We start from the raw sequence: 56,855 nt of genomic DNA, 5'->3' as shown, positions 1-56,855 counted from the left end.
ATCTTCATATCTGGCCAGCAGCAGGCCAGGATTTTTCGCCGCAATGGCCGGATCGTTCCAGTTGACGATTCTTCCCTGGTAGATCTCCGTGAGCAGCGCACCGGTCATGCGTAACTGCCCCGGGCGGACGCCATCCAGGTTGAACACGGGCACGACACCGCCGATCACGATGGGAAATTGCTATGGCAGACACATGACAGTCACAATCGCGAATCGCCCTCGCCCACGTGGGCGCCTGGCCCCTGTCTCGCCATCACGTCCTGCGGATTGCGCAACGGACACGCCTTCAGCGACAGGCAGCCGCAGCCGATGCAGCCGTCGAGTTGATCGCGGAGCAACGTCAACGCACGAATGCGGGCGTCGAGGTCTTCCCGCCAGGACGCTGACAGCCGGCGCCAGTCGGCCACGGTCGGTGCCTTGCCTGCCGGCAAACGCGCGAATGCGTCGGCAATGACCGCGAGCGGCACGCCCATGCGCTGGGCAATGCGTAAAACAGCCAGCCGACGGAGGATGCCGCGCGGATAGCGGCGCTGGTTGCCAGCGCTGCGCGTGCTCGAAATCAATCCCTTCGATTCGTAGAAATGGAGCGCGGACGCGGCCACGCCGCTGCGCTCGACCACTTCGCCAATGGTCAGCGGATCGCGGGCGCGCATCGGGTGCACCGGGGGCTCCAACGGAACGTTCTTCGGGGGGCGGCTCATGACAGGACCATAGAGGACAAGGAAAGCCCTTGCAGCGCGCATGGTATCGCATCGAAGCTTGACCTCAAGTGCACTTGAAGTGTGACACTGGCATCCCTTCTCCTTCCAGGACCCTGCCATGCTGCTCGAATCGCCGCGCGCCCCGTACCTCCAGTTCATGAACCCGCCCGACCTCTACGACCCGCGCCTGAACGGCTATTCACATGTCGCGGTGGTGAACCGGCCCGCGAAGATCATCTTCGCGGCGGGCCAGGGTGGCGAGGACATGTGCGGCGGCCTGCTGACCGACTTCACGGCGCAGGTCACCCGTGCACTGTCCAACCTGCGCGTGGCGCTGCAGGCCGGCGGTGCGGATATCCCAGATGTGGCCAAGATCACGGTGCTGATCGTCGATCATTCGATGGAACGACTGGCCATCTTCAGCCGCGCCTGGCAGGCCCTGCTGGGCGACTGGCCGGCCCCCGCCTGCACGCTGATTCCCGTGCCAAGGCTGGCGATTGACGGCATGCTGTTCGAGATCGAGGCGGTGGCGGTGCTGCCGGAATAACAGGTCTGGACCAATCCAAACCGGGCGACTCCATTTACTATGCTAGTCACCATCGACCGGCACGGGAGCGAGCTTGGCCAATCCGGATCTTCTCGATCGCGACCCAATGGCCGCGCGCGTCGTCGCTGCGCAAGCCAGCCCTTGTGACGAACTCGTCATCCGTACGCAGCCCAACGCGGTCGATCGTCCGTGCCGGCGCAAACGTATGGCGCTCGCCGCGACGATCCTCGGCTCAAGCATGGCGTTCATCGACGGCTCCGTCGTCAATGTTGCGCTGCCCGCCATGCAGAGCGAGCTCGGCGCGAGCGTTGCGGCAATGCAGTGGATCGTTAACGCCTACCTGCTCTTTCTCGGGTCCCTCGTGCTGGTGGGCGGATCGATGGGCGACAAGCTCGGCCGCCGCACGGTGTTCATCGCCGGCGTCGGGGTCTTCACGGTGGCGTCGGCCGCTTGCGGGCTCGCGCCAAACGCGAGTTCGCTGATCGTCGCGCGCGCTGTCCAGGGCATTGGCGCGGCGCTCTTTGTCCCCAGTAGTCTCGCGATCATCGGCGCCGTGTTCGAAGGCGAAGCACGCGGACGGGCGATTGGCACCTGGGCGGCCGTCGGCGCGATCACGTCGGCGGTGGGGCCGGTGGCAGGCGGCGCGCTTGTCGACGCGTTGTCGTGGCGCGCGATATTTTTCCTCAACGTACCGCTTGCAGCGCTGACAATTGCGCTGGCGATGTCGTCAGTGCCGAATAGCCACAAGCTCGATGCGCCTCAGCAACTGGACTGGCCCGGCGCGCTGAGCGCGGCGGCCGGGCTCGCCACCCTCACCTATGGCCTGACCCAGGTGTCGGCGCGCGGCTTCGCGCATCCGCTCGTACTGGGCACGATCGGCGCCGGCGTGCTCGTGCTGGGCGCATTCGTGAGGATCGAAGCGAACAACCGTCATCCCATGATGCCACTCGACGTGTTTCGCTCCCGCGATTTCACCGGCGCCAACCTCGTCACCCTACTGCTCTACTTCGGTCTGGGCGGCGCACTGTTCTTCCTGCCGTTCACGCTGATACGCGCACATGCCTACACCGCAACCGAAGCAGGCGCCGCGCTGCTACCGGTGCCGGTCATCATCGGCTTCCTATCGCGCTTCACCGGCAGCCTGACAAGCCGCTTCGGTTCGCGGGCACTGTTGAGCGCTGGCCCGGCCGTCGCCGGCATCGGATTCGCGATGCTGGCGCTGCCGTTCGTGCATGGCGGCTATTGGACCGGATTCTTCCCGGCACTCGCCGTGCTCGGGCTCGGTATGACGATCACCGTCGCGCCACTCACGGCGACGGTAATGGGCTCCGTGCCGGGCGACCAGGTAGGCATCGCCTCCGGCATCAACAACGCGGTTGCCCGGGTGGCGAGCCTGCTGGCCGTTGCGGTGCTCGGCATCGTGTTCGTGTGGTCGCACGAAGCGGCGCTGTCGGCGCGGCTGGATGCACTGCATATTCCTCAGGATGCACGCCAGACCGGGCAATTGCTGGAGCCGGACGGAGCGGCAGCAGGCGACACCCGTACACCGCCTCAGGGCCCCTTGGCGCGGGCGGAGGCCGAAGCCATCGCTGACGCCCTGCGCGCGGTGGCGCTTGTGGCCGCCGCCTGCGCGTTTGCCGGAGCGGGTGTAGCGATGGCGACCATCCAGCGCCGCAAGTGACGTGCTTCGCGTCGGCCGCAGAAGGCGAGCGTAAATCCACCTTTACAAAATCCCACGGCGAAATGCCATGCAGCACGATTATCGAAGCGCATGGCGGCCGGTTGTGGGCGAGTGCCAATCTGCCACGGGGAGCCGTTGTGCAGTTCATCGTGCCTGAGAAGCCCACTGATCATGGATGCCGAAGCGCAGTTGCCTTCGGCATCCATGATGAAGGGCTCTGTGTGGGACCTACGCGAAGTCAAGCACCTCTGCTACTGCGCGGCGCGGCTTTTGCGCCCAGTTCTCGGGCAGGGCTGACCCGACGGACAGCAGCATGACGGGCACTTCGTCTTCGGCCAGCCCGAACTCACTTGCTACCGCCTCGGCGTCGAAACCGATCATCGGCGACGAACCCAGGCCCAGCGCATGCGCAGCATAGATCAACGCCGTCGCGCCGATGGCACCGGTGCGTACCGCCTCGTCGCGCTGGAGCTGCGGATGCTCGAAGTACAGGCCGCGCGCAGCATCTTCGAACCCCGTGGCGACCTTCGCCGGCATGATGCCCGCCTCCACGGCTGGCGCCAGGCGCTTCGGCAACACCCGATGGTCGGCCAACTGTCCGCAGATGATGAAGGTAACGGAGGCATCGGTGATCTTGGGCTGGTCCCAGGCAACGACCCGCAGGCGCGCCTTGGCTTCAGGCGTGCGCACTGCGATGAAGCGCCAGTTCTGCAAGTTGAAGGATGTCGGCGCAGTGGTGGCGACTCTTACCAACTCGCGGATCTGATCGTCGCCCACGGTAAAGGCAGGGTCGTACAGACTGATGGTACGACGGCTCACAAGGGATTCGATGATAGCGTTGGCCATGGTGATTCCTATGGTCGAAGGACTGGGTTGAGAGGCACGGGTGGTGATCTGTTGCGATCGTAGTAACACGGCGCAGAACAAATCTTATGGAATCCGCCGGCCTGCCGGTAGATCCGGGAAGGCGCTCACAGCGTTGTCCTGCCGGCACCAATCCTCCCGTAGCTTCGGGTAACGATGCAATGTGATATTGCCGTTTGCAGCTGCCGTTCCCCCAGGCAAAGTGAAAATGCCGCAACACCGCTCCGACGAGGAGACAGTGCTGCGGCATTCTTTCTTGCGCAGCCGAACCCGGGAAGATCAGTCTGCCTGGTACTTCGGCGAGCGCGGGCCGTACAGGATGCCACCCGGCATGCCGGCGGACAAAAGACGCACACTGGCCGTGCCGGCCACCGGATAGCTGGCGTCGGTCAGATGATTGACCGCCTGGTTGATGGCGGCGGTGATCAGCATGCCGATTAGGCCGCCGCCGCTGTTGCCACTGTCGTTAGCTGCCACTGCCGTGCCGCTCCACAACACGTCGCCGGTCTTCAGGTCTACCAGCTTCGCATTCGCGGCCACGCGGGTCACGCTGCTCAGTACCTGGTAACGCGAGCCGTAGTCCGTCACGGTCACGTACAGCGCGGCATCCGCACCGAAGATTTCGCGCAGCTTGGGCACGGGTGCCGTGTGGATGTCTCCAGGCACGGTCAGGCCATTCTGCCGGAACGTTTCGTCGACCAGCGCCACCGGCAGCACGTAGTAACCCGACTCAGCCAGCGGATACGTGGCTTGCGACAGCATGGCGTACGTGGCCTTGATGTCAGGCGACTCGTTCAGCGGCGGCAGCACCACGATCGAACGCGGGCGAGCGGCCTTGAACGCAGCGTAATCCACCTGTTTTCTGGGCACGGCACAGCCTGCGAACAACATCACGATGCCGAGCGTGGCGACGTAGGTCAGCATTCGACGCATCATTTGACGCTCCCTTCCGTGGCATCTGCCTTGGCGGGCGGCGTGGCGCCCACCGTCACATCCTTGCGCTCGTCAGTCTTCACATTGCGCATCAGAAAATCCATGTAAGGCGTGGACTCCGGGAACAGCGTCTTCTCTGTCTGGAATTCCTTGACCATCTGATCGCCCTTCCCGACATTCAGATACAGCATGCCAAGCTGGGCGTGATAGCCAGGTGGCACGCTTCCGCCTTTCGCCTTGATCTTTTCCAGGCCACTTTCCAGCGCGGTGATCTGCGCTTCCTTCGATTCGCCCTTGAAGTACGCGTAGACCTGGGATTGATACCCCTCCCATTGGTACATCGATTGTGGACCTGCACAACCGGCCAGCAGGCCGGCAGCCGACAAAAACGCCGCGTTGCGCAGCGTAACCCATGACTTCATTGTTGTTCTCGCTCTTGTTGGTATAGGCCTATGCGTTTACTGCGCCGGCTTCCATGCGCCGCTTTCGATCGCGCTGACCAGGTTGTTCACGGCTTCACGCATGGCCAGGTCCATCACCTTGCCATTGAGCGTGGAGTCATAGCTGGCCGTACCGCCAAACCCGATCACCTCGCGATTGGACAGCTTGAATTCGCCGGCGCCCTGCGTGGCGTAAACCACTTCAGAGGTGCTGATGTTGACGACGTTCAGGTTCACCTTGGCATAAGCGACCTGCTCGCGGCCGCGGCCGAGAATACCGAAAAGCTGCACGTCGCCCACTTCCTTGCGGCCAAATTCGGTGATATCGCCGGTCACCACGAAGTCGGCGCCCTTGAGCTTCTGCGCCTGATTCTTGATAGCGGCTTCGCGCTTGATCTCGTCGAGGTTCTCACGCTCAAGCACACTGAAACGGTTGGTCTGCTGCAGGTGCGTCACCAGGCTGGTCTTGGCCTGGCCGCTCAGACGGTCGATGCCGTCGGAGAACACGCCGCGCATGTAGTTGGAACGGTTATCGAACTTGCCTACGGCAATGGGGGTGCGCACGCCGTTATAGGGGCGGCTCGCGCTTTCCACCTTTTGCACCGGCAGCGCGGTCGACGATTCAGTTGCGCATCCCGCCAGACCGATGGCGGCGGCAGCGGCGGCACCGAGCAGGCAGTAGTTCTTGAGACTCTTCAATTCATTTCTCCAGACAAGGAACAAAACGACACATCTATCACGCCGTGACCGAGTGTGGATTGATCCCATTCAACCCTCTACGGTATCGGCAGCCGCAAGTCTGAATTAAGGCAAAATCCGCGGGATCCCCTCTTCGGTAGGGAGACCAACGCACAGTTCCCAAGTCGTTCCGCGAACTTGCCTGCGAGTCATGAGTGAAGCGATAAAGATTCCACAGGGAATCACAAGGGAGAACCTTTGGCGCAAGCAACGCCCGGCTACGCCCCACCCAAAACAGGCTCGTAGGAAGCAGTCCGCGTCATCGCCAGTTGCCACGATGGGGGGGCCCCAATGCATTGGTTCAGGTGCGAGGTGAAGGCCCGAAGCTTGGCCGAGGCGCGGGGCTGGGCGCGTAGCAGGTAGATGCCGCCTTGCGCCTGAGGGCGGAGGCCATCCAGCAGCAATTCTTCCAGCCGCCCCGCGCCGATGTCCTCGCCGACCGACCAGTCCGGCATCAGGGCGATGCCCAGCCCCTGCAATACCGACAGCCGCCGCGCATCGCAATCGTCGCACTCGACTGCGAACAGCGCCTGCGCGGCGTGGGTGGGTTCCAGGAGTTCGCGCCAGCCGCGCATGCTTGTGCTGTGGCCCCGGTCGATCAGGCGGTGGTGCTGCAGCTCGTCGGCGTGCACCGGCCTGCCATGCGCGCGCAGGTAGTCCGGCGTGGCGCAGATCACGTATCGTTGGCTGGCCACGCGCTGGGCGATCAGGTTGCTGTCAGCCTGTTGCCCGACGCGCACCACAACGTCGAATCGTTCGAGCACCGGATCGACCACGCGCTCGGTCAGCTCCAGCTCCACGGTCAGGTCCGGATACTGTGCGTAGAGGGAGCCGAGGTGCGGCACGACGTGCCGCCGCGCAAACGCCGGAAGGCACGCCACGCGCAGCCGGCCGCTAACGCCCTGCTCCAGCGCCGTCACCGCATCGCGCGTTTCGTTGAGTTCCTGGAGGATGCGCGCGGCCCGCTGGTAGAGGAGATCGCCCGCCTCCGTGCGGACCAGCGCCCGCGTGGAGCGCGTGAACAGCGCCACGCCCATTTCCCGCTCCAGCACATCGATCTGGCGCGATACCGACGACGCCACCTGCCCGCGCCGCCGCGCGACGGCCGAGAAGCTCCCTTCGCGCGCCACATCGACGAAGACGGCCAGGTTCTCAGCAAAGCGAATGAATTCCATTTGTGCGCTCCCCGCAAAGGCATTACGCGTCCGGCTTGACTTTCCACCGCAAACCGACAGGAATAGTATCAACATCCCAGACCAGAGAGGCAAGTCTTTGCGAAACGCGCAAAGCATGCAGCCTCCGTCATCCGGATTGTCGAAACCCTACTGGAAGGCACCGCAATGGAGACAACTTACCTCTCAGCCGCCCTGCGCTCGATGCGCGGGCGCCCCCGCCGCATGCTGGCCGCCGCGCTCCTCATGTGCGCAACCGGGCACGTCATGGCCGACGACTGGCCGGCCAAGACGGTCACGATCATCGTGCCCTATGCGGCGGGCGGCACCGTCGACAAGGTCGCACGGCAGGTGCAGGATGGCTTGCACACCCGCCTGGCGCAAACGGTCGTGGTGGATAACCGCGCGGGCGCCGGCGGCACCATCGGCACCGGCCAGATTGCCCGGAGCCCTGCGGATGGCTACACGCTCGGCATGGTGTTCGATTCTTTCGCCACCGAATCCCACATCTATCCGAAACTGCCCTATGTCGCGAAGCGTGACCTGACGGGCGTGTCGTATATGGTCCGCTCCCCGATGGTGCTCGTGGTGCCGGCCAGTTCGCCCTACCAGACCCTTCAGGATTACGTCAACGCCACGCGTACGCCGAAGAAGGTCTCGTACGCGTCGGTGGGCGCCGGGAGTTCGAACCAACTTGTGGCGGAAGCGTTCTTCGAAGCCGCCGGCACCAGCGGCATTCACACCCCCTACAAGGGTGGCGGGCCCGCGATCAACGACCTGCTGGGCGCCCACGTGGACTCGATGATCGCCAGCCTGCCGCTGATCCTGCCTTACGTGCAGGCCGGCAAGCTGCGCGCGCTGGCGGTAACCTCTCCGCAGCGCGACGCCCGTCTGCCCGAGGTGCCCGCCGTAGCGGAACGCTACAAGGGCTTCGAAGCCTACTCGTGGGTGGCGATGATCGCGCCGGCCAAGACTCCGCCCGCCGTGCTGGAGAAACTGTCCGCGGCGGTGACCGCCACGCTGCGCGACCCGGCCATCGCCAAGCAGTTGAGCGCCGGCGGCTTCGAGATCGTGGCCGGCAATGCCGCCCAGACCAACAAGCTGATCCAGGACGAGTCCGCGCGCTGGGGTCGCCTGATCAAGGCCCGCAACATCACACTCGAATAGATGCCGCCGTCATGAATCCTTTCGTCTATCAGTCCCGCCCGCAGCGCGTGGTCTTCGGCGCGGGCTCGCTGGCCCGACTGCCTGAGGAAGCCGATGCGCTCGGCGTCAAGCGCGTGCTCGTGCTCTGCACGCCCGGGCAACGGGCACTCGCGGAGCGGGCCAGCGCGTTGCTGGGTGACCGCAGCGCGGGCATCTTCGATGGCGCCGTCATGCACGTGCCCGTCGAACAGGCCCGCAAGGCGCGCACGGTGGCGGCGGAGCGTGGCGCCGACTGCGCGCTGGCCATCGGCGGAGGATCGACGATCGGTCTCGGGAAGGCGATTGCGCTGGAGTCCGCGCTGCCGGTCATCGCTGTGCCCACCACCTACGCCGGCTCGGAAGCGACGCCGATCTACGGCCTGACCGACGCCGGCCTGAAGCGCACCGGACGCGATGCCCGTGTCCTGCCGCGCACGGTCATCTACGATCCGGAGTTGTCACTGCGCCTGCCGCGCATGGTCAGCGTGACCAGCGGCATCAATGCCATCGCCCATGCAGCCGAAGGCCTCTATGCTGGCGATCGCAATCCGGTCAGCGACTGGATGTCGCGCGAAGGTATCGCGGCGCTGGGTCGTGCGCTGCCCGTCATTGCGCGGGAAGGTGGTGAGGACGGTGCGGAAAGGCTCGCCGCACGTGGCGATGCGCTCTATGGGGCGTGGCTGTGCGGGGCCGTGCTTGGCAGCGTCACGGCAGGGTTGCACCACAAGCTGTGTCATACGCTGGGCGGCACCTTCAACCTGCCGCATGCAGAAGTCCATACGATTGTGCTGCCGCATGCGCTGGCCTACAACGCCCCTGCCGCGCCGGCCGCCATGGAGGCCATCGCTCGTGCGCTGGGCGCCACCGATGGCAACGCGCCGGCGGCGGTCTTCGACCTCGCCGCCTCGCTCGGCGCCCCTACCGCGCTGCGCGATATCGGGTTGAAGGAAGAGGATCTGGAGCGGGCATGCGAACTGGCCCTGCAGAATCAGTACCCGAATCCGCGACCATTGGAAGCGTCTGGCATCCGTACCCTCCTGCGCGACGCCTTCCTGGGCAGTCGTCCGACGCTTCCCCAGGGAAGCTGAACGATTAACCCTGTGCTGGCGGCGCAGCTGTCGAGCCGCGTACCACCAGTTCCGGCCGCAATTCGATGACGACGGTGGCAGTCTGTGGCTTGTCGATCCGGCGCAGCAGCAGTTCGGCCGCCTGTTCGCCCATGTCATGGACCGGGATGCGGATGGTTGTCAGCGGCGGCGTCAGTGCATCGACAAAAGGCATGTCGTTGTGGCCGACCACCGAGACGTTCTCCGGACAGCGCAAGCCGCGCTCGCGCAGAAAGTCGTAGCAACCCATGGCCACGAGGTCATTGCCGGCGGCAATGGCGGTCAGGTCGGGCAGCGATTCGAACAACTGGTCACAGGCCCTGCGGCCGGCCTCCCGGGTATAGCTCTCCGCCTCGACGACGGCATACGCGCCGCGCCGCAACCGATGGCGTTTGACCGCCTGCATGAAGCCTTCCCGGCGCAACTGTCCCGTGGAGGTACTCGCGGGACCGGCAATGTGACCGATGCTGCGGTGACCGAGCGATACCAGATGATCGACCGTCAGCGCCATCGCCAGCTGGCTGTCGCTGACCACGCAGGACGCCCGGCCGGTATGCTCGCCGCGATTCACCATGACCACCGGAATGCCGAGCTGGAAGCAGTAGTCGAGCAAGGGATCGTCGCGTTCCGCCGTGGCCAGCACCAGCCCTTCCACCTGCCTGGCCAGCAACTGATCGATCACGAAACGCTGCCTGAGGCGCTCCACGCCGGCATTGACGACGATCGGCACATAGCCGTGCCGGCCAAGAACGGCCTCGATCCCCGCCAGGATGGGCGGGAACACCGGATTCGCGATGTCCGGCAGCACCACGCCGATCAGCCCCGAGCGTTGCGTGCGCAACCCCGCCGCGATGCGGTTCGGGCGGAACCCGCGCAATTCGGCCAGCTTCAGGATCCGTGTGGCCACTTCTTCGGCCACCAGATGGCGCGTGGCGGGATTCATCACGCGAGACACCGTCGAATAGTGGACATCGACCTCGGCGGCGAGGTCCTTGATGGTCACGCGTTTGCGCTCGGACATGGGCAGGCAGACGCCACGTTGGCTGTTGGAATGCGCCATTCTAGCGCCTGCCGCCCCGGCGCCGCTTATTCCCCTGCCCGCACGCCGGACTGTTTCACCACAGGCGCCAGCTTGCCAATTTCGGCCTGGATATAGCTGGAAAACTCCTGCGGCGTGCTGGCGCGCGCCTCGGCCCCCTGGGCCGCCAGCCGCTCGCGCACATCGGGAGACGCCAGCGCCTTGCCGATCTCGGCATTCACCGCCTGAATCACCTCCTTCGGCGTGCCGGCCGGCGCCAGGACGCCGAACCACGAATCGAACGCATAGCCGGGCAGCCCCGCCTCCGCCACGGTCGGCACATCGGGCAACGCGCCTGCGCGTGCTGGCGTGGTCACCGCCAGCGCACGCAACTTGCCTTGCTTGACAAACGGCAGGGCCGATACAGTCGGCGCGAACATCATGTCGCCGCGCCCCGCCATCACGTCGGTCAGGGCTTCGCCGGTACCCTTGAACGGAATGTGCACGATGTCGATGCCCGCCCGCATTTTGAACATCTCACCACTCAGGTGCGTAGAACTGCCCGAACCGGCGGAATCGAAGTTCAGGGTGCCCGGCTTGGCCTTCGCGGCAGCCACGATATCGCGCATCGACTTGTACGGACTGGCGGCGTTGACCACCAGCACGTTGGGCACCGAGGCGACCAGTGACACCGGCGCGAAGTCCTTGAGCGTGTCGTAGCCCAACTTCGGATAGAGCGTGGCGTTGATGGCATGGCCCACGGAGACCAGGATCAGCGTGTAGCCATCGGGCGGCGACTTGGCAACCGTGGTGGCGCCCAGCGTGCCGCCGGCGCCGGGCCGATTGTCCACCATCACCTGCCATTGGCCGCCCTCCCCAATCTTTGCGCCGATAATGCGCGCCAGGATATCGGTGGCACTGCCCGCCGAGAACGGCACGATCAGCCGGATCGGCTTGACGGGATACTGGGGTTGCGCGATGACGGTGTACGGCAGCCCAAGCGCCGCGATCACTCCAAGGGCCGCAATGGGGCGGAAAAACTGTCGTCTCATGGTTGTCTCCTCACGATGCAATGGCGTGCGCGGATGTCAGAAAAAGTGCCGCATGCCGAGCGCAAAGGTCTGCGGATCGGCACCGGCGCTGACACCGAGCTCGTTGATGGCGAAGTCGTAGATCGCGTTTTTCTTGTTATTGATGCGGCTGTAGTACGCGTAGAGTGCGGTGCGCTTCGATAGCGGATAGTCGTAGCCCACCGTGAACTGCATGGCATTGGTTTCCGAACCGCTGCGGAAGAATCCGATCGTGTCCGTGGACGATCCCGTGCCGTTGGCGGCATAGGCCACCCCCACCCGCACGCTGCCGGTCCCAAGCTTCTGCACCAGCGATGCGTAGTACCCGTTGCGCTGCAGGTCGCCCGTATCGGTGCGGTAGTGCAGGTGCTCATAGAGCGCGGCCAGGCGCGTGCCCGGGAACAGCTGGTAGGCCAGCGCGACCTTCAGCGCATCGTCATTGCGCCCGGCCGCCTGGTAGTGCGAGTGAACTTCGTAGGCGACGGTCGCCCCCAGCGGGCCGCGCTCGTAGACCAGTGCGGCGGAGTACAGCGCCGGATTGCGCGGCACCGTCGTCTTCTCTTCCGGCAATCCCCAGCCGAGCCAGAGGCTGGCACCCCCCAGCTGCGGCGAGCGGTACTGGATGATGTTCTTCTGGCGCCGGTCGAACGAACTCGTGTCCTGGACGTTGTCGGAGCTGGAGGTCGAGCCATTGCCGATCAGCGCCACATAGCCGGCCGTGGTCGGGTAGTACGGATCGTAGCCAGCGGTCGACTCTGTATAGGGCGTCTGCCAGTGGCCCATGAACAGCAGCCCGTAGTCGCCCTGCAGGCCCACGCGCGTATTGCGGCCTGCGATCTGGCCCTGCCCGGTGTCCAGCGAGACGTTGCTCTCGATCTGCCACACGGCCTGGAGCGAGCCGCCCAGGTGCTCCACGCCCCGAAAGCCGAATACCGACCGGTTGTTGGTCTGCCGCACCGTACTGCCCAGCTTTGTCCCGTCCGTCGCCGTGCTGGCCCGCGAGTACTCGATGGCCGTGTTGAGCCGCCCGTATATCGTCACGCTGTCTTCCGCCATCGCTTCCCGGGCGATGACGGTGGACATCAGGGCCAGCGGAATCACATGACGTCGCCTGAAAACTCTCTGCATCTGGGTCTCCTCGTGTTGTTATGAAGTGGATGATTGCAAACGTTTGCAGAAGCGCAACAAAAAATCAGGGCCTGGCGGTGGCCGTGGCCGGATACGGCATGGCCAGCAACAGCATCGCGGGCCGGTTAGACGGATTGCTCACCTCGCGGGCCTCCCCAGGCGCCAGCCGGACCGAATCGAACTGCCCCAGCGTCACAGTCTCCTCCGGCGTGCGGATGCAGACCTCGCCTTCCAGCACGACGTAGTGCTTCTCCATCGGCGAGGCGTCGAGCGACGTATGGCCGCCCGGCAGGATGATCGACACGCCCATCCACAGCGCATCGGAAGGCCCCGCCTCGTGGCCTTGCAGCCGCAGACAGTGCATACCTTGATGATTGGCCGGATGGTAGGCCGGCGCCTGGGCGAAGCGGGTCGTATTCATGGCGTCAGCACCACGCGTTCGGTGGCGCCTTGCAGCACGGCGCGATAGGCGTCCCGTGCGTTGGACAGCGCGTACGTGTAGTCGGGCAGCACCGGGAACGGCTTCAGCGCGCCGGAGGCGAACATCGGCGCCAGCGCATCGAGGATCTTCGCGCAGGCTTCGCAATCCAGGGCCAGCGTATCCACGCCCACAAAGGTGTGCTGGCCACGATAGAACGCGAAGATGTCGAACGGCACCGGCTTTTCAATCGTCGAGATGAAGACCTGCGTGGCGCCAATCGCCATGGCCAGGTTCGCCTGCTCGAAATAGGGGCTGCCCACCGTGTTGTAGACGATGTCCGCGCCATGCCCGTCGGTTTCCTCACGCACGACGGCTGAGATGGTTTCCCGGCTGGCATCGATCATGCGCACCGTTCCGCTCGTGTGGCCACGGTACGGCTCGGCGCCGCGCTCGACAGCGAACACGCGTGCGCCCAGCGCGGTCGCGATCTGGATCGTGGCCTGGCCGACCTTGCCGTTGCCGCCGCAAACGAGCACCGTGCTGCCGGCGCCAGGCATCCCTGCGCGGCGCAGGCCCTCATACGCGGTGATGAACGGTACACCGACGGCACCGGCTTCCAGCAACGACAGCGTCGCCGGCTTCTCGCGCACGGCGTTCACGCCGATGCGCAAGTACTTGCCATGCGTGCCGTCGCGACGGATGCCAAGCTCGCCGCCACTGCCCCAGACCTGCCGGCCAATCCATTCCGAAGGGCCGTCGATCACAACGCCCGCGTAGTCCCGGCCCGGCGTGCGCGGCCATACGGCATGCGGCATCATCCCGAGCGTGGCCTTCACGTCGCTGGGATTCACCCCGGCGCTGGCGACTTCGATGATGCACTGGCCCGGGCCAGCCTCGGGGCGCGGCAGGCCGGTCAATGCGAGTTCGAGCGTGTCGATGCTGGGGGCTTTCTGATGAACCTGGATGGTATTCATGGTGATATCGAATGCTGTGTGCGGTGAATGGTGATGTCAGGCGTCGCGCAGGCCCAGCACGGTGCGGGCCTCTGATGAAGAAGCGATTTCTCCTCCAAGTGACTTGACGATGTCGCGCGCCTTGGCCACCAGCGCGGCATTGTTCGGGGCGAGTACGCCCTTCTCCAGATAGATGTTGTCCTCAAGCCCCACCCGTACATGGCCGCCCGCGAGCCAGGCCTGCGCGACGATCGGGAACTCGGCACGGCCAATGCCGAACGCAGACCAGTGCGCGCCCTGCGGCAGCATATTGCGGGCGTAGAAGATGGTTTCCGGGGTCGGGGCGAAACCGTACTTCACGCCCAGCACGAAGGTCCAGAGGCCGGGGCCGTCCAGCACGCCCTCGCGGATGAAATCGAGCGCCATGTTCAGATCGCCGGAATCGAAGATCTCCAACTCCGGCATCACGCCGGCGCTGCGGATCACGCCGGCCATCTTGCGCACGTTGGCCGGCGTATTCATGACAACGTCGCCGCCCGAGTTCATCGTGTTCAGGTCGAGGGAACAGACATCCGGGCGCAGCGCCGCGATGTGTTCCACCCGCTTGAGCGGATGCAGCAGCGTCGTGCCGGGGGCCGCCACGCGTGGCTCGTTCTCATCGGGCACGAAACGGCCACCGGGCCCTGTGGTGAGGTTGATGATCAGGCTCCGGTGCTTCGCGCGAATCCTGTCGATGACATCGGCGTAGTAGTCGAGCGACATCGACGGTCGGCCGGTTTCCGGATCCCGCACATGGATATGGGCGGCGGCGGCGCCCGCTTCCGCCGCTTCGAGCGCGGCATCGGCTATCTGGGCGGGCGTGACGGGAAGCCCCGGATGCTGTTCGGGCGTGACGATGTTGCCGGTCACAGCGCAGGTGATGATCGTCTTGCGTGCGTGCATGGGTCAGTTGGGAAATAGATGGGAGAAAGGAGATCAGCCGAGCTGGCGCCCACCGTCGACGACGATCGTGGTGCCTGTAGCGAAACGCAGCGAGGTAGCGCAAGCGACGATCGCGTCCGCCACGTCCTGCGCCTGGCCGATACGGCGCAGCGGCGTGGTGCTTGCCGCGCGGTCATTGAAGCTGCTGTCGCGGCCCGGCACGAAGCCCGTGTCGACGACGCCCGGGGAAACGTTGAGCACGCGGATGGCCGGAGCCAACGCGCGACCGAGCGACATCGCCATGACATCCAGTCCGGCCTTTACGGCGCAGTACGCCACGTTGCTGCCTTGTCCGGTGCGCCCCGCGATCGATCCCACGTTGACGATCAGGCCGTCGCCATTAGCGCGCAGCAGCGGCGCGAACGCCCGAATCGCCGCGAACTGGCCGCGCCAGTTGATGGCGAACATCTCGTCGATCAGGGCATCGTCAAGGGCGTCGAGATCCCCATGCGGAATCGCACGCGTGAAGCCTGACGTATTCACGAGAATGTCTGCGCGGCCGTAGTGGTGATGCACATCCTCGGCAAGCTGACGCAGCGTGGCGCTGTCACCGACTTCCGCGCGTGCCGCCAAATGGTTGCCCGCAGGCAACGCCTTCACGGCGCTTGCCGTGCGGTCCATGTCGCGCCCGGTCAGCACGACACTGGCACCGATATCGGCCAGCGCCCTGCCCGCCGCGAATCCGATGCCGCCGGTGCCGCCGATAATCACGGCAACCTTGCCGGAGAGAGATGAAGTCTTCATGGTTTGGTTGTGAGTTGGGGGAGGATTGGGTCGTCAGTCGATCGGTGGTTTCGGGAACGTTTGCTCGCCGGGTTCGAGCGCGAAATCGAACGCCATCGTGTAGAACGGCGCCGGCAGGTCGCCCCAAGGGCTGCGGCCGGCTTCGACCAGCCGGAACGCGCCCACGAGCTGGCGATGCACGCCGAACGTGACATCGGTTTCGAGGATGTCGGAATCGTCGGCAAACACCTGCGTCACCAGGGTGCGATAGCCCGGTGAGGCTACGATGAAATGAATATGCGCGGGACGGTAGGGATGCCGGTGCTGCGCGGCCAGCAGCTTGCCCACAGGACCATCGGTCGGCACCGGATAGCCCGCAGGCCGCACCGTGCGGAAGTGGTAGCCACCGTCGGCATCGGTGTGGAACAGGCCGCGCAGGTTGCGATCGGGTTGCGTCGGGTCCTGGTTGTCGTAGAGGCCAACCGGCGACGCTTGCCAGACCTCCACGATCGCGCCCGGTAACGGCGAGCCATCCGTGGCGCGAACCGTGCCGCTGACAAACAGCGGCAAGCCCGGTGCATCATCCTGGACCACGCAGTCGCCGCATGCGTAGTGCGGCGCGTGAGCGCGATAGAACGGGCCCAGCAACGCGCCGGGCGTGCGCCCTTCCGTCGTGCCGTTGTTCATCGTGGTGACCAGCGTGGACAGGCCAAGCACATCGGCCGCGAGCACAACTTCGTTGTTCGTGGCGTGTGTGGCGTGCCCAAGCGCGGCGATGAATTCGAGCCCGAACTCGAACTCCGCGTCGGTCGGCCGGACTTCGCGCAGGAAGTCGTGCAGGTGCTTCACCAGCGCTGCCATCACCGTCCGCAGGCGGGGGTCTTCCGTCTGGGCCATGGCCTGCCTGACCACTTCCGTGACCGACGATTCGTTATCGATCAGGCGCAACGCGCCGACGGGCTTCTGGGCTGGGGTGGACTGTGGGGTTTCCATGCCGTCTTCTCCTTTATGCAAACGTTTGCATTATGGGCGGTTTCAGGCGAATGGCAAGCCGCGGATGGGCGAACAGGAGTTAGCCAAAAATCACTTATTGGACGAAAAACGAGGCGAATCAAGAGGATAGAGGGTCGATCCGTGGTAACCCTAGGGCTCCTCCGGCGGTGGCTGGTGCGCCGCCGTCAGAAGCGATAGCCGAGCCCCGCGAGGAACATATCCGTATCCCGGCTGTACCCCGTCAGGGTTCGGTTCCATGACAGCCGTGCCAGCCAGTGATCGCCGAGCCGGTAGCTTGTCGACAGCGTAAACAGGCCAGACCAATGGGACGGTGAGGGGTCCGCGCCGGGGCCGCTGACACGGAGGCTGGTAGCGTAATAAGGACCGGCACCGAAACCGAGCGTCAGCCGGTCTCCCAGGAAGGCCCCGGATACCCAGGCCTGCGTCGCCACGCCGCGGCGCCGGACTGACCTGGCGCTTCCTTCGTCGAGGTAGCTGACCGTCCCTTCCACGTAGCGCCAAAGCTGGTGCCGATATTCAAGCGCGCCGCCAAAGACCATGTCCGACTCGAAATCATTGACGACGATGCCACCCAGCATGACGGTCAGTTCGTTGGGCGTGGCGTCTTTGCCCCGGTGAGCCGAACCCACGACCGGCCCTGGCAGGTTGTCGCGGTCGAGTTGATAGCCCACGCCCAGCAGAACCGTGTTGGAATTGAAGCCCGACGCCTGCCACGTCCGGTTGAAGCGTACCTGCAACATCCAGGGGCCACCGACGTACCAGCTGGCCGCCGCGCTGGCCAACACCCCGACGCCGTGCTTGTTTTCGTAGCTGCCATCGGGCTGGTGGCTGGTGGTGTCGAAATAGAGATAAGGGCCGGCGCCCAGCGAGAGCGCCAGCCGCCTGTCCAGCGCCAGGTAACGCCACCAGAGTTGGGCGCTGTGCCCGTCGCGATGATGGCCGGTGATATGGCCCTCGTTCAGGTAGGTATAGCTGGCGTACCAGTGCTCCGTCAGGTTTTGCTGATAGACGTAGGCATAGGCGTAGCTACGGTCGTCCTCAGTCTGGATCGGCGGGTTGGTATAGAAGCCGCCGAGCAGCAGCACCTCCTGCCCATATGCGGCAATGGATGCCAGCGCCAGTAGTCCGGCGGCGAGGAGCGTCAACCAATGACAACGGGCGCGGGGCATCGATCTCCGCCTTGAGCAGGGGTGAACTCGAATTATCTTAGCAACGGAAAATGAAAACCCCCAAGGCAAGCAGCAGACGCGCCGTGCAGATCCGCCCCGAGGACACCCTGGTCGCATGTTTGGTTTGGGGCACATGCCAATGACGGTCAACGTCTTTTCGGCGGCTTCTGCCGCCTCCGCCAGCCACCTGACAGGACACCGTGCTGAGGCATAATCGCCTGCACCGCATGCGCACCGCACCGCGATGCCGGCATCTGGCACGGCTACCCAAACAGGCAGCGTCTACACTTGGTGTGGTAAAAACGCATGTATCAACATCATCCATGACGGACTCTGACGCTGGCACTGGAAATCCTGAACCGGCGTCAGGTGAGGATTCCGGGCGTCCTCCGCTGGCGGTCCAGGCCATCGAGCGCATCGCACTTCGCAGTGGCATACCAAAAGAAGTTGTCCGACAGGAGTTCTGGAGTGCATGGGACGCATTGCTGTCCGATGCGAAGTTCAAGGACTATGTTCTACTCTTCGCGGAGAAGAGAGTGCTGGAAGTCCTTAGGCGCAAATACGCACCGCAATCGTCGCTCGATCGGCGGCCCGATTCGCCTGGCGCATAATCCCTGGCGCCACTTGCCAAACCGCACGTCAACGGGAAAACATGTCAAAGACCAACAAGAAGCAGTACCTGAAAGCACTCAACCGACGCCTCAAAAAGGAAACGGCCGGCAAGATCGACGCCGAGTTTGTCTTCTACCCTCTCGGCGCCAAGCCGAAGGACGCGACCGGCGTGACGGCCAGCGCCCCAGCAGACGAGAGCACGCTCGCCATCATGGAAGCGGTTCAGGCCCGCGTATTTGCCAAGTTCGAGGACGGCGCCGTCCGAAGCTGAACGTCGCCGAGGCGAAGGACCAGACGGTGCTCCCCGTCCTCCAACTGCACGCGCACGGCGCCGTTGACACAGGGGATGGGCAAGTCATCCAGCATCGCGGCCGACACTGGATCGTTGGCGCCCCTTCGCTCCACGCGAATATCGTAGTGGCCGGCACCCAGTGCGAGGGTGGCCTGGAAGCCCGGCCAGCTTGCGGGAATCCGTGGCGCGATTAGCAGCCAGGCGCCCTCCCGCCGGATGCCGAGGATGCCCTCGACGCCTGCCCGCACCATCCATCCCGCCGCCCCGGTGTACCACGTCCAGCCGCCACGGCCGACGTGGGGGGCGACCGAATAGACGTCGGCCGCCACCACATAAGGCTCCACCTTGTAGCGGTCCGTTGCCTGCGGCGTCAGCGCATGGTGAATCGGGTTGAGCATCGAGAACAGTTCGACGGCAGTGTCCGCGTCCCCCAGCTCCGCAAAGGCCAGGACGCTCCACATCGCGGCGTGACTGTACTGACCACCGTTCTCGCGGACACCGGGCGGGTAAGCCCGGAGATAGCCGGGGTCATCCACGCCCCCGTCAAATGGCGGCGAGAACAGCAGCGCTAGCCCTTCGTCGCGGCGGACAAGCCGCTGGTCGAGCGACGCCATGGCCATCGCGCTTCGGGCAGGGTCGCCCACGCCAGACAGCACCGACCAGGACTGGGCGATGGCATCGATCCGGCAGGCCTCGCTGTCCTTCGAGCCCAGCGGCGTGCCGTTATCGTAGGTGGCCCGGCGGTACCACGCGCCATCCCAGCCATGCTGTTCCAGCGCCTCGCGCAGTGCCAGCCCATGGGCCCGCCATCTGGCGGCACGGTCGGCATCGTGCGCGTCAGCCAGCAGGGCGAACAGCGCGATAGTGCGGGCGAGCAACCATCCCAGCCAGACGCTCTCGCCCTTGCCGCCAGCGCCTACCAGATTCATCCCGTCGTTCCAGTCACCTCCACCAATCAGCGGCAGGCCGTGCTCGCCTGTCAGGCCGATGCAGCGGTCAATGCCGCGCGCACAGTGCTCGAACAGCGACGCGCTGGCCTCAGCCACCATGGGCTGGAAGAACAGGTCGTGGTCGCCGGCAGCCAGTGCCGGCCCGTCAAGGAAGGGGATGCGCTCGTCCAGCACCGCGGCATCATCCGCCCCCATCACATAGGTCGCCGTGGCGAAGGCCAGCCAGACGCAGTCGTCCGAAATCCGCGTGCGCACGCCCTGCCCGGAATGCGGTAGCCACCAGTGCTGGACGTCGCCTGGCTCGAACTGCCGCGCGGCGGCGCGCAGCAGATGGCGCCGCGTCTCGGCGGGGCGGGCGAAGGTGAGCGCCATGGTGTCCTGCAACTGGTCGCGAAACCCGTAGGCGCCGCTGGCCTGATAAAACGCCGAACGGGCCCGGACGCGACAGGCGAGCGTCTGGTAGAGCAGCCATCCATTGAGCATGATGTCCATCGCGCGATCCGGCGTCTTGACCTGCACCGCGCCGAGCAGATCCGTCCACTGCGCCGTCACGGCCGCGAGCGTGCTGTCGAGATTCTCGGCGCGATAGCGGGCGATCAAGGCGCGGGCCTCATCGGCGCCGGCGCATTGCCCGAGCAGCACGGCCACCTCGGTGGATTCGCCCGGCGCGAGCGAGACATGACACTGGAGGGCCGCACAAGGATCCATCCCCGCGCCGGCCGCGCCGGAAAGCGATGCCGAGCCGGCGGGGGCGACCAGCGCCGCCGGGCGGCCGAGCGTGCCGCGATAGCCAATAAACTCGCTTCGGTCGGCTGTCCAGCTCGTCGTGGTCCCGACCAGACAGGCAAACGCGACCCGGCCGGGAAACGCGAGATTCCAGGGGTTACGCGCCAGCATCGCGCCGCTTTCCGCATCGAACTCGGTCACGATGTAAGGGCCCGAGGCGCCGCGCGACAGGCCGAGGACCCAATCGACATAGGCCGTCACGGACAGCTGCCGATGCTCCCCGGAGAGATTGCGCAGCGTCATCCGCGAGATCTTCACCGGGTCATCGACCGGCACATACTGCAGCAGCTCCAGCCCGATGCCGTGCGCCACGTGTGAAAATCGACTGTATCCAAAGCCATGACAGGCGATGTACTTGCCGCCATCACGCACCGGCTGCGCGGTGGCTGTCCAGACCTCGCCCGACGCCAGGTCGCGCACGTAGATGGCCTCCCCTGCCGGGTCCGAGACGGCGTCGTTGGACCATGGCGTCAACTGGTTCTCCCGGCTGTTGACGGACCACGTATAGCCGCTGCCCTCGGTCGACACCTGGAAGCCAAAGCCGTCATTGGCAATGACATTGATCCATGGCGCCGGCGTGGTGGAGCCGTCCTCCAGGATCACGACGTACTCCCGGCCATCCCGGGCGAAGCCACCCAAACCGTTGAAGAACTCGAGCGAGGCCCGATCGTACGAGGTACTTGCAACGGCAGGCGGCCACCGGGACGGCGGCGGCGTAAGCGGCAACGTTGGCGGCGGTGCCCACGCCGGATCGGGAATCCGTGCAAGCTGGTCGGCAATCGCGCCCCGGCGTGCAATCAGCGCCACGCGTGCGACGGACTGCAGCAACGCACGCGCCTCGCCGGTCATCAGGTCGGCGCGCAGCGCGTAGACCGCCCCCTGGGCGAACTCCTCGCCCAGACGCGGCCGCGACTGGCTGCTGCGTACCGCTGTGTCGATGGCGACCTGCAGGTCCTGCACATACGACGAGGCATGCTCGTTCACGATGACGAGATCGACGCCGAGCCGCTTCATGCGCCAGTACTCATGCGCACGCAGCAACTGGCGAACCTGCGCGATATCGTCGATCTCGTCGATACGCAACAGAACGATCGGCAGGTCGCCAGAGATGGCGTGCGGCCACAGCCCGGACTGGAGGCCAGCGCCGCGCGCGATCGCCCCGGATGGCGCCCTGAGGCGGCGGTCCGCGTACAGGATGGCTGCCGCCAGCCGCTGGAAGTCCGCAGCCTCGTTCGACTTGATATCCAGATGACGCAGCTGGACCTGCGCCTGCGTCCATGCGAGGGTCCGGGCGCGGTCGAAGGCGCTGCGATCGTGGTGCTTGTCGATCAGATCGAGCAGCTCGGCGCGCGACGCCGCCACGACGGTCCAGAACGCCACGCGCGCCACCCCACCGGGGGCGATGCGCACCTGCTGCCGCAGCGAAAAGATGGGATCCAGCACCGTGCCTGTCGTATTCGAGAGCGGCCCGCCGTCCTGCACTGCGCGCGCCGTCATGATGGTCCGACCCCGCCCCAGGAAGCGCGCCCGGTCGGACTCATACTCCGGGTCGGCACAGACGTCCCCCTCCACCACCGCGAAATGCGCGGCCCAGATCTGCGGATCGGTTTGCGAGCGGGGCCGGCGGGTCGCGATCAGTGCGCCGAACTCGGCCAGATACTCGGTCTGGATGAACAGCCGGGAGAACGCCGGATGCGCAACGTCCGCCGCCTGCGCCGAGAGCGCCAGCCCGGCGTAGGAGGTCAACGTGATCTCGCGGGTTCGGCGACCACTGTTGGACAGCGACGCACGCCGCACCTCGCCGTCGTCCTCGCCCGATACCAGCACGTCGAGCGTGGTGGTCAGCGCGCCATCGCGCCGATGGAACGCCGCGCGGTCCTCGACGAACAGCACCTCGTTGTCCTCGCCAACATCATCGCTGCCGGGGATCCACGCGCCGGCGCACCAGACCCGTCCGTCCTCGTTGTCGCGCAGGAAGATGAACGACCCATCTTCATCGCAGGTGGCGTCCTCCCGCCACCGGGTGACCGACAGGTCGCGCCAATGGCTGTAGCCGGCCCCCGCTGCCGTCAGCATGACGGTGTAGCGCCCGTTCGAGAGCAGATGGGTGACAGGTGGCCCGACGACCGCACCAGGCATCCGCCTGGCCGTCGAATCCTGGACCGTGGGGGCAATCGCCGAAGCCTTGACGTCCTCGGCACGCGGCGGCGCGATCGCCACATTGCGCGGAATGCGCTCCTGCAGCAGCAGTTCGGTCGCCTGGACCATCGGCTCCTGATGGAAGCGCTCGCGCATGACGCCGTGCAGCAGCGTGTTGGCGAGCGCGACAATGCTCATGCCCTGGTGGTGGGCCATGAAGGCCCGCACGATGGCGTGATCCTGGTTCTCCGGCAAGCGCGAACGCGTGAAGTCGATGGCTTCGTAGAAGCCGTACCGAGCCAGCGCGCCGATGCGCATGAGATCCCTGAAGTTGCGCAGCGCTTCGGGCGGGTCAACCATGGCGGCGAGCGCGGCGGCGTACGGCGCAATCACCACGTTCTCGGCAAGACCCCGCTTCAGGCCGAGGCCTGGCACGCCGAAGTTCGAATACTGGTACGTGAACTCGAGATCGCGCGCGTTGTACGCGGACTCCGAGATGCCCCAGGGAATGCTCAGCGAGCGACCGTAGGTGCGCTGGCGCTCGACCACCAGCCAGCTGGTCTGTTCGAGCAGGCTGCCCTTCGGCGCACGCATCACCAGTGACGGCATCAGGTATTCGAACATGGAGCCGGACCACGAGATCAGCGCCGAACCGTTGCCGAGCGGTGTGGCGGCACGGCCCAGGCGGAACCAGTGCCGCGTGGGCACATCCCCTTTTGCGATGGCGAACAGGCTGGCCAGTCGCGCCTCCGAGGCGAGCAGGTCGTAGCAGCTGGTGTCGAGCCGGTTATCGTCCATCGCAAAGCCGATCGACAACAGCTTGCGTTCCCCGTTGAACAGGAAGGAAAAATCCATGGACATCGCCATCTCGCGCGCTTCGCTGGCGAGCGCGAGAAGCCGGACAGCCACGTCTGGCGACGCGGCGGCAAGCGCCGCGCCATCGCGCTCATGTTCTACCGCCCGTCTGGACAGGGCGCCGAGCCAGAACGAGAGGTCACCCAGCGCGTCATTGCCGGCGGCCGGGCGCATGTCCGCGCAGAGCCGCGTGGCGTGGTCGGCCAGCCGCCGCAGCGTGGGCATCAACGTGGCCATCCGCTGCGCGCCGTGCAGATGATCGTCGATCTCGTTCAGCAACGCCTCGACCTCGCGGCCCTGCTCGCTGCCTGCCTGCAGCAAACTCCCCAGTGCCTCATGGGCCAGCGTGACGCTGTCCTGCATGCCCTTGCGTGTCTCCGGCGCCTCCGTCGCAGCGGCGGGCGTGCGCGCCCAGCCTTCGCAGGCGTTGGCCAGCACGATGAGATGGCCGGCCAGATTGCCGCTGTCGACGGACGACACATAGGCGGGCGTGAGCGCACGGAGGTCCTGGGTGCCATACCAGTTGAAGAAGTGTCCGCGATAGCGCGACAGCCGTCGCAGCGCGTCAAACGTGGCCTCGAGCCGCGCCACCGTTTCGGTCGTCCCCGCCCAGCCAAAGTCGTGCGCGGCCACGGCGGACAGCAGGTACAGGCCGATATTGGTCGGGGAAGTCCGGTTCGCCACGACCTGCCGGGGGCTCTCCTGCACGTTGTCCGGGGGCAGCATGTTGTCCGCCGGCGTGACGAAGACCTCGAAGTAGCGCCACGTGCGACGCGCGATCCGGCGCAGTTCTCCCGCTTCCTCCTCGGACAGCGTAAGCCGGGGCGCAGCGCGCGTCGCACGGCTGGCCCACAGCGCGAGCGCCGGCGCGGCGAGCCACAGCAAGACAAACGGCGTCACTAGCGGCCAGCCGGATGGCGCGACACCGATCGTGATGGCAGCCACCACCACGGTCAGCAGGACCCCGCCCAGCATGCGACGGTAGAACCCCGCGAGATCGAGCCGGGGATTGCGCTTCGACTGCGCGGCAGTCGTCCATTCGAGCAAGTGGCGCCGCGTGCGGAGCAGCCGCGTCAGCGTCCGGACGATGGCGTCGCCGGTGCTCCACGCCTGGTCCGGCAGGAACGCTACCGTGAACAGGATCTGCATGGCGGCGGTGCGCAGATCGGCCAGCCGCATCGCCGCGTGGCTGCGCCATCGCACCGCCGTGTGATGGGGGCGCAGCGAAAGCAGGCCCGGCAGCAGGATCGGGATGCTGATGGCGGCCAGCACCAGCAGCGTGGCATGCAGGTTGAGCGGCGCGGGCGCGAGCCAGCTCGTCGCGAGCGCCGCCAGCTGGCAGAGCGGCAGGACCGAGCGACGCAGGTTGTCGAACATCTTCATGCGGCCTACGGCGGGCACCGCATCGCGCCCGGCATGGTGTCCGAAGATCCAGCCGAGGAGTTGCCAGTCGCCGCGCGTCCAGCGGTGCTGCCGCTTGGCGGCCACGTCATGGCGCGCGGGAAATTCCTCGACCACCTCGATATCCGACGCCAGGCCCGTACGCGCGAACATGCCTTCGAGCAGGTCGTGGCTGAGCACGGTGTTATCGGCGATCCGGCCGGACAGTGCCGCCTCGAAGGCGTCGACGTCGTAGATGCCTTTGCCGACGTACGACCCTTCGTTGAACAAGTCCTGATAGACATCGGACGCTGCGGTGGCATAGGAATCGATGCCGCCCGGCGCGGAGAAGATGCGCTGGAACAACGATCCCTCCCGCCCAACCGGCAGCGACGGGGTCACCCGAGGCTGGAGGACCGCATAGCCGCCGATGACCCGCTGCAGCGCAGGGTCGAAGCGGGGCCGGTTCAACGGATGCGCGATCTTGCCGATCAGCCGCAACGCGGCGTCTCGCGGCAGGCGCGTGTCCGCATCCAGCGTAATGACATAGCGGACGTCAGCCGGTACGCGCGGCGGCGCGCCGCCCACCGGCACATAGCTGGTGTCGGTGGCGCCCCGCAACAGGCGGTTCAGCTCGTGCAGCTTGCCGCGCTTGCGCTCCCACCCCATCCAGACGCCCTCGCCCGCATTGAAGATGCGGCGCCGATGGAGCAGGAGAAAGCGGTCTCCCGCTGGCCCTGGGCCATGGCGCTCGTTGAGTAGCGCGATGGCGTCGGCGGCGACTGCGAGCAGATGCGCGTCGCCGGGCATGACCTCCTGATCGGCGTCTACGCCATCGGTCAGCAAGGCGAAACTCAAGTCGCCGCCGGCCCCGGAAAGATGGTGCACCTCCAGCCCCTCGATCTGGGCGCGCAGCTCGGGCTCGCCGGACAACAGCGTCGGCACGGCGATCAGGGTCCGCAGGGAGCGCGGCACGCCGGCAGAAAGCGCCAGACCGGGCAGGATGACGGCCCCGAAGTGCCACGCAATCGCCCGGTTGATCAGCGCGAAGGCGACTTCGCTGGCGGGGATCAGCCAGATCAGCACAACGAGCGCGAGCAGCATGGGCCATCCGCCCGTTGCGGCCAGCGCCGGAACTCCCAGAAGCCACAACGAGATAGCGAGCAGCAGGACGGTGACCAGCAACGTCGCCCCGAGGTAGCCGCCGATGCCGAGCCGGAGATGAAAGCGGCTGAGCTGCTGCGCGACGGTGGGTCGGTATCCGATCGACGCCTCGAAGGTAGCGAGTCCGTCACCGATCAGGTGGTAGCCGGCGTCCGTCGCGCATTCGACGCGGCCGGCATCGTGCCCGATTCCAGTCGCGGCACGGGCGGCCCCTACCGCGCGGTCGGCGATCTCCAGCTCGGATAGCGTCGCGCCCCGCGCCAGGCGCTCGATGGCGCTGCGGTAAAGGTTGCGCGTCGGGAAGTCCATGAGCGCGAACGTGCTGTTCGCGCACAACACCCGGTTGACGAGGCTGACGTCCTCGAACAGCTCGGTCCAGTCGAGGTCCGAGATCAACCGCAAGCTGGTAATGACGTTGCGGACCGTGACATTGGATGCCCCTTGCCGCTGTTGGGCATGCAGTACCACGTCATCGACGGAAACGCCCTGCCGCCCGAGCCGCGCCTCCAGCCAGCCAAGGATCGGCGTGGTCACGGGGTCCTGGTCACGCAGCCGCTTGGCCAGCTGCGCGGCAAACAGCTCCGACAAGGGCAGGACGGAACGCGCCGCAATATCGGCTTCCAGCGCCGATCGGCCGCATCCCTCGACCAGTACACGGCGCGCCAGGCCATCGGCGTCGGCGCGGGCGGCGCGCCCCGCCGTCATCTGGTCAGCGAGCCGGCGCAGGTTCTCGATCAGGACAATGCGCAGCGTAATGGCGACGGCCCACAGTTCCCCGATGGTCAGCGGTGTCACGCGCTGATAGGCGGCGATAAAGCGCCGCAGCGCGATGGCATCGATATGGCTGTCGGTGTGCGCGACAAACGCCCAGGCGATGCCAAAGACGCGCGGGTAGCCGGCGAACGGTCCGTTGCTCAGCTTGGGCAGCTGGCGATAGTAGCCGGGCGGCAAGGCATCGCGAATCTCCCGGACCTGCGCTTCGACGAGGTGGTAGTTGTCGAGCAACCACTCTGCGGCGGGCACCACGCTGCGCCCCTTCTCCAATTCGGACGCACCGGCCCGGTAGGCGCGCAGCAAGACCGCCGCATTGTCCTTGAGGCGGCTCTGCAGCGTGGGGACCCTGGGCGGGCTGGCGGTCACGGTCTGCGCGGCCGCCAGGCTCTGCGCATGCTGCTCCAGCCGTTCGATGCCAAACAGTTCTCCCCGGACCGGCGCCTTGTCATGCCATGGCGACGGCGTAGGCAGAAACGAAAAAGCGTGGCGAATGGCCTCTAGCATCTATTTCCTTCGTTGAGGATGGCACCCCACGAACCTGCGACCTGGATCACCGATACGTACGGACGTTGCGCGCGCGTTCTACAGTAGAGGCATGGTCTTTTGTCCCACAGCAGGGCGAGGAGGCGCGATGTCCCCGTATGAAGCGTTACGCGATCGATTCTTCGAGGCATCGACGCGCGAAAAGGATCACAGGGCCTTGCTGGAATCGGTCGCCAGATCCACGAGTGAGAAGCTGGCTGCATATTTGCAGGCGCCGCCCGCGCTGATATCGGTCAAGCCGACCGGAGAGCCCGGTCCGAAAAGCTACGGCTTCCGTTACGTCGTCACGTTCGACGCAGGGGATGCCGTGGTGCACAGCGCCGAGGTGCCCGTCGTGATGACACTCACGCGTCACGGCTTGCACGCGAGGGTTGCCGATGGCCATGACCAACACGTGGGCGACCCCGCGCACCCCGATTGGCATGAAGTGTTCTACGACGTACTCACCATGCTGGAGAAGGACTGTCAGGCCACGGAAAGGCAATCCCAGATCTGAATGGTCGACGGGGCCGTCGTTATCGCATGGTCAACGGGGCCAGCCGCGGTAAGCTGTCCCGGCGAGGCAAACGCCGCCCAACTCCTTGACGATGCTGCGCATCGGCGCGCAGGAACCGCCGTGGCAACTTGCCACCATCACGAGCTGCCCCGGCGCCATGGGGAGTCGGCGTTCCGTCAAGCCGACGCGCAGGAACTTGCCACCGAGTCTTGCCCCGAGCAGCCAGCCCAGCATGCCGCCGAGCATGGCAACCCCCAGTGCGGCGATCGTGCTTTCGGCCGGACCAAACGATGTGCCGTACGCAACGGTGATGGCGACGCCGGCAATGGCGCCGGCGACAAATCCGCCCATTGCGGTTTCATCGCGGTAGGTAATCTGGCCCGTGTCGGTGCCGGGCAGGCTCTCGACGGGCTGCCGGTCTCGACGTACAAACCACGGACCATCCGGCTCCTGAGGGCCAGCCACGAGCGCGTGCAGCCGGGTCTGTGCCAGCTTGGCGGTGGCCACATCATTGAGGATGAAATATAGGAGCGTGCGCATGACTCGCCTCCGACTGTTGTTCCGCATATCTGTTGGGCCATCGGCGGCCGGAGAGCGGAACCCTGCTAAGGCGCGTCATGGCTCTAGTTTAGAGGTCCAGGCACGACAAATGCGAGCGTCCTTACAATACAGGCGCAGCGTCGTAGCAGTACACTCTGAATGCCGTCTCCCTCCCCCACATCGGCGCAAGGTCAACGATGAATCGCATCCGGTACCTGGTGAACCTGTCCTATGAGATCCTGGATCCCACAGCGGACTTTCTGTTGCGTATCGAAGCCGCAAGGACGGGACGCCAGTCCATCGTTTCCGAGCACCTCGCCATCACGCCGGAGGTGCCCGCCACGCGCTACACAGATCCAGTCCTGTGCAACCGCATGCTGCGGATTCGGGCGAACAAGGGCCATCTGGCCATCCGCTATGAGTGTGTGGTGGACATCGATCATCGACTCGACGATGGCGAATCGATACGGCAGGTCCCGGTCGCCGAACTGCCCTTTGAGGTGCTGCCCTTCCTGACGCCGAGCCGCTATTGCGAATCAGACCGCCTGATGGAGTTCGCGATGCGTGAGTTTGGCGGCATGCGCCCCGGCTACCCGCGCGTGTACGCGATCCGGGAATGGGCGCGCAACCATATCCGTTTTCTCTCGCACTCCACCAATGAACGGACGTCGGCGACCGATACGATCGTGGAGCGAACCGGCGTGTGCCGGGATTTCGCCCACCTGATGATCGCCATTTGCCGCGCGCTGAGTATGCCGGCCCGCATTTCCAGCAGCCTGGACTATGGTGCGGACCCGGCAATGGGCCCGCCGGATTTCCACGCGGTAGTTGAGGTGTACCTGTCGGGCGGCTGGTATCTGCTCGATCCCTCAGGGGTATCGATTCCGACCGGCCTGCTGCGTATTGGCACCGGCCGGGATGCCGCCGATGTTCCTTTTGCGGCGATATTCGGGAAGGTGCAGTCGGAGCGGCCCTATATCGAAATCGAGGCACTGACCGATCCGGCTGCCGGCATTGGCATGCCGCTCGCCACGCCCCGCGCCATCTCGACCTGGTAACCAGCCTTCAGCGCTGGCCGCCTTTCATGCCCTCGGATTCCATGGCGGCGTTCCATTCCTCGTACGCCTCGATCGGTTCCATGGCGTCGTCGACGAACGCTGCCGCGCGTTCCGCCGCGGCGACACGCTCCAGTTGCGTATCGCCGGCGTCGCTATCTTCCGCCGTGGGCGGCAGCAGCATGTCTTCCAGCATTCCCCGCAACTCCACGGTGTCCCATGGCCGGCCGAGCCGGGCCTTCCTGTTCAGGTAGTGACGAACTTCCGATTCCTGCTCGGCGGTCAGTGGCAGCCCCTGGAATGTCGAGCTAAAGTCCTGATGGATCATGATGCGCCTCCCTCATCGGTCGGCTTCCGCCGATTTACTTCCGCTTGCCGACGCCGTCGTTGCCGATCCGAGAATGCACCGTTCCGATCGGGCTTGCCGGCACGGCCGGCTTCTTGGGCTGTTTGGGTTTTTTTGCTTCGCGATTGCCGCGTAGTTGGCTCTTGGCCATGAGATGCTCCCGGTGCATTGATTGCCGATTGGCAGTACCAGCATACGCTCTTACTGTGCGCTTCAGGGATATATCGGGGAAAGCCGCCCGACGGACTTAAACCGGCGAATATCGCCGTGCAGGACGCCTTGCGATATTGCCGGCGCCGACGGGCTTCAGTTCGCCCTCCCATGGCAACACGTCGAGATCGAGCACATGGTCGCCGTCGGCCGCCTTGTTGTAGAGCTGGTCGCGCAGGACCTGGCCAATGGCGATGCGGCATAGCTGTTCGCAGGTCTCACCCGTCGCGGGCTGGAGGTCGCTGTCTGGGCTGCGCACCGAAAAGGAGCGCCTTCCGGTGCCAACGAAGCTTGTAAATTGCACGCCCGCCGGGTGGTTGCCATCCCGGAAACTGACCGCCACATGGTAGGCCAGGCGCTCGACATCGGCGTTTAATGTGCAGAGGAAGCTGAATGGCAGAGTGGCACCTTGCATACTGGAATCGCCCCCTTGATTGAGAAGGTATCGGAATTTGCGACTACCTATCGACTCTACTCCTTCCCTCCCACTCGCGGCGGGTGTATTTCTCCGTAGGGAAAAACCCTCCACAAATAAAAAAAGCTCCGCATCTGCGGAGCTTTTCTACGACTGTTGCCAGTCGAGTCAGTTCAGGAGGGCTGAATCTTCGTCGCGGTCGGACCCTTGGGGCCATTGCCTTCGACGTAATTCACCTTCTGTCCTTCTTGCAGCGACTTGAAGCCATCGCCCTGGATCTCGGAGAAATGCGCGAAAAGATCATTTCCACCTGCTTCCGGCGTGATGAAACCAAAGCCCTTGGCGTCGTTAAACCACTTTACCGTACCTGTTGCCATGTCAATTCCTAAAAAATTCTCGCACGACGAAAATACCGGCGAGGCACGATACTCAAGGAAGAAACAAGGAAGGTGGCGATTCGCCAATGAACTCTGAGGTCTGCTTGATGATCCTGCAAGGACTCTTATACAGGTCATGCCGGGGCAGGTCAACCTAACTTACGAATGAATCGATGGCCGGGAGACCGATGACGTCCATTCCGAGGCGTGCCAGGGGAAAAGCCAGCCATCGGCCACCCCTGACGCGCGCTTCGCTATCCCGGCAGGCCTAGGAACACTGGCTCAAGACGCTGGACGCCGCGGCGTCGTTGCCGCGGAAATACAGCGTTGAGCCTGTGCCGGTCGGAGCGGGCCTGACCATAGCGGCCGTTCCGGCGGGCGGGGTCTGGCCGGGGACAAAGACATCGAATGCCGTATCGTTGGCGTACACGTACTGGATCATGGCCGGCTGTCCGCCCGGTTGCGTCCATTTCGATCCGATGCACTGCGCGGCCGCCTTGGGCGCCATCTGGCTCTGGCCTACCTTGCTGGCATTGGCCGGCGGCGGCGGGGGAAGGGGCGCGGGCGGCGGTGGGCTGGCGCATCCGGCGGCTGCGAGCAACACAACGAGCAGGGAGTATTTCATGTTGTTGGCTCCATAGGACGTTCGCTTACTCCACCAAGATATTCAACCGTGGAAAACGCCGGTATTGGACCATGGACCACCCTGCCGCCCGCAAAGGCAGCGGGCGCCATTTCGTCGAGACACTGATCCCATTACAATGCGGCGTTTAGCCGCCACCATGGCAGCGGCTGCCGCGCGCCAGCGGCGAAGGCCGCATGCATTGAATACGAGATCCATGAATCACAGCGACACCGTCCCTTCGGAGGCCGAGTCCTCCCCCATCCATGAACCCAGGCTTTGGCGAGACAAGGGCTGGACCGCGCGGGTCATCAAGAACGAGGATGGTGACGGCTGGGCCGTCGAGATGATCCGGGATGGCAGTTCCGAGCCCGCGCTGGTCGGCCCCTGGACCATGGGCCGAAACAAGGTCGATCCGAAGCCGCTCGATGCGACAGCGCATCAGACCCTGGTGAAGACCGCTTCGGAAGTCATCCGTCGACACGAACAGCAGTTGCACGCGCAACTGAACAAGCAGGTGACCGTGGAAGTCGGCTCGGACGCGGTAACGATCCAGCTTGTCATCACGCCGGACGAGTACGAGCCATTCGGCACCCTCACGGCAGTCGGGCAGTTCGGGGACGTGCTCGCTACCGTCAAAGTGCGACCAGATTTCCGCTTGACGCGGGAAAGCGGCGCGCAGTGGGCCGCCGGGGGATTCGGCAAGATCCGGTGAAACCCTGCCGGGGTTACCCGCCGGGCGTCCGGCGGGGGTAGCTGCCCACCTCAGGCGTCAGCGATCCAGGAACGCCAGCACAGCCTGATTGAACCCCTCCACCTGTTGCAGGTTCGAGAGATGCGCGGCGTACAGTTCCACGTACCTGGCGCCCGGAATGTTCTCCGCCAGATACCGACCATCGGCGGGCGGGGTCGGGATATCGCCGGTGCCGGCAATGACCAGCGTGGGCGTGGTGATGCGCTGCACGTCGTTGCGCAGATCCGAATCGCGCACGGCCAGGCAGTTCGCCGCGTAGCCGCGGGCGTCGGTGGCACCCAACATCGTCCGCAACGTCTGCACGAGATCCGCCTGCTGCGCCGCGAAGTCCGGCGTGAGCCATTTGTCGACTACGGCGGCGGCAATCGACGCCACACCGTCACGCTCCACGGCGGCGGCACGGTTGGTCCAGTTCTCGGGCGGCCCGATATAGGCCGCCGTATTGCACAGGATCAGCTTGTCAAGGCGGTCAGCGTGGTGGACGCCCAGCCACATGCCCGTGATGCCGCCCATCGACAGCCCGCAGAAATGCACGCGTTGCAGGCCCAGATGGTCGAGCAGCGCGATGACGTCGCCGCCCAGTTGCGCGATGCTGTACGGTCCCTCGGTAACGGACGACTGCCCGTGGCCGCGCGTGTCGTAGCGCAGCACCCGGAAACGCTGCGTCAGCGCAGCGATCTGCGGCTGCCACATATCGAGGCTGGTACCCAGGGAGTTCGACAGCACCAGCACGGGCAGGCTCTCATCGCCATCGAACCGGTAATGGAGCTTGACGCCCGCAAGGTCAGCAAAAGGCATGGCGGTCTCCGGGGCTCAGTTCTGGGCGATGGCAGAGGCGTGCTGCGCCAGCGCGGTCACCTTCATTTCCATGTACGGATACAGTGGCAGGCCAGTCAGCAGCGTGTGCAGTTCGTCGGCATCCTTGACGTCAAAGATGCTCACGTTCGCGTAGAGGCCAGCCACGCGCCACAGGTGGCGCCACTTGCCGTCACGTTGGAGTTGCTGGGAGTACGCCTTCTCTTCCGCCTTGATCTTGTCGGCGACAACCGGGTCGAGCGTTTGGGGAATACGAACAGTCATTTCGACCATGAACAGCATGGTGGGCTCCTAGTGAAGAGAGAGGAATCAGGTAGTGGCAACGGGCGTCACGGGCGACCCCATCGCGCCGGGCAGCCGCAGCGGCGGCGCCGACAGGAAGAACCGATGGCGACCCTCGGCGCGCAGCCAGGCGGCCAGGTCGCGCAGGTACCAGAGTTCGCCGAGCGGCAGGCCGAGCTTGAACAGGCAGTGATGATGCAGCGGCAGCATCGGCACGGGGCCCTGCTCCGCCGGCACGGGCCGCGCCGGATAGCGCTCGACGGCGTAATTGTCGGCCGCGATCGCGGCAATGCCGGAATCGGTGATCCACTGCAGCAGCTTGTCGTCGCGCCCGTCCAGCGCGCAGCAGCTCTGATGCAACAGTTCGGCATCGGGCTCGCCAGCCATCTCGACCAGCATCTCGGCGAATCCGGTGCGAAGCACGAGGATGTCGCCACTGCCAACCTCGATGCCATCGGTGTCGATCACGCGCATCAGGTCGTCGTAGCCGACCGTCCGGCATTCGCGGCCGTAGTGTTCGGCCAGATCGACCAGCACGCCGCGCGCCTGAATGCCGTGCGCCGCGAGGGTCTCGATGCCGAGCGCGTCGGCATGGCTGTGGTCGTGCCCGCAGGGATGAGCCGCGAAGTGGTCGGCTTCAGCATAGTCAACCGGACCGACGATATCGGCATTCGGCCGGAAACCGTTGTAGTAGACGCGTTCGGCCACCCCATCGCCATCGGCATCGAACAGCGCGCCCACGTGGGCCAGTGAATCCCACTGCGTGGAGTACTGCATGGATAGCAGCACCTGGTCGTCGCTGAGCACGTCCAGCGCGCGCGGATCGACCTTGGCCAGCGGGAAGTTCACGTAGGCCACGTCGTCACGGAAAGTGGGACGCAGCACGGGCGGATGCCGGCGCGGGTTCAGCACATTCCCGCCGGGGAGGTCCAGCGGCAGGGACAGGCAGAACGTCCGGCCGCTTTGAATCTCCTGCGCGGCGGCACGCACGCGCGCCGCCGTGATCAGGTTCAGGCGGCCGAGCTGGTCGTCCTCACCGAAGTCGCCCCAGTTGGCGCCTTCGGGCCGTTGCTTCCATCGCTTCATACCTACGCCTTCGTTCAGATATGACGGACGCCGTCCAGATAGGCCTTGCGCCACCGCACGATCTTTACCTCGGCGAACAGCGCGGCCTTGTGGAACGGATCGGCTTCGATAAAGGCCTGCGCAGCCTCGCGCGTCTCCACGTCGACGATATACAGGCCACCACCGCCATCGCTGCCGTCATCGTTGAGCTTGGCGCCGCAGGCCAGCAGCAGCGCCTTGTTGGCTTCCAGATACTCCAGGTGCACGGGCCGGTTGGCCTGCCGCACATGCTGGTGATTCGGCTTGTCGAACGTCTCGATCAGGAACGGCATGCGATTCTCTCCGCGTTGGTTGTCAGTACATCGGTCAGTGCGTCAGCATGCCCCAGGCCAGCAGCGCCACGATATAGATGGCACCGACCCAGAACATCATGATCACGGTATAGCCCATCACGTCCTTGAGCTTGAGCTTCGACAGCGCCAGCGCCGGCAGGATCCAGAACGGCTGCACGAGGTCGTTCCAGGCGTTGCCCAGCATCACCGACATCGAGGTCTGCGCCACCGAGCTGCCGATGGCCTTCGCCGCGTCGATCATGAATGGCCCCTGAATCACCCAGTGGCCACCACCCGACGGCGCGAAGAAGTTGATCACGAACGAACTCACCAGGCCCCAGAACGGCAGCGTCTGCGGCGTGGCGATATCCACGAACACGCGCGAAATGGTATCCACCAGCCCCGAGCCCGCCATGATCGCCATGATGCCGGCATAGAACGGATATTGCAGGATGATGCCTGAAATCGTCTTGATGCCCTCGTTCAGCTTGGCGACGTAGTTGGCCGGCGTGCCCAGCAGCAGCACCCCGATGAACAGGATCAGGAAGTTGATCAGGTTCAGGTCCAGCGTGCCGCCCTGTGTGAAGTACAGCACCGCGTAGGCCATGCCGCACAGGCCGATGACCAGGCTCAGCAGGCGGCTGTTGTTCATGCGCGCGGCCAGCGTGTTCTCAATGCCCATGCTGTGGCCACCGGCGGCGGCGGCACGGCCCTCCTCCGCGTCGTCCTTGATCTCCACCACATCCTTGGCGTCGCGCGGATGCAGCATGGCGTTGAGCAGCGGCAGCGTGACGATCACGGCGAGGCTGGTGAGCAGCATCGGCAGCGAGAAGATCGTGTCCTTGAGCGCCACCACGCCCATGAGCTTTTCCATCGGATGGCCCGGCGTGGAGATCAGCACGGGAATACTGGCAGACAAGCCCAGGCCGTACATCGTGAAGCCGCTATAGGCCGACGCGATGATCAGCGGGTAGTGCACCCCCTTCACCTTGAGCGCCAGCTTGCGGGCGATGATGCCACCGATCACGAGGCCGAAGCCCCAGTTCAGGTAGCTACCGATACCGCCGACCAGCGTCGCCACGATGATGGCCCCGCGCGGCGTATGCACGCGCGCGACGATGCTGTTCAGGAAACGATCGACCAGCGGCGCGGTGGCCAGCACATAGCCCATGGCCAGGATCACGGCCATTTGCGTGGTGAACGAGAGCAGGTTCCAGAACCCCTTGCCCCAGTTCAGGATGATCGTGTTGGCGGCCTGTCCCTCGACCAGCATCGCCATCACCATGGAGAGCAGCGTCAGGCCAATCGCAAACACGAAGGGGTCCGGCAAATACCGGCGCATCAGTTCTGTAAAGAACCCGGCAACCTTGTTCAAGGCAAGTCTCCTGAAATCCGAAATGACCACATATCGAACTTGCGTTCTATATGCGAACGTCTAGTTAGCTTGGATCGGAGGGTAAGACTTTGTCTTTGGCAATGTCAACGCAATAAATTGTCCGATTACCCACCCCCAACACAACAATTCGATATTGCACCGCAGCAGATCCGCACGCCAATTCACAGGTCGTTGCGCCCTGTGCGCAGGGGCTTCGCATATTGCAATGCACCAATGGTCTTTCACGGCTGAAAGGTTCATGGCCGGTATCCGCACAGAACGGTGGCGCCGGCAGACAAGCCATCTCGTGGTGTATCGTTGGCGGCCATAGCGCCCCGGCGTCCGGGAGCGCAGCCCGCATCACGGAGACCGTCTTGGCTACTGCTTCTGCGCCGATTCCCCACAGCATTTTTGAAGTCTCGGGCGATGCCGTCGTCCCTACCGAACTGTCGCGCGGCCCCTGGCATCCCGGCGCCCAGCACGGCGGCGCACCGGGCGGGTTGCTGGCCTCGATGGCGGACCGCGCCATGGCGCAGGAGCCGGGTTGGTCGATGGTTCGCCTCACGCTCGAATTCGTGCGGCCGGTTCCCGTGGCACCCTTGCGCGCGGTGGTCGAACCGCAACCGGGCGGGTCGGTGCGGCGCGTGCGGCTGGCGCTGTCGCACGAGGGCGTACCGGTCGTCTACGGCACGGCGGTCTATATCCGCGAGCGTGCGCTCGACCTCCAGTCGTCCCCCCAGTCTCCGTCCCTCCCCCCGCCCGATGCGTGCCACACGCCCATCCTCATCCCGGGCATGCAGCCGCAGACCTCGTTCCACTACACCGCCATGGAGAGCCGCGTGGCGACCGGCACGGTCACGGCCCCCGGCCCTGCCGCCGTATGGTTCCGCCTGGCGGTGCCGCTGGTGGCCGACTGGCCAGTCACGCCAGCAGCCCGCGCGGTAGCTGCAGCGGACTTCGGCAATGGCATCAGCTGGGCCGTGCCGCTGGATCGCTTCGCGTTCGCGAATGCCGACCTGACGATGTACCTGCACCGGCTGCCACGCGGGGAATGGGTCGCGGCCGACTCGACGACCACGGTGCAGGAGAGCGGCATCGGCCTGACCCGCACGACGCTGCATGACGAGCACGGCGTCATCGGTGTCGCGCAGCAGGGACTGATCTTCAAGCCGCGCGACGCGCGCTAGTCGCGCCCGGCTCCGCCCCACCCTATCGGGTTTTCCCCGTTGACATGACCTGCCCGGCGACATACATTGGCCGGGCAGATCCAGATAAGAGACCATCTGTAAGATGGTCTCTTAGCGCGTGCAGTTTGCTGCGGCCTCTTACAGAACCAAAAAAAGGAGACCGCCGTGCAAACCTCTGCCATCAAGCTTCGTGGCATCGATGATGTCATCGCCTTCATAGATTCCTGTCCTGGCATACGTGGCCGCGCCGGCGTGGTGTGGTGGCTTGCCCTCGGCGGACTCTTCCTTGACGCTTTCTCCAATTCCGCACTGAGCGCCGGCCTTGGGCCGATGACGCGCAATTTGCAGCTCGCCCCGGCGCAGGTGGCGCTGCTGACCTCGTTCGCCTCATGGGTCGCCATCGTCTTCAACCCGTTGGGCGGCTGGATGGCTGACCGCTGGGGCCGCGTGCGCCCGCTGATCCTGGCCAAGGTGCTGGCCGTGGTGGGCGCGCTGCTGGTGGTGTTCGCGCCCGGCTTCGATGTAATCCTGGTCGGCCGGTTCTTCGTCGGCGCGGCGTACGGCATCGACTTCGCCATCGCCATGGCCGTGCTGGCCGAATTCACGCCGGTCAAGCTCAAGAGCCGCCTCAATACCTGGCAAGGCATGTGGTACACGGCGGTCTGCTCCAACCTGCTGCTGGCGCTGCTGTTCCATTCCTGGAATGTGGGCGATACGATCTGGCGCTATTCGGTGGCCGCCACCGCCATCTTCGGCGTCCTCATCCTGGTGCTGCAACTGCTGTTCCTGGTCGAAAGCCCGATCTGGCTGGCCCGCAAGGAACGGCTGGACGCCGCCGCGCGCGCCATGACGCGCATCTATGGCCGCGCCTTCATGGCTGCCGCGCCGTCCGAGCGCATTCCCGTGACCAACCAGGCCCGTCGCGGCCTGGCCAACGTGCTGCTGATCTTCCGTGGCGTCTACCTGCCTCGCACCATCCTCGCCTCCACGGTGCAGATCGGCCAGTCGATCCAGTACTTTGCGATTGGCTGGTACCTGCCGCTGATCAGCGCCGCGCTGTTCGGCAAGGACTTCGTCTACGCCACCATCGGCGCGCTCGTGTTCAATGTCTGCGGCATCTTCGGCGGCTTCCTGTCGCCGCTGATCGGCCGCAAGCTCGGCCTGCGCCGTGCCTCGGCGTTCGGCTTCGCCGCCGTCTTCGTGATGCTGCTGGTGCTCGGCCTGTTCAACGGCAAGATGCCGATGTGGGTCGCCGTGGTCGTGCCGTCGCTGTTCATCCTGTTCCACTCGGGCGGCCCCGGCGCGAACGGCAAGAGCCTGTCCTCGCTGTCTTTCCGCAGCGAACTGCGCGCGGGCGCCAACGGCATCATCGGCGCACTCGGCTCCATCGGCGCCGCGCTGGGCCTGCTGGTGTTCCCCCTGTTCCGCGCCCAGTACGGGCTGGAAACCACCTTCCTGATCCTCTCCGTGGTGCCCCTCATCGCCAGCATCATCTGCTTCACGATCCGCTGGGACCCCACGCGTACCACCATCAACCCCGACAACGAAGCCGATGCCCCGCAGTTCGCACGCGATGCGCGCGAGGGGGCCGGCTTCCTGCAACCCGTGATCGAGAAATCGCAGTCATGACCCAGAACAGGAACGTCATCCTCGCCATCGACGAGGGCACGTCCGGCACCCGCGCCGCCGTGGTGGCCGCCGATGGCCACGTCTCATGCCTGGAATACACCACGCTGCAAGTGGATTCGCCGCGCCCCGGCGTGGTCGAGCAGGACGCCAATGTCCTGCTGGAGAAGACGCTGGCGGTGTGCCGGGCCACGCTGGCGCAGGCTGCGCGCGATCACCTCAACGTGGTGGCGCTCGCCATCGCCACGCAGCGCGCCACGGCCGTGCTGTGGGACACGCAGACCGGCCGCGCGCTGGTGCCGGCCATGGTCTGGCAGGACACGCGCTACGCCCCGGACCTGCACGAACTGGCGGCCACGTGGGACCCGCGCCTGGGTCCTGTCGTCGGCCGGCCTGCCGGCGTGCGTTCGCCCTATCTCTGGGCGGCGCGGCACCTGCGCGAGACGCCTGCCGTGGCCGAGGCATGGGCCGCGCGCCGGCTGGCCTTCGGCACGGTGGATAGCTGGCTGCTCTGGCACCTCTCCACCGAGCGCGCCTGCGTGACCACGCCGACGAACGCCACCTCGTGCAGCGCCTACATGCTCGGCGAGCACCGCTACCTCACGGACTGGACCGATGCGCTCGGCTTCCCCCGCGAGCTGCTGCCCGAACTGCGGCAGGACGCCGATGACTTCGGCCGCACGCGCGCCGACCTGATCGGTATCGACGTGCCCATCCTCGCCTGTGCCGGCGACCAGCTTGCCGGCGCCATCGGGCTGGGCTGCCTCGATGCGGGGCAGTCGATGTGCCTGCACGGCACCGGCAGCTTCGTGGACCTGATGGTCGGCCCCGCCCTGCCGGCGCGCAGCGGCGAATCGGACAGCACGCTGACGATGACCGCGCGCCGCCATCGGGGCGTCTCCCACTACTCGGTGGAGACCTTCGTGGCCACCACCGGCTCCGCGCTGAATTGGGTCTGCAACCAGCTGCACTGGTTCGAAGACGCCCGGCAGATCAGCGCGCTGGCGGCCACGGTGCCCTCGTCGGGCGGCGTCACGTTCATCCCAGCCCTGACCGGCCTGCGCGTGCCGCAGATGCAGCCCGAGGCCCGCGCCGCACTGAACGGCGTGTCGATGGCCACCACGCAGGCCGAGATCGCCCACGCCATCCTCGCCGGAATCGCCCATTCCGTGGCGTCCTGCATCGAGGCCAACCGCGACATCGCCGGCGTGCCCGTCTCCAGCCTCGTGGTGGGCGGCGGCCTCTCCGGCAGCGACGCGCTGCTCCAGATGCAGGCCGACCTCACCGGCCTGCCGATCCATCGCATGCAGGAGACGGACCGCGCCAGCCTGCGCGGCATCGCCTTCCTGGCCGGCGCGTCGGGCCTGCTGTGGGACTCCCTGCAGCAAGCCCGCACCACCACCGCGCCGGACGCCGTGTTCACCCCGGCCATCGGTGATGACGAGCGCGCCGCGCGGCGCGCGCTCTGGCACGCCCGCGTGGCGTCCGAACTCAATCACGTGGACGCGTTTGCGTCGCATTAATCAGGAGAAGCGATCAACATGATGGGTCTGCCATCCCGAAGCGCGAGCCGCGAACGCGCCGCCATGACCAGTACCGAGCCGCTGCGGCTCGACCGCAGGTCGCAACTGGGCCGCCTGGGCAGCGAGGCATTCGACATCCTCATCGTCGGCGGCGGGGTCACCGGCGCCTATGCGGCGCTGGACGCCAGCCTGCGCGGCTACCGCGTGGCGCTGGTCGAGAAGAACGATTTCGCCTCGGGCACCTCGTCCAAGTCGTCGAAGATGGTGCACGGCGGGCTGCGCTACATCGAGCAGGGCAACCTGAGCCTGGTGCGCCATTCGCTGCTCGAGCGCCAGCGCCTGCGCCGCAACGCGCGCCACCTCGTGCAGCGCCTGCCGTTCCTGTTCCCCGTGATGGAGCGCGACGGCGTGTTCGACAAGCGGCTCGCCAAAGCCTTCGAAAGCCTGCTGTGGACGTACGACCTGGCCGGCGGCTGGCGCGAGGGCATCCTGCACCAGAAGCTGAGCAAGGCCGAGGTCCTGTCGCACTGCCCCACCTTCAACCCCGAGCACCTGACCGGCGGCTTCCTGTATTTCGATGCGCGCGTCGATGATGCGCGACTGACGCTGAACATCGCGCGCACCGCCGCCTTCCATGGCGCGGCCGTGGCCAACCACGCGCAGGTCATGGAGATCACGCGCGACGGCCACGGCAAGGTCGACGGCGCCATCGTTCACGCCGGCGAGCAGGAAATCCGCGTGCGTGCGGGCGTGGTCATCATGGCCACCGGCGTCTGGCTGCGCGACTGGACCGGCCGCAAGCGCGGCGAACAGAAGACGCTGCACATCCGCCCCGCCAAGGGCGTGCACGTGGCCATTCCCTGGCTCAAGATCCGCAACGACTGCACGGTGACGATTCCCGTGCCCGGACGCAGCCGCCGCGCCACCATCACGCGCTGGGGCAACGTGTCCTACCTCGGGACCACCGACGAGGACTACGAAGGCGACCTCGACAACGTGATGTGTACCCGCCAGGAACTCGACTTCCTGCTCGAAGGGGCGCGTTCGGCGCTGAAGACAGACCTTCAGCCCGAGGACGTGGTGGGCAGCATCGCCGGATGCCGGCCGCTGGTGGCGCCACCGGGCGGCAAGACGCTTGAAATCAAGCGCAACCACGAGATCCATATCGCCGATGATGGGCTGGTGACCATCGTCGGCGGCAAGCTGACCACCTCGCGCCATATGGCCGAGCAGACCATCGACGCCGCGCAGCGCGTCATCGGCAAGCGCGGCAAGTGCCGCACCAAGAGCGCCTACCTGCTCGGCGCCGCCGGCTACGACGCGCAGGCCATCGTGGCGTCGGGCGGGATGTCGGCACACCTGGGCGAACGGTACGGCACGGAGGCGCGCTTCGTCAGCGACATCCTCCAGGCCGATGCCACGCTCGCGCGGCCCATTGTCAATGGCCTGCCCCACACCGAAGCGGAAGTCGTCTACGCGGTGCGCCACGAGCTGGCCGGCACCGTGGATGACGTGCTGTCGCGCCGCATGCGTGCCCGCCTGATGGCGCGCGATGCCTCCGCCCACGCCGCGCCGCGCGTGGGCCAGATCCTCCAGGCCGAACTCGGGTTGTCCGAGTCGGCCGTCGCCCGGCAGGTCAGCGACTACCTGGCCGCCGTGGCTCTCGAAAAATCCGTCCTCATGGGAGAAGCAGCATGATCAGCAAGGAAGCCATCAAGCGCGGTTACAACCGTGGCAAATACGTCGTGGGCGCGCATACGCCGCCGGGCTACGCAGCCACCATCACCGAGACCCCGGACGCCCCCGGCCTGCAGCGCGACGCCCTGCCGCTCAGCGACGCCACGCTGGCCGCGCTGCGCCTGGTGGCCGATGCCGTCCTGACCAGCACCGGCGATGTGGTGACGTGGACGCGCGACTGGTGGGCGGGCTCGATGATGACCGAGACCGGCGGAAAGCCCGCCACGCCGCGCGGCGTGATCGTGCGCGTGTCCACCGTCGAGCAGGTGCAGGCCGTGATGCGCATCGCCCACGCCAGCGCCGTGCCGGTCACGGTGTCCGCCGGTCGCAGCAACGTGACCGGCGCCGCACTGCCGGTACGCGGCGGCATCGTGCTCGACGTCTGCGAGCTGAACAAGCTGCTCGGCTTCGACAAGAACAGCCAGATCGTGGAAGTCGAGGCCGGCATGTTCGGCGACATCTTCGAGCAGACCATCCAGCAGGAATACGGCATGACGATGGGCCACTGGCCGTCGTCGTACGCCATCAGCACCGTGGGCGGCTGGGTGGCCTGCCGGGGCGCGGGGCAGCTCTCCACCCGCTACGGCAAGATCGAGGACATGGTCTTCGGCATGGACGTAGTGCTGGCCGATGGCCGCCTCATCACCGTGGGCGGCTACTCGCGCGCGGCGCTGGGGCCGGACCTGCAGCAGCTGTTCATCGGCTCGGAAGGCACGCTGGGTGTAATCGTCCGCGTGCGGCTCAAGCTGCACCGCCTGCCCGACTACGGCCGCGCCATCGCCTATGGCTTCAAGAGCTTCGCCATCGGCCTGGAGGCGTGCCGCGAGATCATGCAGCGCGGCGCCAACCCGGCGGCGCTGCGGCTCTATGACGCCCTGGAGAGCGGCGTGCAGTTCGGCCTGCCCGACACCAACGTACTGCTGGTGGCCGACGAAGGCGCCCAGGATATGGTCGATGCCGTGATGGCGATCAGCGAGCGGGTCTGCGTGGAATTGGGCGACAAGCTCGATGACAAGGCCATCTTCGAACGCTGGCTCGATACGCGCTACCTGACCGGCAAGAGCGCCGAAGGCTTCAAGCGCAGCCCCGGCTTCGTGGCCGATACGCTCGAGATGTCCGGGCCGTGGGCCGACCTGCCCGCGATCTACGACGACGTGGTGGCCGCCATCAACGCGGTGCCGGGCACGCTGGCCGGCTCCGCGCACCAGTCGCACGCCTACGTGGACGGCGCCTGCCTGTACTTCTCGCTGCGGGGCGAGGTTGCGGTGGAAGACCGCCAGACGTGGTATCGCGCCGCCTGGGATGCCGCCAACGCGGTGCTGATCCAATACAATGCGGCCCTCAGCCACCATCACGGCATCGGGCTGCTGCGCGCGCCGTATATGGCACCGTCGCTGGACACCGCGTTCCCGGTGCTGGTGGCGGTCAAGCAGGCGCTGGATCCGCAGAACATCCTCAACCCCGGGAAGCTCGGCCTGAGCGACGTGCTTTCCCACGAAGCGAAGTAACCCCATGGACAGGTCCCTCGGCGCCCGCCTGACGCGCCACCCGGTCATCGCCACGCTCTACGGCGCGGAGCAGGTCGATGCGTTTGTCGACAGCGAGGCCGAAGTCTCGATCGTGGCCAACGTGGAGCTGCGCAAGCTGCAGCCCGTGATTGCCACGCTGACCCGCGCCGGCAAGTACGTCATCGTCAACATCGATAGCTGCGAAGGGCTGTCGCAGGACAAGGGTGGCGTGGATTACCTGGCGGACATCGGGGTGACCAGTCTGGTGTCCACGCGCGTGGCCACCATCCAGCGCGCCAACCGCGCCGGCATGGTGACGATGCAGAAGGTCTTCGTGACCGACCGCTCGACGTGGCCACGCAGCGTGAAGGCACTGGAGCAGAGCGACCCCAACCTGGTGCAGCTGATGCCGGCGCCAATGCTGGGCCACCTCCCCGAGGCGGACCGCAAGGCGCTGCCGCCCATCGTCACGTCCGGCTTTGTCTGCAACGAGGCCGATATCCGCAGCGCGCTCGCGCATGGCGCGGTGGCGGTCTCGACCAGCGACCGCAAGCTCTGGAATCTGGAAGGGAAAAAGCTGAAGTCCTAGGTCCTACAGCTGCGAGGCCAGCAGCGAACTCAACCCATCGGCCAGCTTTTCGCGCCACGGCCGGTTGGACCATGCTTCCAGCGATACCGGCCGGGACAGGGCCAGGTCGTCCTCGAATATCCGCGTCTGTGCCGCCGCGAAGTCCCGATCGAGGATATTGAGCGTGGCCTCGTCGTTCAGGCGGAAGGAGCGATTGTCGAAGTTGGTCGAGCCGACCGACACCAGGAAGCCGTCCACGATCATCACCTTGCAGTGGTACATCGTGGGCGCGTACTCGGCGATCAGCGCGCCGGCCGCCAGCGGCTCGCCCCATTGGGCCCGCGACGCCGAGCGAGAGGTTTCCGAGTCGATATGCTCGCCCGGCACGATGATGCGAACCTTGACGCCCCGCTTGAGCGCGGCCAACAGCGCCTTCCGCGTCAGGTCGTCTGGCACGAAGTACGCCGCCGACAAGTCGATGGTGCGCGTGGCGGCGGTGATGGCGAGCAGGTACATCAGCGCCATGTTCTCGCTCCCGCCGGTGGGGGAGCTGCTGAACATCTGCGCCATGCCCTTGCCCACGTCCGGCAGCGCCGGGAAATACCCCGGGCCGTGGGGCACTTCGCCGCTTACCTTGATCCAGTTGTCGAGAAAGACCGACTGCATCTGGGCCACCACCGGGCCTTCGACCTGGAAGTGCGTGTCGCGCCAGTGCTGGGGATCCTGGGCGTGGCCGGTCCATTCCGGCGCAATGCCCACGCCGCCGGTGAAACCGATCCTGCCATCGACGATCAGGAGCTTCCTGTGCGTCCGGTTGTTGAGCTTGCCGAGCGTGTACCAGTGAACCGGGTGATAGCGCTGCAACGCGACACCGGCTTTCGACATGACGTCCAGCACGGCGGCGTCCACCTTCTGGCTGCCCACCCAATCCAGCAGGACGTGCACCTTCACGCCCGCCTGCGCCCGCTCGGCCAGCGCCTGCGCGAAGGCCCGGCCAATGTCGCCGGACCAGTAGATATATGACTCGAAGGTAATCGTCCGCTGCGCCGCGCGAATGGCGCCCAGCATCGCGGGGAAGATCTCGTCGCCATTCCTCAGCACGCGGTAGGCGTTGCCGCCGACCACTGGCGGACCGAGCAGGACGCTCAGTTCCCGGGAAAACTGCGGGTCCTCGGTCGCATAGAGCCGTTCCAGCCGATGCTCGATGCGCTTCTCCGCGCCGAACAGGTTGTAGGCCACCAAGCCGAAGAGCGCGGTAAGGATGACGGCAAGCAGCACATACCACGTGGTCCGGGCCCTTCCATGAGCGTGGCGCATCGGCTGGCTTCCTCTTATCGGTGAGACGGCGCTTTTCGAATATGAAGTGTGAACGAGTTTTGGGCGATTGCAGCCCCCGGATGTGTGGCCGATCGCCAACGGCCCCTCCTTGCAAATGCGAATCACTATCATTTATACTCCGCCGCTTCGCCTGATTCGTCTTTTGCCGTCATCCTGGCCGTGCTGCGCGACCCCGCCCATCCCCCGTTGTTTGCTGCATTGCTGCGCCATTACGACGAATTGGTCGATCACGTCCGCCGCCGCTTTGGCGACCGCCACTTTGCCCGCGACGTGCTCCAGGACGTCTGCGTCCAGTTGCTCGAACGGCCGCCCGCCGGCGAGGTGGCCCAGCCGCTCGCCTTCCTCCGGCACGTCTCCACCCATCGCGCGATTGACCGTTACCGCGCCGAATCCACCCGCCAGACCCATGCCGATGCCTGGCAGGCCGACGCCGCCGGCATCGCCGTATCGAGCCCGGACGTCGCCGAGGCCATTGCCCACCGTCAGGCCGTAGACCGGCTCGAGCAGTGCATTGCCGCCCTGCCGCCACGCTGCCAGGAGGTGTTTATCCTGCATCGGCTCCATGAGCTGCCGCAGCAGGACGTGGCGCTAAGATTGGGCATCTCGCGGGGCATGGTGGCGCGCCATATGGCCCGGGCCATGGCACTATTGGCGCCCGAACTGCAAGCCCTGGGCGCCCCGCCGCGCCCGGAAACTGCCGCGCCGGCCCCGTCATCGTGAGGACCCCTCCCCTGCCCATGCCCGATTCCCGCACGCCGCCGGGCGACCCGCTGTCTCCCTACCAGCAGGCGCTGCGCGAGCGATTTCCGTCCGTGGAAGCCATCACGGCCGCCGCCACTGCGCGCCGCCGCAGGCAACACCGTGTGCGCGCCGGTGCCGCCGCCGCGCTGGTGGTGCTGGCCGCCGGCACGTGGCTGGCCGATCCCGCCTATCGCACCGAGTCCCTGAGCGCCGAGGCCGGGCCGCGCACCGTTCAACTGGCCGATGGCAGCCGCGTCACGCTGGACCAGCACACCCGCCTGACCGTGCAGTGGCGCCTGCGCACCCGCGCACTGGCGCTGGAGGCAGGCGAAGCGGTGTTCACCGTGGCCCATGGCCCGCGTGCGTTCCTCGTCACGGCGGGCCAGACCCGGGTGCGCGACATCGGCACGGTGTTCGACGTCCAGCGGCTGCCGCAGCGCACGCGCGTGGTGGTGCTGGAAGGCGCGGTGGAAGTCGAGGCCGGTGGCCACGTGCGGCAGCTGCGCGCCAGCCAGCGCGTGGACGTAGCACCGGACGGCCAGCCCGGCGACACCGTGACCGTGGACGCCGAGCGCGCCCTGGCCTGGCAGCGCGGCAAGTTCTCGTTCGATGGGGCGACGCTGGCCGACGCCATCGCCGAGATGCAGCCGCACTCGCGGCACGCCCTCGTCATCGACGATCCACGCGTGGCCCAACTGCGGCTGTCCGGCGAATTCGACCGCGACCAGGTGGCGGCCATCCTGCAGTTGCTACCGGGCATCCTGCCGGTAACGGTGCGCCAGGCGGCCGACGGCACCGTGCATCTGGGCGCGCGGCAACGGTCCTGATGACTAACTGAGCCTCATCTGAAATTTTTTTTCGCGTGGAGGTGTACAAACACGCGGCGGCGCACGGCAACTCCATGAACAGGCCGAATGGATCGGCCCGCCATCAGGAGCTTTCGTGATTTTCACCGTTCGACGCCGGCCTGCCGCCCGCGCCTCCCGCCTTGCCGTGCGGCCGTTTGCGGCGCTGGTTCCCCTGCTCGCGGCGATGCTCGCCGCCGGCGCGATTGCACAGGGCGTGGCCCGCCCCATCGACATTCCCGCCCAGCCGCTGGCCCAGTCGCTGGCCGCGCTGGCGCGTCAGTCCGACACCCAGATCCTGTTTGCCACGACCCTGGCCGATGGCCTGCGCGCCCCGGCCGTGCGCGGCACGCTGACCGTGGAAGACGCCCTCGCCCGCATGCTCGCCGGCTCCGGCCTCCATGTGGTCAGCAACGGGCCGCGCACCTTTACCGTGGTCCAGGCGCCCGCCGACGCCAGCGCCGGCGCCGCCACGTTGCCGCTGATCACGGTACGGGCCGATGTCGCGGACCTCTCGGCCAATGCCGATGGCGTGGTGCCCCGCCGCGCGAGCGGCGCCAAGACCAACACGCCGCTGATCGACGTTCCGCAGACCATCAACGTGGTCACGCGCGAGCAGATGGACGAACAAGGCGTGCAGAGCGTGATGCAGGCGCTGCAATACACGCCCGGCGTGGTCAACCAGTATGGCGATACCGACCTGCGGTACGACTGGCTGGCCGTGCGCGGCTTCGTGCCGTTGCGCTACCTGGACGGCCTGCGCCTGCCCTACGGCGCGCGCGGCTATTCGCAGCCCCGCATCGACCCCTACACGCTGGAGAGCATCGAGGTGCTCAAAGGGCCCGCGTCGGTCCTCTACGGGCAGAGCTCCCCGGGCGGGCTGCTGAACATGGTCAGCAAGCTGCCGCAGGCGCAGACCTCGCGCGAGGTGGTCTTGCAGGCCGGCAGCCACGACCGCCTGCAGGGCGCGTTCGACCTGACCGGCCCGATCGATGAAGACGGCAAGCTGCTGTATCGCGTGGTGGGGCTGGCCCGCGACACCAACACCGAAATCGACTATATCGACGAGCGCCGCGTGCTGGTGGCGCCCAGCCTGACGTGGCGGCCCAGCACGGACACCTCGCTGACGCTGATGGCGCAGTACCAGAAGATTCGCTCGGACGGCGGCGGCGCGCCGCCTGCCCTGCCCGCCGCCGGCACGCTGCTGCCCAACCCGAACGGCAGCATCCCGACCAACCGCTTTATCGGCGAGCCCGCCTACGACAAGTTCGAGAGCGAGCAGATGATGTTCGGCTACAAGTTCGCGCATCGCGCCAACGAGACGTGGCAGTTCCGCCAGAGCGCGCGCTACAGCTATATCGATACCGATACGCAGCGCGTGCAGGGGCTGTCCATGAATCCGGACCTGCGCACGGAAAACCGCTACGGCTGGGCGTTCCCGGAGCGCAGCGGCGTGTTCTCGATCGACAATCAGGCGGAGGCGAGCTTCCGCACCGGGCCCGTCCAGCACACCCTGCTGCTGGGGGTGGACTACCAGTACGAGGACGCGCGCTACGAGGAATCGCAACTCGTAGCGGTGCGCGCGCTCGACGTGTTCAACCCGGTGTACGGCGCCCCCATCACCCGGCCGCCGCTGGGCACGCGCGTGGACCAGACCCGCCAGCAGGTGGGCGGCTATGTGCAGGACAGCCTCGCCATCGACCGCTGGACCTTTCTGCTGAGCGGCCGCTACGACTGGGCCGGCAGCAACACCGACACCCTGACCGCCCAGACCGGCAACACGCTGAACACGCGCCAGAGCGACAATGCCTTCACGGGCCGCACCGGCGTGGTCTACCAGTTCGACAGCGGCTTCGCGCCCTACGCCAGCTTTGCCACGTCGTTCCAGCCGCAGGCGGGCACGGGGCGCACCGGCACGCCGTTCGAGCCGACGCGCGGGCGCCAGACCGAGGTGGGCGTGAAATTCCAGCCCAAGGGGGCCAATGCCTTCGTTACGCTGTCCGCCTTCGACCTGCGCCAGACCAACGTGCTCACGCCCGATCCGCTGAACACCAACTTCAATACCCAGAATGGCGAAGCGCGCGTGCGCGGCATCGAACTCGAAGGCAAGGCCAGCCTGACGCGCGGGCTGGACGTCGTAGCGTCCTATGCCTACTCCGACACCGAGGTCACCAAGGCCAACGCCAATGCACGCGGCGTGACCACGCTGGGCAACGCGCTGCCCTTCGTGCCGGAGCACCAGGCGTCCCTGTGGATGTACTACACGTTCCACGACACCCTGTTCCAGGGTCTGGGGCTGGGCGCCGGCGTGCGCTATATCGGCCGGTCGTACGGCGATGCGGCCAATGTGTATCGCGTGCCGGCCGCCACGCTGTTCGACGCCGCGTTGAGCTATGACCTCGGCAAGTCGTTCCTGCAACTGCGCGGCGTGCGCGTGGCGATCAACGCGACGAACTTGTTCGATCGTCGCTACATCAGCACATGCATTTCGGCCACGGGCTGCTATTTCGGCAGCCGCCGCACGGTGCTGGGGACCGTGAGCTACAAGTTCTGAGGACAGCCGCCGCGCCGGTGCCGCCGCCCGCCGGCAGGACACCGCCGCGGCCGCGTGCAGGCCCAGAACCCCAGCGCCGCGAGGCTGACCAGCGCGCCCAGCGCGCAAACCCCGCCCCAGCCCGCCACCGCGTAGGCCGCCGAGGTACCGAAGGCGCCCAGCGCGCTGCCCACCGCGTAGAACAGCATGTAGACGCCCACCAGCCGGCCCTGGGCGTCCGGCTGGGTATTGAGGATCAGGCTCTGGTTGGTCACGTGTAGCGCCTGCCCGCCGAGGTCGAGCAGCAGGATGCCGGGCACCAGCGCCCACAGCGAATGCGTCATGCCGGCCAGCGGCAGCCACGCCGCGATCAGGCACAGGAGCGCCAGCAGCGTGGTGCGCTCACCCAACCCGCGATCCACCTGCCGTCCCGCCCCGGCGCCCGCCAGCGCGCCAAGCGCCCCCACCAGCCCGAACGCACCGATAGCCGTATGCGAGAACGCATAGGGCGGCGCGCTCAGCGGCAGCACCAGCGCGCTCCAGAAGATGTTGAACGCCGCGAACATCAGCAACGCCAGCATGCCGCGCACCTGCAGGACCCGGTTATGGCGCAGTAGCCCGAACATCGATCCAAGCAGCGCCGGGTAGCCGATGCGCTCGGCGGCGGCCGGCAGGCTGGGCAGCCGCGCCCAGAGCCCCACCGCGAGCAACAGCATGGCGCCGGCCGAGCCGAAGTACACCGCGCGCCATCCGGCCAGGTCGCTGACTGCGCCGGCCACCACGCGGGCCAGCAGCAAGCCGAGGAAGACGCCGCTCTGGGCCGCCCCGACCACGCGGCCACGTTCGTCCGGCGGCGCGGCGGCTGCGGCGTAGGCGATCAGTCCCTGCGTCATGGCAGTGCCGAGCATGCCGGTCAGGCACATCGCGCCGAACAGGCCAACCGTGGAGGACGACAAACCCACCGCCGCCAGCGCAACCACCAGACCCAGCGCCTGCGCCAGCATCAGGCGGCGCCGCGCGAAGACATCGCCCAATGGCACCAGCAGCAACAGGGCCAAGGCACTGCCGACCTGCGTGGCGGTGACCACGCCACCAATGGCAAACGCCGGAATGCCGAAGTCGCGCGCCAGCGCGTCCAGCAGCGGCTGGGCGTAATAGACATTGGCCACGCTCAGGCCGCTGGCGCAGGCAAACAGCAGCATCAGGCTCCGACGCATACGCAATCCCCTCCCATGACTGGGTCCAACTGGTTGCAAATTAAAACCAGTTGAAGGCTAGCGGAAGTGGTTTTAAAATGCAACCACTTAAGGCGATCGAAGGACGATGAGATGCGCGATGACAATCCGGCCGAAGCCGAAGCCTGTCCGGTGGCAAGAAGCGTCAATGTGATTGGCGACCGCTGGTCGCTGCTGATCGTGCGCGATGCCTTCGACGGCATGCGCCGCTTCAGCGATTTCCAGCGCAACCTGGGCATGGCGCGCAATGTGCTGGCCGACCGGCTGCGCCGGTTGGTGGAGGCCGGCATCCTCGACCTCCAACCCGCCTCCGACGGCAGCGCCTATCAGGAATACGTGCTCACGCCCCGGGGCGAGGAACTCTTCCCCGTGGTGGTGGCGCTGCGGCAATGGGCCGAGAGCCATCTGTTCGCGCAGGGGGAGCCGCACTCGGATCTGGTGGAGCGGACATCGGGCAAGCCGATTCCGCGCATGCTGCCGCTCGCCCACGATGGCAGCGCGCTGACGCCCCAAGATGCCGAAGTACGGAAGCTGGCCGGCCGCTAGTCGTGCGGGAAATACCCCTCCAGGAACCGTTCGAGCGATCGCAACATCTCCTGTTCGGCCGCCTCGGCATCGCCCCGCGCGAAATGCGCCATGAATCGGCGCCGCGACGCGAAGATTTCCTCGCTCTCGTACGTGCCGATCCGCAGGATGAACTCCACCAGTAGCGAAATCAGGCCGTCCATGAAGACGACCAGGATCGGGTTGCCGGCGATGCGCGCCAGCATCTTGTGGAACTCGTGGTTCAGCGTGAACCGCTTCTCGAATTCGCCGGCGGCCATTGCTGCCTCGGCGGCGTCGATATTGCGATAGAGCCGGGCCACGTCGTCTTCGGTCGCCAGCCGGCAGGCTTCGCGCACGATGGCCGGCTCGATCGAGATATGGGCCTGGATCAGCTGGCGCGGCGTAATGCCGCCGAGCCGGTAGAGATCCATCAAGCCCTCGATCACCACCGAGCCATCGGCGCGGGTAATGAAGATCCCGCCATGCGCACCCTTCTTGGTTTCGACAAGCCCGGACTGCTCGAGCGAACGCACGGCCTCCCGAAGGGTATTGCGCGACACCCCGAGTTCCGCCGCGAGCTGCCGCTCCGCCGGCAGGCGCGTGCCCGGCTTCAGCCGTCCCCCGGCGATTTCCTTGCGGATCTGGTTCGCGATTTCATCCGCCGCGCGCCGGACCGCAATCGGGCGAAATGACGTCTGCGCCTCATCGTCAGGATTTACCCGAGGATCATGTTTTGTAATCATCGTTTGCCGATAGAATGGTTCAACCATTAAGCCATTATGGCACGCCAATGATAAGGCCAACGGAGACGACGATGACGAAAACGCACCTGCCTACGAAAACCCCCTCCCCGCGCCGCGCTTTGCTGGCGGCCACGGGCGCCCTGCTGGCGGCGACGCTGCTCACCGGCACCGCGCACGCCCAGCGGGACGCCGCGTATCCGACGCAGCCGGTCAAGCTGGTGGTGGTATACCAGGCGGGCGGTGCGAACGACATCGTGGCCCGCGTCCTGGCGGACCGCATGACCCGCGCGCTCGGCCAGTCGGTGATGGTGGTGAACAAGCCGGGCGCCTCGGGGGCCATCGGCGCGCAGTTCGTGGCGGGCAGCCCGCCAGACGGCTACACCGTGCTGATGGGCGGCGCGCCGCTCGTGGTCGCCCGCGCGCTATATAAGAATCCTCCCGTGGACTTCGAGAAGAGCTTTTCCCCGGTCGGCAAGGCGGTCAACCTCAATCTGGTGCTGGTCGCCCGCAAGTCCTATCCGGCCGACACCTTCAAGCAGGCCATGGACCTGGAGAAGAAGCAGCCGGGCAGCTCCACCATGGCCGTCACGGCCGGCGTCTTCGAGCTGTACTACGCGCGCCTCAACCGGCTCGCCAACACCCGCATCGTCAAGGTGCCCTACAACGGCGTGCCCGCCGCGATGAACGACATCCAGGGCGACCGCGTGGACATGCTGATCGACACCGTGGCCGCGCAGAAGCCGTTTATCGCCAGCGGCGCCACCAAGCCGCTCGCGGTGTTCGGCCCGAAGCGGCTGCCCTCGCTTCCCGATGTACCCACGCTGGCGGAACTCGGCCTCAAGGGCTTCGATGACCAGTCCTACGTCGGCATGCTGGTGCCGAAGGGCACGCCCGACGGCGTGGTGCGCAAGCTCAACGGCGCGCTGAACACCGCGCTGGCCGACCCGGACGTCAAGACGCGCCTGGAGAAGCTGGACTTCGGCGTGGAAGGCAGCACCCCGGAGGCGTTCTTCAAGGAGATGAAGTCCGATTCCGACCGCTTCGCCGAGCTTGCCGACGCGACCCACATTGAAAAGCAGTAAGGAGTTGAACATGCGGGACACAGGACCACTCTACGGGCACGCCACCATCGCCGCGCTGTACCGTTCGGCATTCAAGGCGTTTGCGGACCGCGAGGCGCTGGTCGGGCAGGACATCCGCCTGACCTACGGCGAACTCGAGGCCCGCAGCCACCAGATCGCGCGATATTTCCTGTCGATCGGCCTGCGCCGTCAGGATGGCATCGCCATGCTGGCCGGCAATCGGGTCGATGCGATGGCCGCCATCATCGCCGCGCAGCTCCTCGGCTTGCGCTACACGGCGCTGCACCCGCTCGGCTCCGCCGACGATCAGGCTTTCGTGCTCCGCGATGCCGGCATCCGGGCGCTGGTGATCGACACGCCCCGGCACGGCGAGCGCGGCGCCGCGCTGGCCAGCCTCGGCATCGTCGAGCATGTGCTGACGCTGGGCCCGGCGGCGTTTGGCGTCGATCTGGCGGCGGCCTCCGCCGGCATGGACGCCAGCGACATCCCGCTCGACGTCCAGCCCGGCGATATCTTCAAGATTGCCTACACCGGCGGCACCACGGGCAAGTCCAAGGGCGTGGTCCAGCCTCACCGGACCGCCGTCACGATGATCCTGCAGCAGCTAGCCTGCTGGGAGTGGCCCGACGACGCGCGATTCCTGGCCACGACGCCCATTTCCCACGCCGCGGGCGCCCTGATCCTGCCCACCTTCCTGCGGGGCGGCACGGTGGTTTTTCTGGACAAATACGATCCGCTGGCCTTCCTCGAAGCCGTCGCCCGCCACCGCATCACCTGTACCTTCCTGGTGCCGAGCCAGATCTACGGCCTGCTCGATTTCCAGGGGCTGGCGGACCACGACCTGTCCAGCCTGCACCGCATCTGGTACGGCGCCGCGCCCATCGCGCCGGCCCGGCTGGCCGAGGCGATCGGGCGGATCGGCCGGATTTTCGGCCAGATCTACGGCCAGGCCGAGGCGCCGATGACGGTCACGTACCTGCGCGCGGACGAGCACGACCCCGCCCGCCCCCATCTGATGGGCTCCTGCGGGCGCCCCATCCCGGGCAACGACGTGCGCCTGCTGGACACACAACTGCAGGAAGTGCCGCCCGGCGAGATCGGCGAACTGTGCGTACGGGGGCCGCTGGTGATGTCGGGCTACCTGAACCGGCCCGAGGAAACCGCCAAGACGCTCGCGGGGGACTGGCTCCATACCGGCGACATGGCGCGCCGCGACGCGGCCGGCTACCTGTATCTGGTCGACCGGGCCAAGGACATGATCATCTCGGGCGGCTTCAACGTCTATTCGAGCGAGGTCGAGAACTGCCTGGCCGCGCACCCGGCCGTCGCCATGTCGGCGGTGATTGGCGTGCCGCACGCCAAGTGGGGCGAAGCCGTGACCGCGCTGGTCGTGCTCAAGCCGGACGCGTCCGTCACCGAGCAGGCCCTGATCGACTACGTCACCGAGCGCAAGGGCGTGGTGTGCGCGCCGAAGTCGGTCTCGTTCGAGACCGAGCTTCCGCACACCTCGCTCGGCAAGCTCGACAAGAAGACCCTGCGGGCCCGCTACTGGAGCGGGCAGGACCGTCAGGTCAGTTAATCGACGCAGACAACAGACCCTCTGGAGACCCGCATGCAGCAAGCTTTCATCATCGACGCCATCCGCACGCCCATGGGCCGCGCCAAACCGGGCGCCGCCTTTGCCGACGTCCATCCCGCCGAACTGCTGGCGCAGCTCCTGAAAGGGCTGGTCGAACGCAACCGGCTGGACCCGGGCATGGTGGACGACGTCATCACCGGCTGCGTCAGCCAGGTGGGCGAGCAGTCCGCCACGCCCGGCCGCGTGGCCTGGCTGGCCGCCGGCTTCCCGGAGCACGTGCCGTCGACCACCATCGACCGCAAGTGCGGCTCCAGCCAGCAGGCCATCCATTTCGCCGCGCAGGGGATCATGGCCGGCGCCTACGACATCGTGATCGCCTGCGGCGTGGAGTCGATGAGCCGCGTGCCGATGGGCACGGCGCGCATGGGGCAAGACCCCTATGGCCCCTCGTTCGCCAAGCGCTACGCGCCCGGGCTGGTGTCGCAAGGCGTGGCGGCCGAGCTGATGGCCAGCCGGGGGGCGCTCTCGCGCGAGGCACTCGACACGTATTCGGCGGAATCCCACCGCCGCGCCCAGCTCGCCCGGGAACAGGGCGCGTTCCGGCGCGAGATTTTTCCGATCGTCACCTCGCGCGGCGTGGTGGAAGTCGACGAGACCATCCGGCCGGACACCTCGCCCGCCAGCCTCGGCACCTTGAAGCCGGCCTTCCGCACCGACGAACTGGCCGCGCGCTTCCCCGAAGTCGGCTGGCACATCACGGCCGGCAATTCCTCGCAGATGACGGACGGTGCCTCGGCGCTGCTGCTGATGAGCGAGCGCATGGCATCCCGGCTCGGCTGCAACGCGCGCGCCCGCTTCGCCGGCTTCGACGTCTGTGGCGATAGCCCGATGCTGATGCTGACCGCCCCCATCCCCGCCAGCCAGCGCGTCCTCAAGAAGAGCGGCCTGACGATGGCAGACATGTCTCATTGCGAAGTCAATGAGGCGTTTGCGCCCGTGCCGATGATCTGGCAGCGTGAACTCGGCGCCGACCCCGCCCTGCTCAACCCGCGCGGCGGCGCGATCTCCCTCGGGCACCCGCTGGGCGCCTCCGGCGCGCGCATCATGACCACCATGCTGCATGCGCTGGAAGACAACAAGGGCCGCTACGGCCTCCAGGCGATCTGCGAAGCCGGCGGCATGGCCAACGCCACCATCATCGAACGGCTCTGAGTGCCAATCAACGGCCGCCCGGCCGGCATGCGCGCGCCCCCGGCGCCGCATGCTTAATCTGCGCTTAAGGTTCCCCGCCTAAGCTGCACCCCTGCCCGCCACCCGGCGTGGCCTGACGCATTCCCCTGTTTACCGCCTTACCTCCATGCCTGGCGCGCGTGCGGACCGCGGTCGTCCCGCAAGCCGCTTCCCCAGAAATCGTCCCCTATGAAAGTCACAATTATCGGTAGCGGCTATGTCGGCCTGGTCACCGGCGCCTGTCTGGCGGAACTCGGCAATTCGGTGTTCTGTCTCGATGTGGACGAACGCAAGATCGCCATGCTCAACGCGGGCGGCGTGCCGATCTATGAGCCGGGTCTCAAGGAATTGATCGAGCGCAACCGCGCCGCCGGCCGCCTGACCTTCTCGACCGATGTGGCCGCCAGCGTGGAGCACGCCGACGTCCAGTTCATCGCCGTGGGCACGCCGCCGGACGAGGATGGCTCGGCGGACCTGCAATACGTGCTGGCCGCCGCGCGCAATATCGGCCGCCACATGACCGGCCTCAAGGTGGTGGTGGACAAGTCCACAGTCCCTGTGGGCACCGGCGACCGCGTCGCCGCCGTCATCCGCGAGGAACTGGCCGCCCGCGGGCTGGAAGACCTCCAGTTCTCGGTGGTCTCGAACCCCGAGTTCCTGAAGGAAGGCGCCGCCGTGGAAGACTTCATGCGCCCGGACCGCATCGTGCTGGGCTGCTCGCCCGACGTGGCCGGCCGCCATGCCAAGGCCATCATGCGCGAGCTGTACTCGCCGTTCAACCGCAACCACGAGCGCACCTTCTATATGGAT

The 56,855-nt window shown here is 66.3% G+C and carries 53 protein-coding genes; 23 read left to right on the top strand and 30 right to left on the bottom strand.

Going from position 1 to position 56,855, the window contains the following annotated elements:
• Positions 1-200: 200 nt before the first annotated feature.
• Positions 201-653: a redox-sensitive transcriptional activator SoxR gene (soxR, locus tag BM115_RS22800; protein WP_143093934.1), complete on the bottom strand. Its 453-nt coding sequence runs from the start codon at positions 651-653 to the stop codon at positions 201-203.
• A 166-nt stretch (positions 654-819) separates the two neighbouring features.
• Here soxR and BM115_RS22795 point away from each other — a divergent pair, with 166 nt between their 5' ends.
• The gene (locus BM115_RS22795; protein ID WP_092299659.1) at positions 820-1,248 is read left to right on the top strand and encodes a RidA family protein; all 429 of its coding nucleotides are present in this window, start codon (positions 820-822) and stop codon (positions 1,246-1,248) included.
• Positions 1,249-1,354: 106 nt separating this feature from the next.
• Entirely contained in the window at positions 1,355-2,929 is a 1,575-nt protein-coding gene (locus tag BM115_RS22790; RefSeq protein WP_092299656.1) for an MFS transporter, read from the top strand.
• Between the two features lie 228 nt (positions 2,930-3,157).
• Here BM115_RS22790 and BM115_RS22780 read toward each other — a convergent pair whose 3' ends face one another.
• The 5 genes from BM115_RS22780 to BM115_RS22760 form a co-directional block, all read right to left on the bottom strand.
• Positions 3,158-3,775 carry a nitroreductase family protein gene (locus BM115_RS22780; RefSeq protein ID WP_092299652.1) on the bottom strand — a complete coding sequence of 206 codons (618 nt, stop codon included), beginning with the start codon at positions 3,773-3,775 and terminating at the stop codon, positions 3,158-3,160.
• Between the two features lie 297 nt (positions 3,776-4,072).
• The gene (locus tag BM115_RS22775; protein ID WP_092299649.1) at positions 4,073-4,729 is read right to left on the bottom strand and encodes a DUF799 domain-containing protein; all 657 of its coding nucleotides are present in this window, start codon (positions 4,727-4,729) and stop codon (positions 4,073-4,075) included.
• Positions 4,726-5,148: a DUF4810 domain-containing protein gene (locus BM115_RS22770; RefSeq protein ID WP_092299646.1), complete on the bottom strand. Its 423-nt coding sequence runs from the start codon at positions 5,146-5,148 to the stop codon at positions 4,726-4,728. The genes BM115_RS22775 and BM115_RS22770 overlap by 4 nt, the downstream gene beginning before the upstream one ends.
• Positions 5,149-5,184: 36 nt before the next feature.
• The gene (locus BM115_RS22765; RefSeq protein WP_092299643.1) at positions 5,185-5,865 is read right to left on the bottom strand and encodes a CsgG/HfaB family protein; all 681 of its coding nucleotides are present in this window, start codon (positions 5,863-5,865) and stop codon (positions 5,185-5,187) included.
• A 257-nt stretch (positions 5,866-6,122) separates the two neighbouring features.
• Positions 6,123-7,079: a LysR family transcriptional regulator gene (locus BM115_RS22760; RefSeq protein ID WP_092299640.1), complete on the bottom strand. Its 957-nt coding sequence runs from the start codon at positions 7,077-7,079 to the stop codon at positions 6,123-6,125.
• Positions 7,080-7,244: 165 nt separating this feature from the next.
• On the opposite strand from BM115_RS22760, the gene BM115_RS22755 reads away from it, so the two are divergent.
• Positions 7,245-8,243, top strand: a complete 999-nt coding sequence (locus BM115_RS22755) for a tripartite tricarboxylate transporter substrate binding protein (RefSeq protein WP_092299637.1) — start codon at positions 7,245-7,247, stop codon at positions 8,241-8,243.
• Positions 8,244-8,254: 11 nt separating this feature from the next.
• Positions 8,255-9,349, top strand: coding sequence for a maleylacetate reductase (locus tag BM115_RS22750; RefSeq protein WP_092299634.1), 1,095 nt, complete (start codon positions 8,255-8,257; stop codon positions 9,347-9,349).
• 4 nt (positions 9,350-9,353) lie between these two features.
• Here the strand turns inward: BM115_RS22750 and BM115_RS22745 are convergent, their stop codons facing one another.
• The 9 genes from BM115_RS22745 to BM115_RS22705 form a co-directional block, all read right to left on the bottom strand.
• Positions 9,354-10,427 carry a LacI family DNA-binding transcriptional regulator gene (locus BM115_RS22745; RefSeq protein WP_092299631.1) on the bottom strand — a complete coding sequence of 358 codons (1,074 nt, stop codon included), beginning with the start codon at positions 10,425-10,427 and terminating at the stop codon, positions 9,354-9,356.
• Positions 10,428-10,453: 26 nt separating this feature from the next.
• Positions 10,454-11,437: a tripartite tricarboxylate transporter substrate binding protein gene (locus BM115_RS22740; protein ID WP_092299628.1), complete on the bottom strand. Its 984-nt coding sequence runs from the start codon at positions 11,435-11,437 to the stop codon at positions 10,454-10,456.
• 36 nt (positions 11,438-11,473) lie between these two features.
• A complete protein-coding gene (locus tag BM115_RS22735; protein ID WP_369823524.1) occupies positions 11,474-12,538 on the bottom strand; it encodes a porin in 1,065 nt (354 codons plus the stop codon).
• Between the two features lie 109 nt (positions 12,539-12,647).
• A complete protein-coding gene (locus tag BM115_RS22730; protein WP_092299623.1) occupies positions 12,648-13,004 on the bottom strand; it encodes a cupin domain-containing protein in 357 nt (118 codons plus the stop codon).
• Entirely contained in the window at positions 13,001-13,978 is a 978-nt protein-coding gene (locus tag BM115_RS22725; protein WP_092299620.1) for a quinone oxidoreductase family protein, read from the bottom strand. The genes BM115_RS22730 and BM115_RS22725 overlap by 4 nt, the downstream gene beginning before the upstream one ends.
• A 36-nt stretch (positions 13,979-14,014) precedes the next feature.
• A complete protein-coding gene (locus BM115_RS22720; RefSeq protein WP_092299616.1) occupies positions 14,015-14,899 on the bottom strand; it encodes a beta-keto acid cleavage family enzyme in 885 nt (294 codons plus the stop codon).
• A 33-nt stretch (positions 14,900-14,932) separates the two neighbouring features.
• Positions 14,933-15,682, bottom strand: a complete 750-nt coding sequence (locus tag BM115_RS22715) for an SDR family NAD(P)-dependent oxidoreductase (RefSeq protein ID WP_092299612.1) — start codon at positions 15,680-15,682, stop codon at positions 14,933-14,935.
• A gap of 33 nt (positions 15,683-15,715) precedes the next feature.
• Positions 15,716-16,654 carry an intradiol ring-cleavage dioxygenase gene (locus BM115_RS22710; protein ID WP_092299609.1) on the bottom strand — a complete coding sequence of 313 codons (939 nt, stop codon included), beginning with the start codon at positions 16,652-16,654 and terminating at the stop codon, positions 15,716-15,718.
• A 185-nt stretch (positions 16,655-16,839) separates the two neighbouring features.
• Complete coding sequence (locus tag BM115_RS22705; RefSeq protein WP_092299606.1) at positions 16,840-17,844, bottom strand: hypothetical protein; 1,005 nt, start codon at positions 17,842-17,844, stop codon at positions 16,840-16,842.
• 227 nt (positions 17,845-18,071) lie between these two features.
• On the opposite strand from BM115_RS22705, the gene BM115_RS22700 reads away from it, so the two are divergent.
• Positions 18,072-18,455, top strand: a complete 384-nt coding sequence (locus BM115_RS22700) for a DUF3562 domain-containing protein (protein ID WP_369823522.1) — start codon at positions 18,072-18,074, stop codon at positions 18,453-18,455.
• 41 nt (positions 18,456-18,496) lie between these two features.
• Positions 18,497-18,727 carry a hypothetical protein gene (locus tag BM115_RS22695; RefSeq protein ID WP_092299600.1) on the top strand — a complete coding sequence of 77 codons (231 nt, stop codon included), beginning with the start codon at positions 18,497-18,499 and terminating at the stop codon, positions 18,725-18,727.
• Here BM115_RS22695 and BM115_RS22690 read toward each other — a convergent pair.
• Positions 18,679-27,300 carry a glycoside hydrolase family 94 protein gene (locus BM115_RS22690; protein WP_092299597.1) on the bottom strand — a complete coding sequence of 2,874 codons (8,622 nt, stop codon included), beginning with the start codon at positions 27,298-27,300 and terminating at the stop codon, positions 18,679-18,681. The two genes, BM115_RS22695 and BM115_RS22690, sit on opposite strands and share 49 nt — an antisense overlap.
• Before the next feature lie 127 nt (positions 27,301-27,427).
• On the opposite strand from BM115_RS22690, the gene BM115_RS22685 reads away from it, so the two are divergent.
• A complete protein-coding gene (locus tag BM115_RS22685; protein ID WP_092299594.1) occupies positions 27,428-27,835 on the top strand; it encodes a hypothetical protein in 408 nt (135 codons plus the stop codon).
• A gap of 30 nt (positions 27,836-27,865) precedes the next feature.
• Here the strand turns inward: BM115_RS22685 and BM115_RS22680 are convergent, their stop codons facing one another.
• On the bottom strand, positions 27,866-28,375 hold the full coding sequence (locus BM115_RS22680) for a hypothetical protein (protein ID WP_092299591.1): 510 nt from the start codon (positions 28,373-28,375) through the stop codon (positions 27,866-27,868).
• A gap of 197 nt (positions 28,376-28,572) precedes the next feature.
• On the opposite strand from BM115_RS22680, the gene BM115_RS22675 reads away from it, so the two are divergent.
• The gene (locus BM115_RS22675) at positions 28,573-29,433 is read left to right on the top strand and encodes a transglutaminase-like domain-containing protein (RefSeq protein ID WP_092299588.1); all 861 of its coding nucleotides are present in this window, start codon (positions 28,573-28,575) and stop codon (positions 29,431-29,433) included.
• Between the two features lie 7 nt (positions 29,434-29,440).
• On the opposite strand, the gene BM115_RS22670 is transcribed toward BM115_RS22675, so the two are convergent.
• From BM115_RS22670 to BM115_RS22655, 5 genes are all read right to left on the bottom strand, one after another.
• On the bottom strand, positions 29,441-29,758 hold the full coding sequence (locus BM115_RS22670; protein ID WP_092299586.1) for a hypothetical protein: 318 nt from the start codon (positions 29,756-29,758) through the stop codon (positions 29,441-29,443).
• A gap of 34 nt (positions 29,759-29,792) precedes the next feature.
• Positions 29,793-29,927: a hypothetical protein gene (locus BM115_RS27525; protein WP_255370945.1), complete on the bottom strand. Its 135-nt coding sequence runs from the start codon at positions 29,925-29,927 to the stop codon at positions 29,793-29,795.
• 96 nt (positions 29,928-30,023) lie between these two features.
• Complete coding sequence (locus BM115_RS22665) at positions 30,024-30,401, bottom strand: hypothetical protein (RefSeq protein ID WP_092299583.1); 378 nt, start codon at positions 30,399-30,401, stop codon at positions 30,024-30,026.
• Between the two features lie 173 nt (positions 30,402-30,574).
• Entirely contained in the window at positions 30,575-30,778 is a 204-nt protein-coding gene (locus BM115_RS22660) for a cold-shock protein (RefSeq protein WP_092299580.1), read from the bottom strand.
• A 268-nt stretch (positions 30,779-31,046) separates the two neighbouring features.
• Positions 31,047-31,403 carry a hypothetical protein gene (locus BM115_RS22655; protein WP_092299577.1) on the bottom strand — a complete coding sequence of 119 codons (357 nt, stop codon included), beginning with the start codon at positions 31,401-31,403 and terminating at the stop codon, positions 31,047-31,049.
• 214 nt (positions 31,404-31,617) lie between these two features.
• Here BM115_RS22655 and BM115_RS22650 point away from each other — a divergent pair, with 214 nt between their 5' ends.
• Positions 31,618-32,115, top strand: coding sequence for a hypothetical protein (locus tag BM115_RS22650; protein WP_092299574.1), 498 nt, complete (start codon positions 31,618-31,620; stop codon positions 32,113-32,115).
• Positions 32,116-32,172: 57 nt separating this feature from the next.
• Here the strand turns inward: BM115_RS22650 and pcaD are convergent, their stop codons facing one another.
• Genes pcaD through BM115_RS22625 form a run of 5 tightly spaced genes read right to left on the bottom strand, consistent with a single transcriptional unit; the run spans position 32,173 to position 36,024 of the window.
• Entirely contained in the window at positions 32,173-32,952 is a 780-nt protein-coding gene (pcaD, locus tag BM115_RS22645; protein ID WP_092299571.1) for a 3-oxoadipate enol-lactonase, read from the bottom strand.
• 15 nt (positions 32,953-32,967) lie between these two features.
• Positions 32,968-33,252, bottom strand: coding sequence for a muconolactone Delta-isomerase (gene catC, locus BM115_RS22640; RefSeq protein ID WP_092299568.1), 285 nt, complete (start codon positions 33,250-33,252; stop codon positions 32,968-32,970).
• Between the two features lie 27 nt (positions 33,253-33,279).
• Positions 33,280-34,338, bottom strand: coding sequence for a cyclase family protein (locus tag BM115_RS22635; RefSeq protein WP_092299565.1), 1,059 nt, complete (start codon positions 34,336-34,338; stop codon positions 33,280-33,282).
• Between the two features lie 14 nt (positions 34,339-34,352).
• Positions 34,353-34,649, bottom strand: a complete 297-nt coding sequence (locus tag BM115_RS22630; RefSeq protein WP_092299562.1) for a YciI family protein — start codon at positions 34,647-34,649, stop codon at positions 34,353-34,355.
• Between the two features lie 34 nt (positions 34,650-34,683).
• A complete protein-coding gene (locus BM115_RS22625; RefSeq protein WP_092299559.1) occupies positions 34,684-36,024 on the bottom strand; it encodes a short-chain fatty acid transporter in 1,341 nt (446 codons plus the stop codon).
• Positions 36,025-36,398: 374 nt separating this feature from the next.
• Between BM115_RS22625 and BM115_RS22620 the strand changes: the two genes are divergently transcribed.
• The 6 genes from BM115_RS22620 to BM115_RS22595 all read left to right on the top strand — a co-directional run bounded on the left by BM115_RS22620 (position 36,399) and on the right by BM115_RS22595 (position 44,194).
• Entirely contained in the window at positions 36,399-37,211 is an 813-nt protein-coding gene (locus BM115_RS22620; RefSeq protein WP_177219996.1) for a thioesterase family protein, read from the top strand.
• A 165-nt stretch (positions 37,212-37,376) separates the two neighbouring features.
• A complete protein-coding gene (locus tag BM115_RS22615) occupies positions 37,377-38,840 on the top strand; it encodes an MFS transporter (RefSeq protein ID WP_092299553.1) in 1,464 nt (487 codons plus the stop codon).
• Positions 38,837-40,360, top strand: a complete 1,524-nt coding sequence (locus BM115_RS22610) for an FGGY family carbohydrate kinase (RefSeq protein WP_092299550.1) — start codon at positions 38,837-38,839, stop codon at positions 40,358-40,360. Before BM115_RS22615 ends, BM115_RS22610 begins: the two co-directional genes overlap by 4 nt.
• A gap of 18 nt (positions 40,361-40,378) precedes the next feature.
• A complete protein-coding gene (locus BM115_RS22605; protein WP_092299547.1) occupies positions 40,379-42,058 on the top strand; it encodes a glycerol-3-phosphate dehydrogenase/oxidase in 1,680 nt (559 codons plus the stop codon).
• Entirely contained in the window at positions 42,055-43,605 is a 1,551-nt protein-coding gene (locus BM115_RS22600) for an FAD-binding oxidoreductase (protein ID WP_092299544.1), read from the top strand. The genes BM115_RS22605 and BM115_RS22600 overlap by 4 nt, the downstream gene beginning before the upstream one ends.
• Before the next feature lie 4 nt (positions 43,606-43,609).
• Positions 43,610-44,194, top strand: a complete 585-nt coding sequence (locus tag BM115_RS22595) for a glycerol-3-phosphate responsive antiterminator (protein WP_092299541.1) — start codon at positions 43,610-43,612, stop codon at positions 44,192-44,194.
• Between the two features lie 3 nt (positions 44,195-44,197).
• Here BM115_RS22595 and BM115_RS22590 read toward each other — a convergent pair whose 3' ends face one another.
• Positions 44,198-45,490 (bottom strand): phospholipase D-like domain-containing protein, encoded by a 1,293-nt coding sequence (locus tag BM115_RS22590; RefSeq protein ID WP_177219995.1) that lies wholly within the window; start codon positions 45,488-45,490, stop codon positions 44,198-44,200.
• A gap of 207 nt (positions 45,491-45,697) precedes the next feature.
• On the opposite strand from BM115_RS22590, the gene BM115_RS22585 reads away from it, so the two are divergent.
• The 3 genes from BM115_RS22585 (at position 45,698) to BM115_RS22575 (ending at position 49,651) form a co-directional block, all read left to right on the top strand.
• A complete protein-coding gene (locus BM115_RS22585) occupies positions 45,698-46,231 on the top strand; it encodes an RNA polymerase sigma factor (RefSeq protein ID WP_255370944.1) in 534 nt (177 codons plus the stop codon).
• Between the two features lie 17 nt (positions 46,232-46,248).
• Positions 46,249-47,079, top strand: coding sequence for a FecR family protein (locus tag BM115_RS22580; RefSeq protein ID WP_092299535.1), 831 nt, complete (start codon positions 46,249-46,251; stop codon positions 47,077-47,079).
• A gap of 115 nt (positions 47,080-47,194) precedes the next feature.
• Positions 47,195-49,651: a TonB-dependent siderophore receptor gene (locus tag BM115_RS22575; RefSeq protein ID WP_218158054.1), complete on the top strand. Its 2,457-nt coding sequence runs from the start codon at positions 47,195-47,197 to the stop codon at positions 49,649-49,651.
• On the opposite strand, the gene BM115_RS22570 is transcribed toward BM115_RS22575, so the two are convergent.
• A complete protein-coding gene (locus tag BM115_RS22570; protein ID WP_092299532.1) occupies positions 49,639-50,847 on the bottom strand; it encodes an MFS transporter in 1,209 nt (402 codons plus the stop codon). The genes BM115_RS22575 and BM115_RS22570 overlap by 13 nt on opposite strands.
• Before the next feature lie 111 nt (positions 50,848-50,958).
• Here BM115_RS22570 and BM115_RS22565 point away from each other — a divergent pair, with 111 nt between their 5' ends.
• The gene (locus tag BM115_RS22565; protein WP_092299529.1) at positions 50,959-51,411 is read left to right on the top strand and encodes a winged helix-turn-helix transcriptional regulator; all 453 of its coding nucleotides are present in this window, start codon (positions 50,959-50,961) and stop codon (positions 51,409-51,411) included.
• On the opposite strand, the gene BM115_RS22560 is transcribed toward BM115_RS22565, so the two are convergent.
• Positions 51,408-52,154, bottom strand: a complete 747-nt coding sequence (locus BM115_RS22560) for a FadR/GntR family transcriptional regulator (RefSeq protein ID WP_177219994.1) — start codon at positions 52,152-52,154, stop codon at positions 51,408-51,410. The genes BM115_RS22565 and BM115_RS22560 overlap by 4 nt on opposite strands.
• Positions 52,155-52,225: 71 nt before the next feature.
• Between BM115_RS22560 and BM115_RS22555 the strand changes: the two genes are divergently transcribed.
• The 4 genes from BM115_RS22555 to BM115_RS22540 form a co-directional block, all read left to right on the top strand.
• Positions 52,226-53,236 carry a Bug family tripartite tricarboxylate transporter substrate binding protein gene (locus BM115_RS22555; RefSeq protein WP_177219993.1) on the top strand — a complete coding sequence of 337 codons (1,011 nt, stop codon included), beginning with the start codon at positions 52,226-52,228 and terminating at the stop codon, positions 53,234-53,236.
• A gap of 10 nt (positions 53,237-53,246) precedes the next feature.
• Entirely contained in the window at positions 53,247-54,815 is a 1,569-nt protein-coding gene (locus tag BM115_RS22550) for an AMP-binding protein (protein WP_092299520.1), read from the top strand.
• Positions 54,816-54,848: 33 nt separating this feature from the next.
• Positions 54,849-56,027: a thiolase family protein gene (locus tag BM115_RS22545; protein ID WP_092299517.1), complete on the top strand. Its 1,179-nt coding sequence runs from the start codon at positions 54,849-54,851 to the stop codon at positions 56,025-56,027.
• 207 nt (positions 56,028-56,234) lie between these two features.
• Positions 56,235-56,855, top strand: a 621-nt coding sequence (locus BM115_RS22540; protein WP_143093926.1) for a nucleotide sugar dehydrogenase, incomplete at its 3' end; no start/stop codon positions are given.

Source organism: Cupriavidus sp. OV096 (assembly GCF_900115455.1).
Lineage (GTDB): Bacteria > Pseudomonadota > Gammaproteobacteria > Burkholderiales > Burkholderiaceae > Cupriavidus.
The sequence above is the reverse complement of the archived record's forward strand: the minus strand, read 5'-3'. Positions and strand labels throughout refer to the sequence as shown.

Coding starts and splice junctions, on each gene's coding strand:
- soxR (WP_143093934.1), bottom strand. CDS start 653: ATGCGCGCCCGCGATCCGCTGACCATTGGCGAAGTGGTCGAGCGCAGC.
- BM115_RS22795 (WP_092299659.1), top strand. CDS start 820: ATGCTGCTCGAATCGCCGCGCGCCCCGTACCTCCAGTTCATGAACCCG.
- BM115_RS22790 (WP_092299656.1), top strand. CDS start 1,355: ATGGCCGCGCGCGTCGTCGCTGCGCAAGCCAGCCCTTGTGACGAACTC.
- BM115_RS22780 (WP_092299652.1), bottom strand. CDS start 3,775: ATGGCCAACGCTATCATCGAATCCCTTGTGAGCCGTCGTACCATCAGT.
- BM115_RS22775 (WP_092299649.1), bottom strand. CDS start 4,729: ATGATGCGTCGAATGCTGACCTACGTCGCCACGCTCGGCATCGTGATG.
- BM115_RS22770 (WP_092299646.1), bottom strand. CDS start 5,148: ATGAAGTCATGGGTTACGCTGCGCAACGCGGCGTTTTTGTCGGCTGCC.
- BM115_RS22760 (WP_092299640.1), bottom strand. CDS start 7,079: ATGGAATTCATTCGCTTTGCTGAGAACCTGGCCGTCTTCGTCGATGTG.
- BM115_RS22755 (WP_092299637.1), top strand. CDS start 7,245: ATGGAGACAACTTACCTCTCAGCCGCCCTGCGCTCGATGCGCGGGCGC.
- BM115_RS22750 (WP_092299634.1), top strand. CDS start 8,255: ATGAATCCTTTCGTCTATCAGTCCCGCCCGCAGCGCGTGGTCTTCGGC.
- BM115_RS22745 (WP_092299631.1), bottom strand. CDS start 10,427: ATGGCGCATTCCAACAGCCAACGTGGCGTCTGCCTGCCCATGTCCGAG.
- BM115_RS22740 (WP_092299628.1), bottom strand. CDS start 11,437: ATGAGACGACAGTTTTTCCGCCCCATTGCGGCCCTTGGAGTGATCGCG.
- BM115_RS22735 (WP_369823524.1), bottom strand. CDS start 12,538: ATGTCCACCGTCATCGCCCGGGAAGCGATGGCGGAAGACAGCGTGACG.
- BM115_RS22730 (WP_092299623.1), bottom strand. CDS start 13,004: ATGAATACGACCCGCTTCGCCCAGGCGCCGGCCTACCATCCGGCCAAT.
- BM115_RS22725 (WP_092299620.1), bottom strand. CDS start 13,978: ATGAATACCATCCAGGTTCATCAGAAAGCCCCCAGCATCGACACGCTC.
- BM115_RS22720 (WP_092299616.1), bottom strand. CDS start 14,899: ATGCACGCACGCAAGACGATCATCACCTGCGCTGTGACCGGCAACATC.
- BM115_RS22715 (WP_092299612.1), bottom strand. CDS start 15,682: ATGAAGACTTCATCTCTCTCCGGCAAGGTTGCCGTGATTATCGGCGGC.
- BM115_RS22710 (WP_092299609.1), bottom strand. CDS start 16,654: ATGGAAACCCCACAGTCCACCCCAGCCCAGAAGCCCGTCGGCGCGTTG.
- BM115_RS22705 (WP_092299606.1), bottom strand. CDS start 17,844: ATGCCCCGCGCCCGTTGTCATTGGTTGACGCTCCTCGCCGCCGGACTA.
- BM115_RS22700 (WP_369823522.1), top strand. CDS start 18,072: ATGCGCACCGCACCGCGATGCCGGCATCTGGCACGGCTACCCAAACAG.
- BM115_RS22695 (WP_092299600.1), top strand. CDS start 18,497: ATGTCAAAGACCAACAAGAAGCAGTACCTGAAAGCACTCAACCGACGC.
- BM115_RS22690 (WP_092299597.1), bottom strand. CDS start 27,300: ATGCTAGAGGCCATTCGCCACGCTTTTTCGTTTCTGCCTACGCCGTCG.
- BM115_RS22685 (WP_092299594.1), top strand. CDS start 27,428: ATGTCCCCGTATGAAGCGTTACGCGATCGATTCTTCGAGGCATCGACG.
- BM115_RS22680 (WP_092299591.1), bottom strand. CDS start 28,375: ATGCGCACGCTCCTATATTTCATCCTCAATGATGTGGCCACCGCCAAG.
- BM115_RS22675 (WP_092299588.1), top strand. CDS start 28,573: ATGAATCGCATCCGGTACCTGGTGAACCTGTCCTATGAGATCCTGGAT.
- BM115_RS22670 (WP_092299586.1), bottom strand. CDS start 29,758: ATGATCCATCAGGACTTTAGCTCGACATTCCAGGGGCTGCCACTGACC.
- BM115_RS27525 (WP_255370945.1), bottom strand. CDS start 29,927: ATGGCCAAGAGCCAACTACGCGGCAATCGCGAAGCAAAAAAACCCAAA.
- BM115_RS22665 (WP_092299583.1), bottom strand. CDS start 30,401: ATGCAAGGTGCCACTCTGCCATTCAGCTTCCTCTGCACATTAAACGCC.
- BM115_RS22660 (WP_092299580.1), bottom strand. CDS start 30,778: ATGGCAACAGGTACGGTAAAGTGGTTTAACGACGCCAAGGGCTTTGGT.
- BM115_RS22655 (WP_092299577.1), bottom strand. CDS start 31,403: ATGAAATACTCCCTGCTCGTTGTGTTGCTCGCAGCCGCCGGATGCGCC.
- BM115_RS22650 (WP_092299574.1), top strand. CDS start 31,618: ATGAATCACAGCGACACCGTCCCTTCGGAGGCCGAGTCCTCCCCCATC.
- pcaD (WP_092299571.1), bottom strand. CDS start 32,952: ATGCCTTTTGCTGACCTTGCGGGCGTCAAGCTCCATTACCGGTTCGAT.
- catC (WP_092299568.1), bottom strand. CDS start 33,252: ATGCTGTTCATGGTCGAAATGACTGTTCGTATTCCCCAAACGCTCGAC.
- BM115_RS22635 (WP_092299565.1), bottom strand. CDS start 34,338: ATGAAGCGATGGAAGCAACGGCCCGAAGGCGCCAACTGGGGCGACTTC.
- BM115_RS22630 (WP_092299562.1), bottom strand. CDS start 34,649: ATGCCGTTCCTGATCGAGACGTTCGACAAGCCGAATCACCAGCATGTG.
- BM115_RS22610 (WP_092299550.1), top strand. CDS start 38,837: ATGACCCAGAACAGGAACGTCATCCTCGCCATCGACGAGGGCACGTCC.
- BM115_RS22605 (WP_092299547.1), top strand. CDS start 40,379: ATGATGGGTCTGCCATCCCGAAGCGCGAGCCGCGAACGCGCCGCCATG.
- BM115_RS22600 (WP_092299544.1), top strand. CDS start 42,055: ATGATCAGCAAGGAAGCCATCAAGCGCGGTTACAACCGTGGCAAATAC.
- BM115_RS22595 (WP_092299541.1), top strand. CDS start 43,610: ATGGACAGGTCCCTCGGCGCCCGCCTGACGCGCCACCCGGTCATCGCC.
- BM115_RS22590 (WP_177219995.1), bottom strand. CDS start 45,490: ATGCGCCACGCTCATGGAAGGGCCCGGACCACGTGGTATGTGCTGCTT.
- BM115_RS22580 (WP_092299535.1), top strand. CDS start 46,249: ATGCCCGATTCCCGCACGCCGCCGGGCGACCCGCTGTCTCCCTACCAG.
- BM115_RS22570 (WP_092299532.1), bottom strand. CDS start 50,847: ATGCGTCGGAGCCTGATGCTGCTGTTTGCCTGCGCCAGCGGCCTGAGC.
- BM115_RS22565 (WP_092299529.1), top strand. CDS start 50,959: ATGCGCGATGACAATCCGGCCGAAGCCGAAGCCTGTCCGGTGGCAAGA.
- BM115_RS22560 (WP_177219994.1), bottom strand. CDS start 52,154: ATGATTACAAAACATGATCCTCGGGTAAATCCTGACGATGAGGCGCAG.
- BM115_RS22555 (WP_177219993.1), top strand. CDS start 52,226: ATGACGAAAACGCACCTGCCTACGAAAACCCCCTCCCCGCGCCGCGCT.
- BM115_RS22550 (WP_092299520.1), top strand. CDS start 53,247: ATGCGGGACACAGGACCACTCTACGGGCACGCCACCATCGCCGCGCTG.
- BM115_RS22545 (WP_092299517.1), top strand. CDS start 54,849: ATGCAGCAAGCTTTCATCATCGACGCCATCCGCACGCCCATGGGCCGC.